The 57,671-nt window shown below is 68.6% G+C and carries 29 protein-coding genes and 1 tRNA gene (1 of these 30 running past the window's edge); 19 read left to right on the top strand and 11 right to left on the bottom strand.

What is annotated here, in order from left to right; genetic code table 11:
• The first annotated feature begins 112 nt into the window (after nt 1–112).
• Complete coding sequence (locus ACYVLQ_RS20175; RefSeq protein WP_460699062.1) at nt 113–622, top strand: SUKH-4 family immunity protein; 510 nt, start codon at nt 113–115, stop codon at nt 620–622.
• On the top strand, nt 613–3,621 hold the full coding sequence (locus ACYVLQ_RS20180; protein ID WP_460699063.1) for a hypothetical protein: 3,009 nt from the start codon (nt 613–615) through the stop codon (nt 3,619–3,621). Before ACYVLQ_RS20175 ends, ACYVLQ_RS20180 begins: the two co-directional genes overlap by 10 nt.
• A gap of 1,001 nt (nt 3,622–4,622) precedes the next feature.
• On the opposite strand, the gene ACYVLQ_RS20185 is transcribed toward ACYVLQ_RS20180, so the two are convergent.
• Nucleotides 4,623–4,704, bottom strand: a tRNA-Leu gene (locus tag ACYVLQ_RS20185).
• A gap of 397 nt (nt 4,705–5,101) precedes the next feature.
• Here ACYVLQ_RS20185 and ACYVLQ_RS20190 point away from each other — a divergent pair.
• Together ACYVLQ_RS20190 and acpS are read left to right on the top strand one after the other, a co-directional pair.
• Entirely contained in the window at nt 5,102–14,428 is a 9,327-nt protein-coding gene (locus ACYVLQ_RS20190) for a fatty acid synthase subunit beta domain-containing protein (RefSeq protein WP_460699064.1), read from the top strand.
• 131 nt (nt 14,429–14,559) lie between these two features.
• Nucleotides 14,560–14,991, top strand: a complete 432-nt coding sequence (gene acpS / locus ACYVLQ_RS20195) for a holo-ACP synthase AcpS (protein ID WP_460699065.1) — start codon at nt 14,560–14,562, stop codon at nt 14,989–14,991.
• 5 nt (nt 14,992–14,996) lie between these two features.
• Here acpS and ACYVLQ_RS20200 read toward each other — a convergent pair whose 3' ends face one another.
• A complete protein-coding gene (locus ACYVLQ_RS20200; RefSeq protein ID WP_460699131.1) occupies nt 14,997–15,626 on the bottom strand; it encodes a TetR family transcriptional regulator in 630 nt (209 codons plus the stop codon).
• A gap of 231 nt (nt 15,627–15,857) precedes the next feature.
• Between ACYVLQ_RS20200 and ACYVLQ_RS20205 the strand changes: the two genes are divergently transcribed.
• Nucleotides 15,858–17,135, top strand: a complete 1,278-nt coding sequence (locus ACYVLQ_RS20205; RefSeq protein ID WP_460699066.1) for a hypothetical protein — start codon at nt 15,858–15,860, stop codon at nt 17,133–17,135.
• Nucleotides 17,136–17,220: 85 nt separating this feature from the next.
• Here ACYVLQ_RS20205 and bcp read toward each other — a convergent pair whose 3' ends face one another.
• On the bottom strand, nt 17,221–17,691 hold the full coding sequence (gene bcp / locus ACYVLQ_RS20210) for a thioredoxin-dependent thiol peroxidase (RefSeq protein WP_460699067.1): 471 nt from the start codon (nt 17,689–17,691) through the stop codon (nt 17,221–17,223).
• Nucleotides 17,692–17,801: 110 nt separating this feature from the next.
• On the opposite strand from bcp, the gene ACYVLQ_RS20215 reads away from it, so the two are divergent.
• Nucleotides 17,802–18,026 (top strand): DUF3618 domain-containing protein, encoded by a 225-nt coding sequence (locus ACYVLQ_RS20215; RefSeq protein ID WP_460699068.1) that lies wholly within the window; start codon nt 17,802–17,804, stop codon nt 18,024–18,026.
• A gap of 64 nt (nt 18,027–18,090) precedes the next feature.
• Here ACYVLQ_RS20215 and ACYVLQ_RS20220 read toward each other — a convergent pair whose 3' ends face one another.
• Together ACYVLQ_RS20220 and ACYVLQ_RS20225 are read right to left on the bottom strand one after the other, a co-directional pair.
• Nucleotides 18,091–18,402, bottom strand: coding sequence for an excalibur calcium-binding domain-containing protein (locus ACYVLQ_RS20220; protein ID WP_280263303.1), 312 nt, complete (start codon nt 18,400–18,402; stop codon nt 18,091–18,093).
• A gap of 138 nt (nt 18,403–18,540) precedes the next feature.
• Entirely contained in the window at nt 18,541–19,518 is a 978-nt protein-coding gene (locus ACYVLQ_RS20225; protein ID WP_460699069.1) for a pirin family protein, read from the bottom strand.
• A 59-nt stretch (nt 19,519–19,577) separates the two neighbouring features.
• Between ACYVLQ_RS20225 and ACYVLQ_RS20230 the strand changes: the two genes are divergently transcribed.
• Complete coding sequence (locus ACYVLQ_RS20230; RefSeq protein WP_460699070.1) at nt 19,578–20,045, top strand: MarR family winged helix-turn-helix transcriptional regulator; 468 nt, start codon at nt 19,578–19,580, stop codon at nt 20,043–20,045.
• Between the two features lie 97 nt (nt 20,046–20,142).
• Here ACYVLQ_RS20230 and ACYVLQ_RS20235 read toward each other — a convergent pair whose 3' ends face one another.
• The 3 genes from ACYVLQ_RS20235 to ACYVLQ_RS20245 all read right to left on the bottom strand — a co-directional run bounded on the left by ACYVLQ_RS20235 (nt 20,143) and on the right by ACYVLQ_RS20245 (nt 22,312).
• Complete coding sequence (locus ACYVLQ_RS20235) at nt 20,143–21,183, bottom strand: crotonase/enoyl-CoA hydratase family protein (RefSeq protein WP_460699071.1); 1,041 nt, start codon at nt 21,181–21,183, stop codon at nt 20,143–20,145.
• A gap of 33 nt (nt 21,184–21,216) precedes the next feature.
• Complete coding sequence (locus ACYVLQ_RS20240) at nt 21,217–21,540, bottom strand: hypothetical protein (protein ID WP_460699072.1); 324 nt, start codon at nt 21,538–21,540, stop codon at nt 21,217–21,219.
• Nucleotides 21,541–21,664: 124 nt separating this feature from the next.
• Nucleotides 21,665–22,312 carry a TetR/AcrR family transcriptional regulator gene (locus tag ACYVLQ_RS20245; RefSeq protein WP_460699073.1) on the bottom strand — a complete coding sequence of 216 codons (648 nt, stop codon included), beginning with the start codon at nt 22,310–22,312 and terminating at the stop codon, nt 21,665–21,667.
• Between the two features lie 272 nt (nt 22,313–22,584).
• Between ACYVLQ_RS20245 and ACYVLQ_RS20250 the strand changes: the two genes are divergently transcribed.
• The 4 genes from ACYVLQ_RS20250 (at nt 22,585) to ACYVLQ_RS20265 (ending at nt 29,479) form a co-directional block, all read left to right on the top strand.
• On the top strand, nt 22,585–24,126 hold the full coding sequence (locus ACYVLQ_RS20250) for a DEAD/DEAH box helicase (RefSeq protein WP_460699074.1): 1,542 nt from the start codon (nt 22,585–22,587) through the stop codon (nt 24,124–24,126).
• Between the two features lie 234 nt (nt 24,127–24,360).
• The gene (locus ACYVLQ_RS20255; protein WP_460699075.1) at nt 24,361–25,785 is read left to right on the top strand and encodes an alpha/beta hydrolase family protein; all 1,425 of its coding nucleotides are present in this window, start codon (nt 24,361–24,363) and stop codon (nt 25,783–25,785) included.
• 47 nt (nt 25,786–25,832) lie between these two features.
• Complete coding sequence (locus tag ACYVLQ_RS20260; protein WP_460699076.1) at nt 25,833–27,350, top strand: cytochrome P450 family protein; 1,518 nt, start codon at nt 25,833–25,835, stop codon at nt 27,348–27,350.
• A 47-nt stretch (nt 27,351–27,397) separates the two neighbouring features.
• Nucleotides 27,398–29,479 (top strand): 1-acyl-sn-glycerol-3-phosphate acyltransferase, encoded by a 2,082-nt coding sequence (locus tag ACYVLQ_RS20265; RefSeq protein ID WP_460699077.1) that lies wholly within the window; start codon nt 27,398–27,400, stop codon nt 29,477–29,479.
• 17 nt (nt 29,480–29,496) lie between these two features.
• On the opposite strand, the gene ACYVLQ_RS20270 is transcribed toward ACYVLQ_RS20265, so the two are convergent.
• A complete protein-coding gene (locus ACYVLQ_RS20270) occupies nt 29,497–29,850 on the bottom strand; it encodes a DoxX family protein (RefSeq protein ID WP_460699078.1) in 354 nt (117 codons plus the stop codon).
• A 124-nt stretch (nt 29,851–29,974) separates the two neighbouring features.
• On the opposite strand from ACYVLQ_RS20270, the gene ACYVLQ_RS20275 reads away from it, so the two are divergent.
• Complete coding sequence (locus ACYVLQ_RS20275; protein ID WP_460699079.1) at nt 29,975–30,859, top strand: sigma-70 family RNA polymerase sigma factor; 885 nt, start codon at nt 29,975–29,977, stop codon at nt 30,857–30,859.
• Between the two features lie 13 nt (nt 30,860–30,872).
• On the opposite strand, the gene ACYVLQ_RS20280 is transcribed toward ACYVLQ_RS20275, so the two are convergent.
• Entirely contained in the window at nt 30,873–32,234 is a 1,362-nt protein-coding gene (locus ACYVLQ_RS20280; RefSeq protein ID WP_460699080.1) for an NAD(P)/FAD-dependent oxidoreductase, read from the bottom strand.
• A gap of 152 nt (nt 32,235–32,386) precedes the next feature.
• On the opposite strand from ACYVLQ_RS20280, the gene ACYVLQ_RS20285 reads away from it, so the two are divergent.
• The 6 genes from ACYVLQ_RS20285 (at nt 32,387) to ACYVLQ_RS20310 (ending at nt 55,409) form a co-directional block, all read left to right on the top strand.
• Nucleotides 32,387–33,325 (top strand): hypothetical protein, encoded by a 939-nt coding sequence (locus ACYVLQ_RS20285; RefSeq protein ID WP_460699081.1) that lies wholly within the window; start codon nt 32,387–32,389, stop codon nt 33,323–33,325.
• 396 nt (nt 33,326–33,721) lie between these two features.
• On the top strand, nt 33,722–35,134 hold the full coding sequence (locus tag ACYVLQ_RS20290) for a hypothetical protein (RefSeq protein ID WP_460699082.1): 1,413 nt from the start codon (nt 33,722–33,724) through the stop codon (nt 35,132–35,134).
• A complete protein-coding gene (locus ACYVLQ_RS20295; RefSeq protein ID WP_460699083.1) occupies nt 35,131–36,744 on the top strand; it encodes a WXG100 family type VII secretion target in 1,614 nt (537 codons plus the stop codon). Before ACYVLQ_RS20290 ends, ACYVLQ_RS20295 begins: the two co-directional genes overlap by 4 nt.
• Before the next feature lie 156 nt (nt 36,745–36,900).
• Nucleotides 36,901–53,445: a 2OG-Fe dioxygenase family protein gene (locus tag ACYVLQ_RS20300; protein WP_460699084.1), complete on the top strand. Its 16,545-nt coding sequence runs from the start codon at nt 36,901–36,903 to the stop codon at nt 53,443–53,445.
• A 184-nt stretch (nt 53,446–53,629) separates the two neighbouring features.
• Nucleotides 53,630–54,175 (top strand): hypothetical protein, encoded by a 546-nt coding sequence (locus tag ACYVLQ_RS20305; protein ID WP_460699085.1) that lies wholly within the window; start codon nt 53,630–53,632, stop codon nt 54,173–54,175.
• A gap of 37 nt (nt 54,176–54,212) precedes the next feature.
• The gene (locus tag ACYVLQ_RS20310; RefSeq protein ID WP_460699086.1) at nt 54,213–55,409 is read left to right on the top strand and encodes a serine hydrolase domain-containing protein; all 1,197 of its coding nucleotides are present in this window, start codon (nt 54,213–54,215) and stop codon (nt 55,407–55,409) included.
• 24 nt (nt 55,410–55,433) lie between these two features.
• Here ACYVLQ_RS20310 and ACYVLQ_RS20315 read toward each other — a convergent pair whose 3' ends face one another.
• Entirely contained in the window at nt 55,434–56,561 is a 1,128-nt protein-coding gene (locus ACYVLQ_RS20315; protein ID WP_460699087.1) for a hypothetical protein, read from the bottom strand.
• Nucleotides 56,562–56,927: 366 nt separating this feature from the next.
• On the opposite strand from ACYVLQ_RS20315, the gene ACYVLQ_RS20320 reads away from it, so the two are divergent.
• A protein-coding gene (locus ACYVLQ_RS20320) for a tryptophanase (RefSeq protein ID WP_460699088.1) crosses the window boundary here: on the top strand, nt 56,928–57,671 show its 5' portion. Its footprint extends 639 nt past the window's final position; 744 of the gene's 1,383 nt are visible here — the first part of the coding sequence; it begins with the start codon at nt 56,928–56,930; its stop codon lies beyond the right edge, outside the window.

Here is a 57,671-nt window from a genome sequence, read left to right on the forward strand (position 1 = left end):
GGCCGAGGCCGCTGCCCTGGCTGAAGCGCAAGCGCGACGGGTTATGGCAAAGCTGAAAGCGTGAGACAGCGGGTGCTCCCCCTACTGCGTAGCGACCGAAGGAGGGTCAGCGATGCCGGAGTTGTCGGCCGAAGAGATCCGGGACGTGTGGGGCGGAAACGTGCAGCCTGTTTCCGGTGAGCTGATTCCGGCGGGCGTGCCGTCGACGACCACGCAACTGCTGACCACGGTCGGGTTGCCGACGGTTCCGTTGCTCGGATTCACCTTCTTCCGGGACCACCGGATGGCAGTGACCCAGCACGACGGGCGTGCGTATCTGGTGTTCGGTATCGACAGCGCTGGCAGTGCGCTCGCGGTCGATCTGGAATCCGAGCATGTGTGCCGGGTCGACCCGGAGCCGGGTGGCGAGGTGGCGTTCTACAACTCGACGCTCGCGCTGTTCGTGTACTTCCATGGCCTGCTGCAGCGAAACGTGCTGAGCCTGACCGAGGTTGATGAGCAACTGCTCGCCGACGCGGTCGACAGCGTGTGGCGCCCGCTCGAGGAGCAGGATCCACCGGCCGTGGCCGACCGGGCACCGTGGCATTGGGTCCTGGCGGACCTGGAAACGCAATGGCAATGACCCTCTCCGCGATACCGGCGAACAAGCGCTCCTGGCAGCGCCTGTTCAGCGTTGTATTGGCGGTTGTGCTCGTCGTGCTGGTCAGTGGCGCCGAGATCCCGACGGTCCATGCGGGCCCGACCCCCACCCCCGTTCCGGCGGTCAAGGAGGACTACGAACTTCGGCAAGTGTTCCCCGGCGACCCGATGCACATCCCGGCCCTGATCTACCGGTACCGGCACACCGAGGACCTCGTGTCGAAGGCCCCCGCGTCCGATCCGGCCATCCTGGAATACGTGACCTGGGCGCGCAATATCGCGGCATTCCAGTTCACGGTGAATGGGCAGATCTACGCCCTCGTCGCTCCGAGCCTGAATCAATTCCCCTACAACACCACCACCGCGCTCATCGACATCTATCGTCTCGATGACCCGGGCACCGGGCGGTGGTCGGTCGTCGATAAACACCTGCAGCCCTTGGTCGACCCGCAGGGAAATCCGGCCGACAACTGGCGGACCACCCGTCATCCCAGTCACCGATGGACCGTGACACAACACCTAGCCATCGACGTCGAACGCAAGAGAACCGGCCTGCACTCCGAACGCGTGGCCGACCACTACTGGACCCAAGTGATCAAACAGCAGAACCCGGCCGCCACCACCCCCAACATCGGATTCTCCGAACGGATTCCCTGCCAATCGAAACCCCAGTGCAGGAGAAACCTCGCGACCGGTGCCTGGTTCCCAGAACTGCGGGACATGCGCTATCTCACCGAGGAAACCGACAAGAGACCGGCATCGGCGGCGCAGAAGTCCATGATGGAGGTTTACGACCGATGGACGCGATGGGATTCGCCTACCGGCCCAGGCGCCTCGGCCCAGATGGGATACCGCAGTTTCACCACCCCCGGTGACGCCCCCGGCCACGGCCCGGCCACGCAGGCGCTGGAACCCGGCGCTGACCCGGGCGGCATCGATTTCTCCACCCTGCAATTGCGCTATTTGACCGAAAACGACAGCGGCGCACTGGAATACGCGTTCGATGCAGCTTCCGCCGCGACCGGCCCGAAAGTCGCTGAGGGACGCACCGCGCTGGCCCACGCCTCGGACGCGTTCTTCGTGTGGCTGAGTTTGCCGCCCTCGGCATTCTGGGTCAATCTTGGCCCCGGCGAACCCGACAGGATCATCGACGACCGGCTGGGAACCACCGACGTCGGCCGCATCCTGCTGCAGGCCGACTTCCGGATGAAACAACTCGTCGGGTCGCTGATCCATCCCGACTCCCCACTCGGACAGCAGTTCTGGGGAACCACGAACCCACTCGACAATGCCTGCCTGTCCATGCGCCAATGGATCGTCCCGCTACCGGCGCAGGTGTACGAGGAGCAAGGCGGCCTCTACATCGTCAACGCACCGCTGGACGTCAAGTCCGAAAGCGACTATCTCAGTGCACCAGGACAAGGCGACAACTCCTGCCCTGTGACCGACCCTCGCCTGGAAGCAGCATTCCGGAGCCTCGTACTGCCCAAGGTCAAAGACGCGATCAATCAGGCACCCGAATTCACCGAACTGCGGCAGGTATACCTGAGCCGAGTAGCCGCCGAATGGTACCGCCAACGTCACAGCACGGACGGAACACTGTCATCGCTGATCGATAGCGGGGACGTCACCGATTGGCCAGCGCTGCACCTCTGGTCACCGCGGGAAATATACGACCAGTACGTCGACTCGTACCGCAACAACAAAGACTTCGCTGTCACCAAACAGATCCAGCAGGGCGATGACATCTACGAGGTGACCTACACCCACGGTGGTGTCGACTTCAGCCAGCTGCAGCTGAACCAGCTCACGCAGTCGGCCTTCGAACACGAACACCGCGGCCTCGCTGACGCGGTGGGCCAATCCTTCGACCGGTCCACCCCCGGCGAGCAGGGCAAAACGGTACTCGGCGCCAGCAGCGAACCACTGGCGTGGCAGAACACCACCGACCGCTCCTCCTACGGGCTGGCAGGCATCCTGGCCATCGCCGCGATGGCCATCGTCGCGTGCACGACCGGCTTCTACATCTCCCTACGCTGGCGACGCCCACCACGTCCACAGAGCGATGTCTTCACTACTGCCGCAGTCGTGCACCGCCCGCCGCCCGGCAACGACACCCAATCACCAAGCCACCCGACACAATTCACACCACCGAGGATTTGGCGAAACAATGCGGCCACGCCGGCGGCGGACCAGCCCGCGCCACTGCCTGCCCCCGACCAGCGCGAGCAGACCCAGCCACCGAACCCGGCGCACGGCATCGCCCAGACGCAGTCCTACCTTGGCCCGAACCGTCCTCACCCAGGGCAATCGTCGCTACGGAGCACCCCGCTCTGGATTCTCGCCGCTGTCAGCGTGCTGGTCCTGATCGCGGCTACGGCGATCATCGCTGTCACGATGACCGGCAGCGGCTTCGACCATGCAGAGAAGACCAAGAGCGATGTCACACCGATGTACACCGCCGACAAGGCAACCAACGCGTGTGGCCTCGTCGATGTGTCGATACTGGAGCAGTGGGCGAAGAACCCCGCCAGAGAGCCCCAGCACAATGAACGTAAAAGCACGGCCCAAGGGGGCGGCGGCGTCAGCTGCTCAGCCCTCAACGAAGGCACCGGATACCCGCCGGAATTCGCCACCCTCCGCATGGAAGGCCAGCTCCAATACATCGACCCCGATACCGGTAGCCGCCTAGGAGAGCCCATCTACAACGCCTGGGAAAACAGCGCGGGAACCGCAACCGGAACCAATCGCATCACCGGCGCTCTCCCAGGCATCGGCGAGAGAGCCTACTTCGAACTCGAAGATGACCAGTCCTCCGCGCGACCCATGGTCAACTACACAGCAGCCGCATTCGACAACAACTTGTCCATCAAGGTCAGCATCGGCGTCGGCGTCGGCGAGGGACACACGATCGATACCGCCGAGGTCAAGGCAGCGGTCCTGGCGCAACTCCGCACAGCAATGGACAGAATGAAAGCGTAAGACAACCTACGATCCGCGCGCCCGGCCACGGGCGCGGGTCCTCCACCGGAATGCCCGTCGCCGACCTCCTCTCGTCGGTCCGCACGACGCCGTCCGGGCCGCCGTAGCGATCAGCGCCACCTGCACCCAGGCTGCCGCGAACCGCACGCACGAAACCCCACTGTGTTGCGGCCGACACGGTCGAGACACCCAGGCGGCGCAGTCGTTTTCCCAGCGCTGCTGGCTGTATCGGCTGCCCGGGGACACCACCTGGGAACAACCAGCAGCCTTTGTCGGTCTCGCCGACACGCCGAGCGACGCCTTGCCGTGGCGCGTGGAAACCAGTTCGAGCATCAGGCGGTTGAGCGGGTTCGGCAGCATCAGGGGCTGACGACCGAGAGGATGTTGTTCACCAGTCAGGGCGGCCAGTGCTGCTGCAACTTCGCGAATATCGGCTTTCACATGCGTGGTAGTCGTACCGCCGGTCTTGCCCGAGTGGCCAGCGTATTCGCAAGCAACGGCGTAGCTGAAGGTGCGTTCGACCCAGGTCAAGGTGGTATGACGGAGCCAATGGGTTGTGATGCCCTGGGAGGCGACCCAGGGGAGTTCTTGGCCGACGCGGTGCCAGAGGTGGTCGTAGCGCTCCGCTTCGGCGGCAGGCTGTTTCGAGGTGCAGGCGTAGCAGCAGTGAATCGAGGTCCGGATCGTTGCCGGTAGTCGCGGTGACCTGGCAGATCTCGGCGAGTTGGTCGGAGGGGATGGCGTAGCGGTGCGACTTGCGGCGTGCGGGAAAGGTGAGTTTGCGGGCGGGGTTGTCGCTGGGGCGAATCCAGCCTCTGTCTTCGGCGTGCCGGTAGACGCAGCGGACGGCGGAAATGAAGTGTTCGACGGCGCTCGTGCCACCACGAGAAGCGCGGTTGGTGCGAGCGTTCGAACGGGTGCGCATTCCCCAGGTCACCTCCGTGTGTTCGAGTGCGCTCGAACACACGGCACGCAAACCCGGCAGATCTGCCGGGAATCTGTGCGCGAGGGGGGACTTGAACCCCCACGTCCGAGGACACTGGAACCTAAATCCAGCGCGTCTGCCAATTCCGCCACTCGCGCGTGATGGTACGACCGTCCAAACTCTACCGGGCTTGACCGGCATCGCGAAGTTCCGTATGGGCGTTTCGTACCCACGAGTAACCCCACCTGCGATTATAACGATTGGATCACGGTCAATATGAGGGACCCTCAACTTTCCTTCGGGGGTGTAACCGGCCGGACCAGCGGCTTCAAACATGAGGGAGGGTCATGTTTCGGATTATTCTGGTACGGAAGTACCGAAATACTGGAGGGTAGTCGTAGGGGGTGACGAGAAACGTGAGGATTCCCTCATGATTTTGTGCGATCCTCGGATTTCATCAGGTCCTCAGGGGCGAGGGACGCCTGCGCACGGAGGAGCGGCCCCCACGAGGGACCACCCGAGGGACGAGCTGCCACGAGAAGGAAGTCGAACGTCTTGACGATCAACGAGAGCACCGAGACCGGATCGAGCGCCAAGATGGTTGGGGCAACTTCGGATACGGCGAGGAAAGCCTCGCTGCTGGACCGGTTGCGCGCGGGAGAGGCCTATGCGCTGGCCTTCGGCGGTCAGGGCGCGCGCTGGCTGCGCGAGCTGGAGGAGATCGGGCGCGACAGCGCGCTGGAGCCGGAGCTGACGGCGCTGGTGAACGAGGCCGCGGCGACGCTGGAGCCGGTGGCCGAGCAGCTGCTGGTGGTGCGGCCCGTCGGCTTCGACCCGGTCGCGTGGATGCTCGAGGACGATCTCGCCGACCTGGAGGACGGGGAGGTGTCGGCCGCGCCGCCGGAGCCGGTGCTGCGGTCGGCGGCGATCTCCATGCCGGGCGTATTTCTGGCGCAGGTGGCGGCGCTGCGGGCGCTGCGGCTGCAGGGCCTGGACGCGGCCGAGCACGCGCCGGTCGCGATCGTCGGGCATTCGCAGGGCCTGCTGGCCGCGGAGTCGGCCGAGGCCCGCGGCGCGCGCGATGCGGAGCTGCTGGCGCTGGCCCAGCTGATCGGTGCCGCGGCGACCCTGGTGGCGCGCCGGCGCGGGCTGATCCCGGTGGGCGAGAAGTCGCCGATGGTCGCGGTGTCCAACGTGGATCCGGAGCAGCTGCGCGATGTGGTCGCCGCGGCCGCACAGGACGTGGATCCGGCCACCGCCGCGGTGATGTCGATTCGCAACGGCCGTCGCCGAGTGGTGCTGTCGGGCACCGCGACCCAGCTGGATCGGGTGCGGCGGCGCTGCGCGGAGATCCACGACGAGCAGACCCGCGACCGGGAGGCGAAGAAGCGCGGCGGCGCGGTGTTCGCGCCCGTCTTCGAGGATGTCGACGTCGAGGTCGCCTTCCACCACCCGGCCCTCGCCGACACCGTGGATCTGGTGACGGCCTGGGCCAACCAGTGCGGGATCGACGCCGAACTCGCCACCCGGCTCACCCGCGCTATCCTGGTCGACCCCGTCGACTGGGTGGAGACCGTCGACGACGTGGTTTCCGCGGGCGCACAGTGGATCCTGGACCTGGGCCCCGGCGACCTGCTGACCCGCCTCACCCAGGGCTCGCTGAAAGGCACCGGCGTCGGCGCGGTCCCGGCCGCTACCCGTTCGGGCCAGCGCAGCCTGTTTACGCCGGGCGCGGCGCCCGAGGTGGCCCCCGCCTGGTCGACATTCGCGCCGAAGCCGGTGCGCCTGCCCAACGGCCGCGTCGTGGTCGAGACCTCCTTCACCCGCCTCACCGGCCGTTCGCCCGTCCTGCTGGCGGGCATGACCCCGACCACGGTCGACGCCAAAATCGTTGCGGCAGCGGCGAATGCGGGCCACTGGGCGGAGCTGGCGGGCGGCGGACAGGTGACCGAGCAGATCTTCGCCGACCGCGTCGCCGAGCTGAAGACGCTGCTGCACCCGGGCCGCGCGGTGCAGTTCAACTCGCTGTTCCTCGACCCGTACCTCTGGAAGCTGCAGCTGGGCGGCAAGCGACTGGTGCAGCGGGCCCGCGCCGCCGGTGCGCCGTTCGACGGCGTGATCGTCACCGCCGGCATTCCGGAGCTCGAGGAGGCCGTGGCGCTGATCGAGGAGCTGAGCGAGGTCGGCATCACCCACGTGGCGTTCAAACCCGGCACCGTCGCGCAGATCCGCGCGGTGCTGCGCATCGCCGACGCCGTTCCCGACTATCCGGTGATCATGCACGTCGAGGGCGGCCGGGCCGGTGGCCACCATTCCTGGGAGGACCTCGACGACCTGCTGCTCGAGACCTACGCCGAGCTGCGCAATCGGTCCAATGTGGTGGTCTGCGTCGGCGGTGGGATCGGCACACCCGAGCGCTCCACCGAGTATCTGACCGGCGAATGGGCGGTGGCACACGGATATCCGGCGATGCCGCTGGACGGTGTGCTCGTCGGCACGGCCGCCATGGCCACCCTGGAGGCCACCACGGCGCCCGAGGTGAAGCAGTTGCTGGTGGACACCCCCGGCACCCCGAACTGGGTCGGCGCGGGCACGGCCGCGGCCGGAATGGCTTCCGGGCGTAGTCAATTGGGCGCCGACATCCACGAGATCGACAACTCGGCCTCGCGCACGGGACGTCTGCTCGACGAGGTGGCGGGCGATGCGGAAGCAGTGGCCGAGCGGCGCGCGGAGATCATCGAGGCGCTGGACCGCACGGCCAAGCCGTATTTCGGCGATGTCGCCACGATGACCTACCTGGAGTGGCTGGAGCGCTACGTCGAACTCGCGGTCGGGCTGGACCGTCGCAAGGACTTCGACTGCGGCACCGACCTCGGCGACGCCATCGCCGACGCCACTCGCTCGGTGTGGCTGGACATCACCTGGCGCGACCGGTTCGCGGAGATGATGCGCCGCACCGAATCCCGGCTGCATCCGGCCGACCGCGGCGAGATCCCGACGCTGTTCGCCGACGACACCGCGTTCGAGCAGCCGGTGCGGGCGATCTGCGCGCTGAAGGAGCGGTACCCGGCCGCCGCGGGCACCGCGCTGCACCCGGCCGACGTCCCGTTCTTCGTCGCGCTGTGCAAGACGCCGGGCAAGCCGGTGAACTTCGTGCCGGTCGTAGACGCCGACGTGCGCCGCTGGTGGCGCTCGGATTCGCTGTGGCAGGCCCATGATCCGCGCTACTCCGCCGATCAGGTGTGCGTCATTCCGGGCACCGTGTCGGTCGCGGGCATCACCCGCGTGGACGAGCCCGTCGGCGAGCTGCTGGACCGGTTCGAGCAGGACACCGCCTACTCGCTGATGCGCGGTGGGGTCACCCCGCAGGCGGTCGACGGCCGCCGCCGCGTCGAGGTGGCCGCGGGCGCGCTCGACATCGTGCTCGCCGCAACGGATGTGCAGTGGTCCGGCCGCACCACCGTGAACCCGATCCACCGGCTGGGCGACCTGCACGAGTGGACCATGAACGGCAAGGGCGCCGTGCACCCGCCGACCGGCGCCACCCTGCGCGCCGCCGAGGGGCCCGAAACCGACCACGCCTACGTGGAACTCGCGGTGCCGCTGCTGGGCGAGGACGCGGTGCGGATTCGCATCACCGTACCCGCCTCCGTGTACAACGGCGGGGCGCCGGTGATCACGGAGGACGACGCCGAGGCCGCGATGTCGGCGCTGCTGGCCGTCGCGGCCGGGCAGTCGCTCCCGGAGGTGAAGTCCGCCAACGGAACTCACGTCGCGCACGTGAATCTCGCCTGGACTCCGGACCTGATCGCCGATCACGCCGGTGTCACCGGCTCCGGACTCCCGCCGACCCTGAGCACCATCGGCCGCACCGTGCCCGACGTGCTGGTGGGCGCCTGCTGGCCCGCCGTCTTCGCCGTCCTGGGCGCGACCCGCACCGACGACGCCCGCAGCGTCATCGAGGGCATGTTGGACCTGGTCCACCTGGACCACCGGATCGAGCTGGTCGGTGAGCTGCCGTCCAATGCCGCGGTGCTCACCGTCCGGGCGGAATCGGCGTCGGTGCTCGACACCGATATGGGCCGCGTCGTCGAGGTGCGGGTCGAGGTCGGCGTCATGCGCGACCACGGCCTGGAGACCCCGATCGTGGCAAAGCTGGTGGAGCGCTTCGCCATTCGCGGCCGCAACGGCGACGGCGAACTGTCCGATCCGCCGCGCGCCGCGGGCACCGTCTCGGCCGAGGCCTCCGACACCCCGCGCCGTCGCCGTCGCGACGTGCGCATGGTCGCCCCGCGCGCGATGGGCGCCTTCGCCGCGGTGTCGGGTGACCACAACCCGATTCACACCAGCGCCAACGCCGCTCGCCTGGCCGGTCTGGGCAGCCCGATCGTGCACGGTATGTGGCTGTCGGCGGCCGCGCAGCACGCGGTCTCGGCGGTCGATCCCGAATCCCCGGTGCCCGCGCGGACGGTGACCGCGTGGACCACCCGGTTCCTCGGTATGGTGCGCCCGGGCGCGGAGATCGACGTGCGCGTCGAGCGGATCGCCGTCGACCGGGGCGACGAGCTGGTCGAGGTGTCCTGCCGGACCGGCGGGGACCTGGTGATGACCGCGACCGCCCGGCTCGCCGCGCCGAAGACCGTGTACGCCTTCCCCGGCCAGGGCATCCAGAGCAAGGGGATGGGCCTGGACGCGCGTTCGCGGTCCAAGGCCGCCAAGGACGTGTGGGATCGCGCCGACAAGCACACCCGCGAGGCGCTGGGCTTCTCCATCCTCGCCGTGGTCCGCGACAACCCGACCTACCTCAAGGCCCGCGGCGTGGAGTACCGCCACCCGCAGGGCGTGCTGCACCTGACCCAGTTCACGCAGGTCGCGATGGCTACCCTCGGCGTCGCCCAGGTGGCCGAGCTGCGTGAGGCCGGTGCGTTCGTCGAGGGCGCGATGCTGGCCGGGCATTCGGTCGGCGAGTACAACGCGCTCGCCGCCGTGGCCGGGGTGCTGCCGCTGGAGGCGGTGCTGGAGGTGGTGTTCCAGCGCGGCTCGGCGATGCACGAGCTGGTGCCGCGAGATGCCCAGGGCCGCAGCGACTACCGGATGGCCGCCATCCGCCCGTCGCAGATCGGGTTGCCGGACGCCGACGTCATCGACTTCGTTGCCGAGGTGGGCGCCCGTGCGGACGAGTTCCTGGAGGTCGTCAACCTGAACCTGCGCGGCTCGCAGTACGCCATCGCCGGCACGGTCAAGGGCCTCGAGGAGCTGGAGGCCGAAATCGAGCGCCGCCGTGTGGAATTCGGCGGCAGGCGCGCCTTCGTCCTGGTGCCTGGCATCGACGTGCCGTTCCACTCGACCGTGCTGCGCAAGGGCGTGCCCGAGTTCCGGCACAAGCTCGAGGATCTGCTGCCCGACGACCTGCATCCGGAAATCCTTGCCGGGCGCTACATTCCGAATCTGGTGCCGCGGCCGTTCTCGCTGGAGCGCGAGTTCGTCGCCGAGATCGCCGACCTGGTGCCGTCGGAGCCGCTGACACAGGTGCTGGCGAACTGGGACAACTGGTCGGCCCGCCCGAGCGAGCTGTGCCGAGTAGTCCTGATCGAGCTGCTGGCCTGGCAGTTCGCCAGCCCGGTGCGCTGGATCGAGACCCAGGACCTGCTGTTCACCGATCCCGCGCACGGCGGGCTGGCGGTGGAGCGGTTCGTCGAGATCGGCCTGGCCGCCACGCCGACCGTGGCCAACCTGGCCACCAATACGCTGAAGCTGCCGCAGTTCGCCACCGCCAAGGTGGAGGTGCTCAATATCGAGCGCGAGGCCGGTGTCGTGTACTCCACCGACACCGATCCGGCGCCGGTGGAGGAGCCGGAAGAGTCTGCGGCCGAACAGGTTCCGGCCGCCGCCGCGGCGCTCGCGGCGGCTCCCGCCCCCGCGGCGGCCCCGGCCGGTGGCCCGCGGCCCGACGACATCCCGTTCACCGCCGCCGACGCGACCCGCGTGTTGATCGCCCTGTGGACCAAGCTGCGCCTGGACCAGATCGGCCCGGTGGACACCATCGAGGGGCTCTGCGACGGCGTCTCCTCGCGGCGTAACCAGCTGCTGGTCGACCTCGGTTCGGAGCTGTCGCTGGGCGCCATCGACGGCGCCGCCGATGCGGACATGGGCGCGCTGTCGGCGACCGTGGAGCGGCTCGCCCGCACCTACAAGCCGTTCGGCTCGGTGCTGTCCGACGCCGTCGGCGACCATCTGCGCAAGGTGTTCGGCCCCTCCGGCAAGCGGCCCGCCGCGATCGCCGACCGGGTGAAGAAGGTGTGGGAACTCGGCGACGGGTGGGCCCACCACGTCACCGCCGAGGTCTCCCTGGGCACCCGCGAGGGCGCCAGCGTGCGCGGCGGCGACCTGGGCGGCCTGGTGTCGGGCGCGCTCGGCGACGGCGCCGCGGTGGACGCCGCGATCGACGCCGCCGTGCAGTCGGTCGCCGCGCGGCGCGGGGTCAGCGTCGCGCTGCCCGCGGCCGGGGGCGGCGGCGGAGCGACCGTCGACGCGGCCGCGCTCGGCGAGTTCACCGAGCAGATCACCGGCCGCGACGGCGTGCTCGCCACCGCCGCCCGGGTCGTGCTGGAGCAGCTCGGCCTCGACGAGCAGGTGTCCGCGCCCGAGGCCACCGACGACTCGCTGGTGGACCTGGTCTCGGCCGAACTCGGTTCGGACTGGCCGCGTCTGGTCGCGCCTGCGTTCGACGGCCGCAAGGCGGTGCTGATCGACGACCGCTGGGCCACCGCCCGCGAGGATCTGGCGCGGCTGTGGCTCGGCGACGACGCCGAGATGGTCGACCTGCCCGTGGACGGCTACCTCGGTGCCGGTGCGGCCGTTGCGGCACAGTCGAACTGGTGGCGGCAGCGCGCGATGGCCGAGGCCCGTTCGGTGCTCGCCGGTGTCTACGGGCGGATCGCCGAGGCGGCCCTCGACACCGCCGAGCCCGGCTCCTGGTCCTCCGATATCGCCGTGATCACCGGTGCGAGCAAGGGTTCCATCGCGGCCGCGGCCGCCGGGCGCCTGCTGGGCGGCGGCGCGACCGTCATCGTCACCACCTCCCGGCTCGACGACGACCGGCTCGGCTTCTACAAGCGGCTGTACCGCGAGAACGCCCGCCACGGCGCCGCGCTGTGGGTCGTCCCGGCCAATATGGCCTCCTACTCCGACGTCGACGCGCTGATCGAGTGGGTCGGCAACGAGCAGAGCGACAATGCCGGTGGCGCAAAGGTTCTCGTCAAACCGGCGATGACGCCGACGCTGCTGCTGCCGTTCGCGGCGCCGCGCGTCGCGGGCGATCTGACCGATGCCGGTGCCCGCGCCGAGATGGAGATGCGGGTGCTGCTGTGGTCGGTGGAGCGCCTCATCGGCGGGCTGTCGAAGCTCGGCGCCGATCACGACGTGGACGCGAAACTGCATGTGGTGCTGCCGGGTTCGCCCAACCGCGGCATCTTCGGCGGGGACGGCGCCTACGGCGAATCCAAGGCCGCACTCGATGCGGTGATCGCCAAATGGCGCGTGGAGAAGTCGTGGTCGCAGCGGGTCACGCTGGTGCACGCGCTCATCGGCTGGGTGCGCGGCACCGGGCTGATGGGACACAACGATCCGCTCGTCGCGGCCGTCGAGAAGGCCGGTGTGCACACCTGGTCCACGGTGGAGATCGCCGACGAACTGCTCAAGTGGTGCACCAGCCGGGCCCGGGTCGTCACCGCGACCGGACCGCAGCAGATCGACCTGACCGGCGGCCTGGCCCGCGCCAAGCTGGACCTGCCCGCGCTCGCCAAGGAGGCGGAGGAGGCGGCGGCTCGTCATTCCGACGAAAGCCGGAACGACGAGAACGACGGGGAAGCTGTGATCGCGGCGCTCCCGGCGCCGCCGACGCTGACCTCGGCGCTGCCGGTGCCCGAATGGGGCCCCGTGACAACCGATCTCGCCGATATGGTGGTGATCGTCGGCGCCGGGGAACTCGGCCCCTACGGCTCGGCGCGCACCCGCTTCGAGATGGAGGTCGCGGACGAGCTGTCGGCGGCGGGCGTGCTCGAGCTGGCGTGGACGACCGGCCTGGTCACCTGGGAGAACGATCCCAAGCCGGGCTGGTACGACACCGAATCCGGTGACTACGTCGAGGAATCCGAGCTGGCCGAGCGCTACCACGACGCGGTCGTGGAACGCTGCGGCGTGCGCCGCTACGGCGACGACGGCGCCATGGTCGACAACGCCGCGCCGCTGCTGACGTCGGTGTTCCTGGACAAGGACCTGTCGTTCGCGGTCACCAGCGAGACCGAGGCCCGCGCCTTCCACGCCGCCGATCCGGAGCACACGGTGATCGCGCCGGTGGCCGATTCGGGCGACTGGCAGGTGACGCGCAAGGCGGGCACCGAGATTCGGGTGCCGCGCAAGGCGAAGCTGTCGCGCACCGTGGGCGGCCAGATCCCCGAGGGCTGGGATCCCACCAAGTGGGGCATCTCGCCGGACATGGCGAGCTCGGTGGACCGGGTCGCGCTGTGGAACATCGTGTGCACCGTCGACGCGTTCCTGTCCTCGGGCTTCAGCCCGGCCGAGCTGATGAGCTGGGTGCACCCCTCGCTGGTCACCAACACCCAGGGCACCGGCATGGGCGGCATGTCCTCGATGCGGTCGCTGTACATCGACAACCTGCTCGGCGAGCCGCGCGCCAACGACATCCTGCAGGAGGCACTGCCGAATGTCGCTCTGGCGCATGTGGTTCAGTCCTACGTCGGCAGCTACGGCGGGATGATCCACCCGGTCGCGGCGTGCGCGACCGCGGCGGTGTCGGTCGAGGAGGGCGTCGACAAGATCCGGCTCGGCAAGGCCGACGTCGTGGTCGCGGGCGGCTACGACGACCTCGGCATCGAGGGCATCGTCGGCTTCGGTGACATGTCGGCCACCGCGGACTCGGCGGCGATGAGCGCCAAGGGCATCAGCGACCGGTACTTCTCCCGCGCCAACGACCGCCGCCGCGGCGGATTCGTCGAATCGCAGGGCGGCGGAACGGTATTGCTGGCCCGCGGCGACGTCGCGGTGGAGATGGGGCTGCCGGTGCTCGGCGTCCTCGCCTACGCGCAGTCGTTCGCCGACGGCGTGCACACCTCGATTCCCGCGCCGGGGCTGGGCGCGCTGGGCGCCGGTCGCGGCGGCCAGGAGTCCCGCCTGGCGGCCGCGCTGCGGAAGCTCGGTGTCTCGGCGGACGAGGTCAGCGTGGTGTCCAAACACGACACCTCCACGGCCGCAAACGATCCCAACGAGTCCGAGCTGCACGAGCGGCTGGCAGGTGCGCTGGGCCGCACGGACGGCGCCCCGCTGTTCGTGATCTCGCAGAAGTCGCTCACCGGGCACGCGAAGGGCGGTGCGGCGGCGTTCCAGCTGATCGGCCTGTGCCAGGTGCTCGAGCAGGGCGTGATCCCGCCGAACCGCAGCCTCGACTGCGTCGACGACAAGATGCGGGAGTACCCGCACCTGGTGTGGGCGCGCGAGCCGCTGCGGTTCGGAGATCGGTTCGCGCTCAAGGCCGGTCTGGTCACCTCGCTCGGATTCGGGCACGTGTCAGGGCTTTTGGCGGTCGTGCATCCGCAGGCGTTCATCCAGGCCATCGACCCGCAGCGGCGCGAGGAGTATCAGCGCCGCGCCGAGCAGCGGCAGCTCGCCGGACGGCAGCGGTTCGCGGAGGCCATGTGCGGCGGCGCCCCGCTGTACGAGCGGCCCGCCGACCGTCGCCTGGGCGCGGACGGCACCCCCGCCAAGCAGATTCGGCAACTGGAGGCCGACGTGCTGCTGTCGCCGAACGCCCGCCTGGCGGCCAACGGCACCTACATCGCCGACGCCGGGCCCGCCTGCCGGTAACCGCCTCGGAACCATGCTTCCCGGGGGAACAGACTCTGTTCCCCCGGGAAGTCTGTGTCCCGCTGGTATGTTGCAGACCGCGGCGGCTTTCGCCGCCGTGGCCCACTGACGGTTGAGGAGCGGCAAACACAGTGACCATCCTGGGGATCGGCCTGGACCTGGTGACCATTTCCGACTTCGCGGAGCAGTTGAAGCGCGCCGGAACCACCATGCTCCGGGAGAGTTTCACCGCGGGGGAGCGGCGCTACTGCGAGAGCAAGGGCACCGATCCGGCGCGCAGCTACGCGGCGCGCTGGGCGGCCAAGGAGGCGGTGATCAAGGCCTGGGCCTCCTCCCGGTTCGCGCGCAGCCCCCAGGTCGGTGACAACCCGTACCCGCTGATCGAGGTGGCCAACGACGCCTGGGGCCGCCCGAGCATCAAGCTGCACGGCCTGGCCGCCGAATTCCTCCCCCGCGTCCGCGTGCACCTGTCGCTCACCCACGACGGGGATACGGCCGCCGCCATGGTGGTCCTGGAGGATCCGGGTGAGCTAGCCGACCTGATCGAGTCCCGCGAACGTTAGTGCGCTCAGCCGAGGTCCCGCTGCCCGCCGGTCCGCGATTCCTTCTCCGCGACAAGTAGATACGCGACCATGAGTCGCTTGAGTTCGGTGACGGCGGCGTCGTGGCTGAGGCCGTCCTGCACGGAGAAGTTCATCATCGAATACACCATGTGCACCAGCACCTGCGCCATCATCGAGCGGCGTGCGCGCGGCGTGCGGGGCATCAGCGGCCGCAGCATCTGCTGGACGACCTCGGCGAACTCTTTCTCGTGGATGACGCCGGTGGCCCGGGTGGAGGGCGTGGACTGCATGGCCAGCCAGACCTCGCGCCGCGACGGGTCGGTCATCCACAGGTCGGCCAGATGGTCGACGAACTTGTTCATGTGCCGCAGCCAGTCCATCGACGGGATCTCGCCGTGGAAATCGGCCAGCTCCCGCGACACCGCCACCAGATCCTGGCGATTGAGTTCGCACACGATGACGTACTTGTTGGCGAAGAACTGATACAGCGTGCCGATCGGCACCTCCGCGCGACCCGCGACCTCCTCGCAGGTGAACGATTCGAAACCGACCTCGACCAGCAGCTCCCGGGATGCCTGCAACAGGGCGTCGAACTTGCGTTTGCTGCGCTCCTGGGTCGGGCGCCGTCGCGGCATCAGCTCCTGCGGGTCGTCCTGCAACTCCAGTGCGGGGTCGGGACGACGGTTCGACCTCGATGCCGCACGCGCTTCCACCACCTCCCCAGGCTAGCGGTAGCGACACGCGGATGACACGCGGCGGCACCGTTCATACCCGGTTTGGTCGTCACTCATAACCCATCCGCGCCCCATGTGGTGACGAACACATAACCAAGTATGGCGTACCTCGACATGTCGGAAGGCTGATCAGTGGCTCGATCTGTGGTGACATTCGGCGTTTCCACCGAGCGCGGCGCCGTCCAGGCGGTGGCGCTCCTCGCCGGTGCGGGCAACCTGCCCGAGCGGATACTGCATCATCGGACGCAGCAGATTCGCGGCGACGGCAAACACGACCTGGCCCGCGCGGTGGAGACCGCGCTGGACGATCTCGCGGCCGAGATCGGCGCGGATTACGAGGACGCCGGTGCGGCGGTGACCTACCGCGACGCCGCCGAGCGCCGCGCGATCGTCACGGGGCTGGCCGCCGGTTTGTGGCGCACGGCGTCGCTGGTCTCCGCGAAGTCCGCGCACTTGGCCCTGGCCCGGGCGATGACCTGGGTGGCCGAGTTCGACAATCTGGTGATCTGCGACGTGGTGCCCGGTTACCAGGGCTTCTCGCTGATCTCCCCGGGCCGCGATCGGGTGGTCGCGGGCTTCACCACGGCGGGCGGCACGATCACGAAGGAGACGATGCGCCCGGCCGTCACGGCCGCGTGGGACCAGTTCGACGCCGCGGGGGTCCGCCCGGACGCGGTGGTGCTGATCGGTTCCGCGGCGGGCGACACCGCGGTCTCGTCGGCGCTGGGGACCGGATTCGGCGCCTCCATCGTCCCGTGCAAGGTGGCGGCGGCGGGTTCGGCGATCGGCGCCGCCCTGGTGGTGCAGCCGGAGTCGGCGGAGGGTGCCGAGCCGGGCGAGCGTGCGCGTCGGACCCGCGGCACGACGGCGGTGTTCGCCGCGGCGAGCGTGCTGGCCGGTGGGCTGGTCGTCGGCGGCGTCTACCAGGTGGCGGGCAAGTCGCGCACGGAGCCCGCACCGACGTTGGCCGATGCCCGCGTCGCGGCCGAGACGCACCGGACGTATCCGATCGGGGGTACCGGGGTGCAGCGAGTTCCGGCGGCCGAGGAGCCGTCGGGCGAGGCTGCCACCGATATGGTCACCGTCGATCCCGCGACGGTCGGGTGGCGGCCCTCGAATTCCGAGCGGCTCGGGGTGGGCGACTTCGATTCCGCCCTCGCCGATTCCGATAGCGCCGATTCCGCGGCCGCGCAGCCGCTGGTGCGGCATTCCGATCAGGAGTCGGGGCCCGCCGCGCAGTCGTCGGTGATCCCGGCCCCCACCGTGCCCGTGGGGGCGCCGAACGGGTCGCTGCTGTTCCCGGGCGAGGCGGCGCCGCCGGCGGTCGGCACGGCCGAGTTCGGCCAGTGGTGGGAGAACCACTGGCGGATGATGGTGCAGTGGGCGGCGCAGCTGGTGCCGCGCGCCTGATCAAAGTTTCGTCATTCCGGCGAGCGTCGGAACCCGGGGCCCGGCAGCGGTTTTCGCGGCCGGGCCCCGGCGTTCGCCGGACTTCCTAGACCGACAGGTCGCGGCGTAGCTTGGCGACGTGGCCGGTCGCGCGGACGTTGTACTGGGCCGTCTCGATCCTGCCCTGCTCGTCGACCAGGAAGGTGGAGCGGATCACGCCGGTGATCTTCTTGCCGTACATCGTCTTCTCGCCGTAGGCGCCCCACGCGGTGAGGACCTCGCGGTCGGGATCCGACAGCAGGGGGAAGGTGAGCTTCTCGTTGTCGCGGAACTTGGCCAGCTTCGCGGGCTTGTCGGGGGAGATGCCCACGACCTCGAGCCCGGCGCCGTTGAGTTCGGCGAGATTGTCGCGGAAGTCGCAGGCCTGCTTGGTGCACCCCGGCGTGCTGGCGGCCGGGTAGAAGTACACGATCACCTTCCGGCCGCGGTAGTCGGCGAGGGACACCTCCTTGCCGTCGGCATCGGGAAGTGTGAACTCCGGCGCGGTATCGCCGGGACTGAGTCGGTTCTCGGTCATTCCAAGCACGGTAATCGACGGCGGTGACATCGGCGATCACCACCGGGCGGCGGATAGACTCGACCACTAGCGACGCACGCCGACCGACGACAGAACTTCAGGAGATGAACGTGGCGAAGGATACCGAGAGCATCGAGCGGGAGATCGAAGCCGCGCGCAATCGGCTCGCGAACACACTCGACGAACTCGCGGTGCGGGCCGATCCGCAGCGGATCGCCGACAACACCAAGCATGCCGTGGTCGCGAAGATCAACGAGCCGAAGGTGAAGTACAGCCTGATCGGCGGCGGCGTGCTGATCCTGCTGCTGGTGCTGCTGCGGATCTTCCGCCGCTGAGCGCGCAGACGAGAACACCCGGTGTGGCGTTGTGCCGCACCGGGTGTCGCTGTTTCTGGGCCGATCAGACGGTCGGGCAGGCCATTCCGGTGCCGTCGGGGTCCAGGTGGGGGGAGTAGCCCGGCTCGCCGCGGAACAGCGGCGCGCGGCCGGCGGCGCGGGCCTCGTCGCAGTTCTTGAAGGTGCCGCCCGCCGAACCGGTCTGAGCGAGACCGGCCGAGCCGGTGGCTCCGATGGCGTCATCGATGCCCGAGGAGCCGGTTCCGGCCGAGCCGGAGGGGACGTAATCCGCGTGAGCAGGTGCGGAGAGGGTGATCGGGGCTGCGAGGGTGATCAGTCCCGCGCCGGCGGTCACGATTAGCCTGCGAACGTTCATGTATTCCTCGATGTCTACTGGGTTGACTACGGAGGTCCGGGCCGCACTCCCCGCGGTGGCAGGGCCGGGACACGCGGAGTCTACTGTTCTGTTGCCCGGCCCCGTTGTCAACTGGGCGGCCGAGAGCCGCGCACGGCCCTACTCGCCCAGGCGCTTTCCGGACAGGTGTTCGGCGGGGACGCGACCCATCCGACCGGCGTTGAAATCCTCGATGGCCTCGATGATTTCGTGCCGGGAGTTCATCACGAACGGGCCGTACTGCACGACGGGCTCGCGGATCGGCTCGCCGCCGAGCAGCAGCACCTCCATGTCACCGGAGGGTGTGTGCTGACGGTCGTCGGCGGTCACGGTGATCGCGTCGCCCGGACCGAACACCGCGAGTTGCCCCTCGCCCAGCGGGCGGCCCTCCGCACCGGCGCTGCCGCTGCCCGAGAGTACGTAGGCCATCGCCGAGAACCGTTGCCGCCACGGGATTTCCAGCCGTCCGCCGGGGCTGACGGAGGCGTGCGCGTAGGCGATCGGCGTGTAGGTCGACCCCGGACCGGCGAACCCGCCGATCTCCCCGGCGATGATGCGCAGCAGCGCACCGCCGTCGTGCGAACTCACCAGCGTCAGCTCGCTCGCCCGCAGGTCCTGATAGCGCGGCGGCGCCATCTTCCGCGCCCGCGGCAGGTTCACCCACAGCTGGATGCCGTGGAACAGCCCGCCGGAGATCACCAGGTCCTCGGCCGGGAGTTCGTCGTGCAGGATGCCGGACCCGGCCGTCATCCACTGCGTGTCGCCCTCGCTGATGACCCCGCCGCCGTCGTTGGAGTCGTGGTGCACCATGGTGCCGTCGAGCATGTAGGTGACGGTCTCGAAGCCGCGGTGCGGATGCCACGGCGCGCCCTTGGCCTCGTACGGCTCGTAGGCCACCGGGCCCATCTGATCGAGCAGGATGAACGGGTCGGCGGAGCGCAGGTCGACGCTCGGGAACGGGCGGCGCACCTCGAACCCCGCGCCTTCGCGCTGGGAGTGGGCGGTGCTGACGGAGCGGACCGGCCGCTGCCGCGCGGTGTCGTCGGGGCGGGACAGTCGGGGCAGAACCAGGATGTTGTCGACGGTGACGGCGGGCATCGGAGCCTCCTCGGATGGTTGGTGTCCATGTCAACCAAATCCCGGCTAGGATCATTCCCATGGTGCGATGGCTCGACGAACAGGAGCAGGCGACCTGGTCGGCCTTCATTCGGATGCGGCAGCGGCTGGACGCGGCGATGGCCGCCGGGCTGGCCCGCGACGGGTTGTCGATGTCCGACTACGAGATCCTGGTAGCGCTGTCGGCGGCGCCGGGCGGCTGCCTGCGGGCCAAGGAACTGGCCGCGGAGATCTGCTGGGATAAGAGCAGGCTCTCGAAGCACCTGGCGCGCATGGACAAGCGGGGCCTGGTCGCGCGCACCCCGGCGGCCGACGATGCGCGCGGAATTCTGGTGCGGCTCACGGGTACGGGCCGCCGGGCGCTGGAACAGGCCGCCCCCCACCACGTGGAGCTGGTGCGGCGCTTGTTCATCGATGACATGACCGAGGACGAGGCCAAGGCCGTGCGGTCCCTGGCGGCCAGGGTGGTCGTGGCGGCTGAACGAAGCACGGATATCGATCCCGGCTGACCCTCCGAATTTCCGACATGCTCTTGGGCGGAATCCACCCCGCCATCATGGATCCCGGCCAAGAACGCGCCGGGAAAGCGGAGTGTGCGGGCCTATCCTATTCCGTTGTCTCCGAACCTTTCTCGAAGCGGGCTCGCTTCCAATCCCCGAACGGCTCGTCTCGTTCGCGGACGGCCTCGCGGAAACCGGCGGTGGCGGAGCGCAATTGGAACGCGTAGCCCTCGCGGGTGTGTCGGGAGACACCGTCGAACACGGTGCTGACCATGCCCGAATTCGCCACACCCTGCGCCAGCAGCGAGCTGTTGAGCGCGAGCTTGGCCATGATCAGCTGGTTGATCGGAACCTGCGAAATGCGGTGCAGCAGTTCCTCGGTGCGGTCGTCGAGCTCGGCCGCGGCACAGGATTCGACGGCGAGCCCCCACTCCACCGCCTGCTTGCCGGTGAGGCAGTCGCCGGTGAACAGCAAGCGCTTGGCGCGCTGGTCGCCGAGCCGGTGCGCCCACATGCCCGCGGCGGGGATGCCCCACACCCGCGTCGGCGGATAGCCGATCTTGGTGTCGTCGGCGCAGATGATCTGGTCGGCGAACAGCGCGATATCGGTGCCACCGGCGATCGCGAAGCCGTGCAGCTTCGCCACCGTCGGCTTGTTCGCGTGCAGCAGACTGGAGAAGCCGCGGTTGAACCGGCTCATCATCTGGTAGTCGACCATGGGATCCCAAGTGCCCCAGGGATTGTGATTGGCGGCCTGGACCGCCGGGTCGAGTACGGTGCCCGCGGTGGGCTGCGCCGACGCCGTGGGACTGAAACCGCCCTCAGCGAAGATCGACAGGTCGTAGCCGCCGCAGAAGCCCTTGCCGCGCCCGGCTACCACCATGACGTGCACCCGCGGGTCCAGGTCCGCGCGCTCGACGGCGTGCGCCAGCTCGATCGGAGTGTCCGCGGTGATCGCGTTGCCGCGCTCGGGCCGGTCGAAGGTGATTCGCGCGATGCGCCCGGTCACCTCGTAAGTCAGTGTGCGATAGGCGATATCGGCGTCCGGGGCGGGGCGCCCGGCGAACGGCGAATCGCCGCCGGCGGTCGCGTCCTCGCGCCACGCCGCCGGGCGGGTGCCGGAATGGTGCTCGTAGTCGGGGGCCACAGCAAGAAGTGAACCCCTATTCATTTCTTGCTGTCAAGAGTCCCGGGTCCACGGCCGGACCGGAGGCTTCACCCAGAGGATCTTCTCGTCGAGGTGCTCGCGGCGGGCCGCCGGATGATCCGGGTTGCGGGCGGCCCAGCCGTCCTTCTCATCCAGCAGCCGCCCGACCAGTGCCCAGGTCTCGTCGGTGCTCGGCGGGTTGGTGTCCGCGGCGCGGGCGAGCTTGCGCCTGGTGGGGGCGGCCAGGGCCAGCAGTTCGGAACCGGTGATGCCGCGCTGCCAGGCGTAGGCGGCCAGCCGTCGAGCCTTCTCGGCGCGGCCCTTCGAGGCGTGGTCGGTATGTGCGTAATCGGGCATGGGAGGACTCGTGTATCGCGCGGGGGTGGCGTCGAGCCTAACGGTTCACCATGCCTCGGGCCGCACCCTGCCGGGGTCACCATCTTGGCATCCGGCGGTCGCCGAGGGTCGATAGCCAGGCGGCTCAGGCGATTCCGCCGCGGACGAACGCCGTGAGCTCCGCGCAGATGTCGTCGATGGTGAGGGCATGCTCCGCGTCCCGGTCGGCGCGGGCGAGCTCCTGCGCCAGCGAGTTCACCGCCCCGATGACCGCGATGGCGAACAGGCTGTAGTCGCGCGGCCGGGCGGCCCCGCGCAGCACCGCTCGCTCGGCCTCGCTCCGCAGCAGGGCGCCCATCCGCATGCGCCATCCCTCGCGCCAGCGCTCGACGGCGTCGCTGACCCCGACCACCTCGATGTAGCAGACCCGCGCGGACTGTGGCGTCCGGCAGGTCACGGCGAGGTAGGCCCGGAAGCCGCGGGCGATCCGCTCGGCGATGGGAAGTTCCGCGGTCTCGGCGAGGCTGGCCAGCGCGGCCGCGGCGGCCTGTTCGGTGATGTGATCGGCGAGGGCGACGAGCAGAGCCTCCTGACTGCCCATCTCCTCGTAGAAGCTGCGTGTGGAAATGCTTGCCGCAGAACATAATTGCTCGATACTCGTGGCTGCGAATCCCTGGTTTCCGTACAGGTCGAGCGCTGCCTGCAGCAATCGCGCCCGTCGTTGTCCGGCTCGCTCCTCGGCGGTGCGACCGCCGTAGTGGCGCCTGGCCTTGGCGCTGTCCTTCGTAGCCACTGGCGCGAGATTAATCGAGCGCCGAAGACCGGGTCAAACTGTGATGCGCACCACGTATGGCGCCAGGTTGTCCGACATCACGTACGGCCGACGACGGACGCTCGCCAACTCTGGGCTATGGTGGTGCATGGTGAGTAGCGATCTTGCTTACTCTGCTCCGTCGTGGATGTCTTCGTCTCGCGTCGGCCACCCAGCGGGCAACACCTTGCGGGCGAGAGCCCCGCACGCCGCTGCGGTTCAACCCTGATGCTCGAAAGGCACTCTGACCTCTCATGACGACTCGTTCACCGAGCCCTGCCACGACCTTCGCCGCCCTCGGCGTGCGCAAGCGGCTGGCCGACACCCTGACGGCGAACGGCATCACCGCGCCGTTCCCGATCCAGGCCGCCACCCTGCCCGACACCCTCGCGGGCCGCGATGTGCTGGCCCGGGGCAAGACCGGCAGCGGCAAGACGCTGGCCTTCTCCATCCCCATGGTCGACCGGCTGGCCGATGGCGGCCGCAGCCGACCGGGCCGTCCGGTCGGCCTGATCCTCGCCCCCACGCGCGAACTGGCGACGCAGATCGCCGCCACCCTCGAACCGCTGGCCGCCGCCGCGTCGCTGCAGGTCACGACGATCTTCGGCGGCGTGCCGCAGAACCGCCAGGCGCGGGCGCTGAAGGCGGGCGCCGATATCGTGGTCGCGTGCCCCGGACGCCTGGAAGACCTGATGAAGCAGGGGCTCGTCACGCTGGACGCGGTGCGGATCACCGTGCTCGACGAGGCGGACCACATGGCCGACCTCGGCTTCCTCCCCGGTGTGACCAGGATCCTCGCCGCGACTCCCGCGAACGGGCAGCGGCTGCTGTTCTCCGCCACCCTGGACAACGGCGTGAACAAGCTGGTCCAGCGATTCCTGCGGAATCCGTTGTCGCACAGCGTCGATGAGGCCACTTCTCCGGTTCCGGCCATGACCCACCACGTGTTCGAGATCGGGCAGGCCGACGCCAAACGCGATCTCGTGCACACCCTGGCGTCCGGCACCGGCCGCCGAATCCTGTTCATGCGCACCAAACATCACGCGCGCCGGCTCGCCAAGCAGTTGACCACGGCGGGGATTCCGGCGATCGATCTGCACGGCAACCTGTCGCAGGCGGCCCGCGACCGCAACCTGGCGGCCTTCACCGACGGCACCGCCCGGGTCCTCGTCGCCACCGACATCGCCGCCCGGGGCGTCCACGTCGACGACGTGGAACTGGTGGTTCATGTCGACCCGCCCGCCGAGCACAAGGCCTATCTGCACCGCTCGGGACGTACCGCCCGCGCTGGCAGTGCGGGGGACGTGGTCACCGTGGTGCTGCCCGATCAGCGCAAGGATGTGGCCGCGCTGCTGCGCAAGGCCGGTCTCGCCGTCACCCCGCAGCGGGTGACGGCGCAGTCGGCCGCGGTGACGGCGCTGGTCGGCGCCACCGCGCCGCTCGTCGCGCCCAGAACCCCTGCCGCCGCACCGACGTCCGAGCCGAAGAAGCAGGGTGCGCCAGGTCGCAGGGCGCGCGGCGCCGGTCGGACTCAGAACGCGTCGAGCACGCGGGTGCGGCAGGCGGGCGGCGACCGGCAGGGCGCCGAGCGCGGGTCGCGCGAGGGCGCATCGCAGCCGCGCGGGGGCCGCCGACAGCAGGCGGCGGGCGCCTCGAACGGTCGCACCGCGAACCGCGGCGACCAGCGCGCGCACGCCGCCGGTTCCGGCGGCAACCGCTCCCATGCCGGATCGGGTCGCGGCCGGGCCGTGCGTTCGCGGACGGCCGAGGCCTCCTCGCGGTCCGGCCGACGCTGATTCGTAGCAACAGCGGATAGGAATTGTGCCCGGCTTCGCCGGGCCTTTTCTTTGCGCCCGTTTCAGGTCTATCGACCGACTTATTCCAGGTTTCGTGAATATCCCTCGGATTAAATCGAATTGCGCCCTCATATCACTTCTGTCCGAACATTCTCACGTAGGGTAGCCGTCGAATAGCTAGCCCGATTCGCATCCATTCCGCTGGCACCACTCGTACCACCGAGAGGAGCAGCAATGACGACAGTTTCGACGCAGCGCGACATCGCGCGGGCCACCGCGGGCCCGGTGCCCGACGTCGTCGCCGAGCAGTGCGCCGCTCGGGCCGAACCCGATCCGCTCATGGCGGCGTCCGTGGCCCTCGCCGAGGCGGCGGTCGAGGCGCGGCGCGCGTCGGCGACGATCACCGCCGGGCTGGCGAGTCTGTGGTCGCCCGCATCCCTCGCCGATCCGGTCGCGGCGGGTCACGCCGCATTCGGTACGCTGCGCGCCCTGACCGTCGGTAACCTGGGCTATTCGCCGTGCGGCGGCGTGGTCGGCGGGGCGCTGCGGACGGCGGGGGTGCTGGCCCGGCGGCGGCCGCTCAGCGTGAGCCTGGCCGTCGATTCGTTCCGGGTCCGGCTGCAGGCCGCCACCGCGCAGAATCCCGATCTGGGCGCGCCGGACGTACAGAACCTGATCACGTCGATCACCGCCGCCAATCCGGTGGGCATGGTGCTCGCGCTGCGTTCCATGATCGGCCGCCTCGGCATCACCCGGGCGTTGACGGTGCTGGCGCCGGTGTCGATCGAACTGTTCGCCCTCGGCGGTTTGCTGGACGCCAACCCCTGGAACGACGACGTGGCGTGGGTGGTCCTGATGGGCGGCACGCCGCGCGCGGATCCCGTGGTCGGATTGCCGGTGAAGGTGCTGGCCATGGTGAATCGTGGCGAGGGCCGGGCGTATCGGGTAGAGCCCGACCGCATCCTGCGCGTGGCGATGCAGCGCAATCAGGCAAACGACATCGTCGACTACGTCAGCAACATCGCCGCCATGGGAAATCACGGACTGGTGCAGTTGCGGCGAATTCGGTGCCACGACAACGTCGTCCGCCATGTCGTGCTGCTGCCGGGCACCTCGTTCGCGCGATTGTCCAACGCGACGCCGCAGGATGTCGTCGGCTGTTTCGACAATCTGGTGCACACCGACACCACCTACACCCGCTCCGTGCGCAAGCTGCTGGCCGACGCCACCGTCCCGGAGGGCTCGGAGGTCATGCTCATCGGGCACAGCCTCGGGGGGATCACCGCGGTCAACCTCGCCTGCGATCCGGAGTTGGCCTCGACGTACCGGCTGACCCACGTGGTGACGGTCGGTTCGCCGATCGATAACAAGCGCACCGCCGACCCGGCGACGAAGGTGATCAGCCTGGTCAACGAGTACGACGTGATCCCCTGCCTGGACGGCCGCGGCCCGGCGTGCCCGGTGGAGGTCCCCACCACCTGGTCCGAATTCACCTGGCGCGACGAGACGTACGACTTCCCGCTCAGCCACGCGCCGCAGACCTACTCGGCGACCCTGCGCAGCATCGTTCCCGAGATCCGCGAGCAGACCAACGCCCTGATCGCGCCCTACGACGGCGACGTCGTGTCGGACTGGATATACGCCGTGCGCGACAAGTAGACCCCGTCGGTAGATCCCCGTCCACCCGCTCCGCGAAGGAGGCCGCGATGCCGAATCCACTGGGGGACTCCAGCTCCCGACGATTGCACGTTGTCGACCCGGACCCGGCCGAAGGGCTCGGGTCGCGCACGCCGCCGCCCGCGTCACCGCGGGAGACGGCGGCGTTCCTCGCCCTGACCACGGGACCGCGCCTGCCGCTGGGACCGCTGGCCTCGATGGCGCCGAGCACGCCGCGGCTCGCCCGCGCCTTTCTGAAACGTGTCGCCGCCGCCCACGACGGGGCGCCGGTCCGGATCCCCACTCCCGCGGGGCCGGTCGTGATGCCGTGCACGATGGATTCCGCCGCCGAGTTGGCCCGCGCGGTGCTGGACGGCGAGCCCGGCTCGCTGAAGGTGGCCGTATCCGCCGACGGTCGCCGCCAGATCCGGCATGCCTGCCCGCCGCACGCCTGGGACTGGACGCCCGCGCGCGACCACGTCCGGGCGCTGGCCGCGGCCGAGGCCGAACGACTGCTGCGGCAGCGTCGGTTCGACGACAGACTGCCCTGGCCGACCGTGATCGCCGGATGGGATCGGTTGTGCCGCCGCATCGTGCTCGGTGATCGGGCGGCTGGAGACGCACTGCTGCACAGGGATATTCGAGCCCGCTACCAGGCGCCGCTCACCGCGTTGGGGCAGGCCGAGCAGACGCTGAACCAGCGGATCGAACCGTATCTGCGGGCACCCGAGGCCGGGACACCGGCGGCCGTGGCCGACGCCGCCGCGACGGCCCAGGTGTCGGCGCACATGCTGTTGACGCTGACCAGGTCGCTGGACCGGGGCGCCCGGGCGCTGGCGCTGCGGGCCGCCGCCGGCGGTTCCGCCGCCGCGGCCGTGGCCGAATCGGGGCGGCTGTGGCCCGAGTGGTCGCACATGGTCTATGTCGTAGCCGCACCTTTCCGGTGGCGCGGGTTCGAATTCTCCTGCGGCGATTCGATTCTCGTTCCGGCCGCGTGGCTGCTGCGCGACGGCCGGGTATTCGGTGATCCGGACGGATATGTCCCGGACGGAGAGGACCGGCGCCGCGTGACCACCTTCCCGGCGGCGCGGGTGTGCGGCGGAACACCGAATTGTCCTGTCGAAGAGTTGGTCTCGGAAACTCTGACCGCGTTTCTCGAGGCGATCACCACGGCGACCGATCCTACCCTGGTCGTGCCCCGGGCACTGGCCGCGAATTGCCTTCCGGCCCAACTGGATACCGGCCGGATCCGCATCGAGTTCATCGCCCGCGACTCGCTTCCGCGCGACAGCGGCGTGCTGATGTTCGACACCGGGTCGGTCGAGGATCTGGTGATGCGCGGGAACCGCCCCGGTCGCTACGGCGAACTCGCCGCGGCGTCCGCGGCCCGGTTGCGCGACCACGCGCAGCGCCTGCGGGACTGCGCGGACGGGGTGGATCTCGCCGACGATCGCTTCCACGATGTCAGGTCGGCGTTGTTCGTCCAAGCCGAGCGCTGTGCGTGTGCGGCCGCGGATGTCGAGGCGGCGGCCCGGGGATTCGGCGCGACCTCGCGGGGCGGGCTATGACGGATCGCTCGGATTCCGCCATTATCCTTGGAGCACAACCTGATTCTGTGAACACGCCGTCGCGCGCGGCGCCGGTCGACCGTGCGGCGGGCGGTCTGTCGCTCCTGCTCGTCGGCGGCGGTCCCGTGGCCGAGGCCGTGGCCGAGCGCATGGCGCTGTCGTCCGAACTGCGGCGGCTGCTCCGCGTCCGGCACACCGACGACGGCGCACTGGGCCCGGCCACACGGCGGGAACGGCGGCGGGAGGCCGCGCACGAGCGGCTCGAGGTCGTCGGCGCAGACATCTCGTACCCGGCGTGGTCGGACCTGCTCGCCGAGGAGGACATCGGCGCGGTCGTCATGGTGCCGCCGACGGTGGGCTCCGAAAGGCGCAGTGTCGGTTCGGTGCTGGCCGCGATGCGATTGATGTCCGCGTGCCGCGGTGCCGCCGCGGTGCGCAAGATCGTCGTGGTCTCCGACGCCGCGGTGTACCCCTGCGGGCCGCTGTCACCGTCGTTCCTCGACGAAAAGCACCCGACGGCAACAGGTTCCACGAACGGCGGGGACGTGGCCGAGATAGAGCGGCTGGCCCAGCGAGCCGGGCGTTCGCGGCCCGATATCGAGGTCGCGGTCCTCCGGCTGGCGCCCGTGATCGGCCCGGGAACCGAGACCGTGCTGGCCCGCCTCCTTGCGGCCGCCGTTCCCCTGAAACCGGCCGGATACGACGCGCGCCTGCAATTGCTGCACATCGACGATGCGGCTGCCGCCGTCGCCCGGGCGTCGACCGGGGCCGCGGACGGTGTCTTCAATATCGCCGGCCCGGGCGTGGTGACGCTGAAACAGGTTGCGCTGCGCCAAGGTCGGCTGCCGGTCGCCGTCCCGCACGGCCTGCTGCCGCGGATCGCCGATCTGGCCGGTGTGGGCGCGGTGACGGCCGAGGATGTCGCGCTGCTGCGCTTCGGGCGCTGTCTCGATACCGCGCGGGCGCGCCGGGTGCTGGGTTTCACCCCGGTCTACGGGACACCGGCGGCGGTGGACGACCACATCCGCTCGAATCCGCCCGCCTGCGATCCCGCCGCGGCGGTGCTGCTGGACCTGCTCGGCGGCGGCGTCGCCCCCCGCCGTGCCGTCGATACGGTGGCGGTGCGGATGGGTCTGCCGAGCGCGACCGAGGCCCTGGAGCAGGCGGGCCGGATGGCGGATACCGCGGCGAGATTCGCCGGGCTGCCGGGCGTGCGCGCGGTGCTGCCGACGGCCGGCCGAATGGCGACCGCGGGCCGGGTGGCGGATACCGCCACGAAACGGGCCGGACTGCCGGGTGCGGCCGAAGTGGTGCGGCGGGTCGGCCGGTATTCCGGCACGCTCGCCGGACAACTCCGCAGGGAATACGACATCGACGAGTACGGATTCGATCGCGAGTTCCGGGATTCGTGCGAGAAGTGGTTCCTGAAACCGTTGTTCAAGGACTACCTCGGTCTGGAGACGGTCGGCATGGTCCATATTCCGGACGCGGGCCGCGCCATGATCGTGGCGAACCACTCCGGCACGTTCCCCCTCGACATGGTCGGCCTCGGCTATGCCGTCGGGCTGCTGCACCCGGCCCGCAGGACGGCGCGGGTGCTGGGCGGTGACCTGGTCGCCGCCGTGCCCTACATCGGCGACCTGCTGCACCGGATGGGTTGCGTACCGGCCTGTCACGACGACGCGTCGCGCCTGCTGGAGGCCGACGAGGTCGTGGTGGTGTGCCCGGAGGGCTACAAGGGCCTGGGCAAGCCGTATTCGCAGCGCTACCGGCTGCAGCGATTCGGGCGCGGCGGCTTCGTGAAGGCGGCGCTGCGCTCCGGCGCCCCGCTGATCCCGGCCGCGGTCTTCGGCGCCGAGGAGCTCTACCCGATGCTGTCGCAGGCCCGCCCGCTGGCGAAATTCCTCGGCCTGCCCTACTTTCCGATCACGCCGACCCTGCCCTGGCTCGGCCCGCTCGGCCTGATCCCGAGACGCTCCCGCCTCACCATCGAATTCGGCGAACCCATCCCCACCGCCCATCTCGGCCCCGACGCCGCCGACGACGCGGAAACCGTCCTGGAGATGTCGGACCGAATCCGCGACTGGATCCAGACCAGGTTGAACGAACGCCTGGCCGAGCGCGGGTGATTCGCCCGGCCGCACTTTCAGCCGAGCCGATAGGCGAGCGTGACGGCCAGGGTGATCACCGTCAATGCCAGGAATACCGAGACACGGCCCAGGGCGAAGTCGCCGACGCGCAGGTGCGCGATGACGGCCCCGATGAAGTACAGCACCAGCCCGGTCGCCGCCGCGATACCGAGCCCCGGGACGGCGAACCCGGCGACCAGTCCGAGCGCCCCGGCGCCCATCAGGGTGCCCAGCGCGAGCATCCAGGACTGTGGCACCCGGACCACCTCGGCCGCCGCGACCGGGATCGGGTGACGGACATAGTTCATCCAGCAGCCGACTCCGGCGGCCGTGGCGGTCACCAGCGTGCAGGTGGCGTACAGCGCGAACATGACACTCCTCGATTCCTCCCGAGTCGTCCGCCGCCGCGCCGCCTACGATGGGCGGCGCGCCGTCGGTACCCGGGTGATTGCTTCCGTCACCACTTCGACGGACCCAGGCGGAGAAAGGTGACGCGTGCACCAGCAGGAAATCTTGGCGCGGGACTTCGAGGCGCATCGCGACCATCTCCGGGCGGTCGCCCACCGGCTCCTGGGCGACGTCGACGACGCCGAGGACGCGGTGCAGGAGACCTGGATTCGCCTGGCCCGCAATGGTTCCCGAGATATCGACAACCTCGCCGCCTGGCTCACCACGGTGGTGTCCCGGATCTGCCTCGACATGCTGCGGACCCGGACCGCGCGCCGCGAGGACCCGACCGACCGGGTCGGTGAGATCGGTGACGCCGCCTACGACAGCGACCCCGAACACGAGGCGGTCCTGATCGACTCGGTCGGTCGGGCGTTGCTGGTGGTCCTGGACACGCTGAACCCGGACGAGCGCGTCGCCTTCGTCCTGCACGACCTGTTCGGAATCGCGTTCGTCGACATCGCCTCGGTCCTCGGTCGCGGCGCCGCCGCCACCAAGAAGCTCGCCAGTCGCGCGCGCCTGCGGGTCCGCGCTGCCGACGCCCTCCCGGCCGCGGAACTCGCCGTCCAGCGGGCCGTCGTCGACGCCTTCCTCGGCGCCGCCCGCGACGGCGACCTGCACGGACTGCTGAAGATTCTGGCGCCCGACGTGGTGCGCACCGCCGACCCCGCCGCGCTGCCCGCGGGTATGGCCACCGTCGTGCGCGGCGCCGCGGCCGTGGCCGAGGAAACCGTCCTCCTGCGCCGCCGCTCCGGTGTGGCCGCCCTCGCCCTCGTCGACGGTGCCGTCGGCATCGTCGTCGCCCCGCGCGGGCGCCTCCTGCTGGCCCTGCGCGTCACCGTCGCCGACGGCCGCATCACCGCCTACGAGGTCGTCGCCGACCCCATCCGGCTACGCGGGCTCGACCTCGCGGTACTCCCCGACACGGATTGACCCGCCCGCACCGTCAGTCCGTGTGGCAGAGTGCCTTCAGGGCCAGCGGGACATCCTCGGCGGGCAGGTAGCAGTCGGTCTGCTCGAAGCCGCCGATGGTGTGGGTGTCGTGGTCGCCGTAGCCGATGCGCAGGAAGTCGTCGCCGGTCACGCCGTGGACGGCCCAGTCGAAGGCCACGCGGGCGCGCGCGACCAGGGTCCGCAGTGCCATCAGGTGGTAGCCGCGGGTCACGAATTGCGCCGGGATGCCGCGCAACGGGATCTTCAACGGGCGCGCCACGGCATCCATGCCGCCAAGGTCCACGACCATGCCCAGATCGGTGTGCCGGTACGGCGTCCGCCGCCCGCCGCGCAGCTCCGTCACCAGGTTCTTGCCGAGATGGCGGCCCTGCCGCATGGCGTGCTGGGCGGTGGGCGCGCACACGGCGCCGTCGGCGGCGGTCAGGTCGGGCACCGCGGTCGCGTCGCCGCAGGCCCACACGCCGGAGAGGCCGGGCACGGTGAGGTCGGCGGCGGCGACGATGCGGCCCTTCGCGGTGGCGGCGCCCAGATGTCCCGCCAGCGGGCTGGGCGCGACGCCGGCGGTCCACACCACCGTGCGGGACGGGATGAACCGGCCGTCGGTGAGCGTGACACCGTGCGCGGTGACCTCCTTCGCCGAAGCGCCGCATACCAATTCGATGCCGCGGTCGGCGAGATTCTGTTTGGCCCGCTCGCCCAGTCGTTCCCCGAGTTCGGGCATGATCCGGTCGCCCCGGGTCACGAGATGCCAACGCACCATGCGGGATTCGGCCTCCGGGAAGAAGCGGCGCGCGGCCGCCCGGGTGACCTTGTTGAGCACCGCGGTGGTCTCGGTGCCCGCGTATCCGGCGCCGATGGTGACGAAATTGAGCCGCTCGCGGTCCAGGTCCTCCTCGCCGCGCATGGCCGCCACATCCAGCTGCTGCAGCACGTGGTCGCGCAGGTACATGGCCTCGGCGAGGGTCTTCATGCCGAATCCGTGGTCGTGCAGGCCCGGCACGTCGAGCACGCGGGTGATGCTGCCGGGGACCAGCACGAGATGGTCGTAGTCCAGGGCGCATTCCGTGCCCGCCGACCGGCGCACCACGACCTGTCGGGTCTTCGGATCCACCCCCACCGCCATCCCGGGCACCACCTCGGTGCGCCGCAGCACCCGCCGCAGCGACACCGAGATCGACCGCGGATTGAGCACACCCGAGGCGACCTGCGGCAGCAGCGGCAGGTAGAGCAGCCCGGCGTCCGGCGTGACGAGCTGGACGAACGCCTCCTCCGGCCGCAGGTGCCGCTCGAGGTAGCGAGCGCACTCGACACCGGCGAAACCACCGCCGATGACCACGATCTTCGCGGGATCCATGGCCTTCACCTTAGCCAGCGATGCCCGATTCGGTTGCGTTGAATACAACCGGAGTGGCCGCTACTTCGACATCGGCGTCCTCGCGGCCGCCGCGTACGGCGATACCGGCGTCGAACACCTGCGACTCCCGCGCGCACGCTCGCGACGCAACAGTGCGCAACAAGTTCCGGCGCGGTCGTGTAGTCGCAATGCCTGCCGAAGTTGTTGTCGTACGCTATGTTTCACGGGTGGGGGTTGGTTCGCTGTCGCAGGTCATACAGGCATTGCTCGACCGGATGCCGCCGGGTGCGTTGGTGGCACTGCGGATTCTCATCGGCGCGACACTGGCCGTGTTCACGGCGGTGTCGTTGCGGTTCGCCCCGAACTTCGGGCTGGTGCTCGTGGGTGGCTTGATTCTCGTGTGGGTGCTCACCGCGTCGGATGGCTTGGCGCTCGTGCCGATTCCACTGTTCGCGCTCTCGTTCGTGGCCCTGTTGGCGATCGGTTTTCCCCTGGGTGTCTGGGAGGGCGTCGATGACCCGCTCGACGGGGCTTATGTCATCTGGATCGTCTTGTTCGCGCTGTGTAGCACGGGGTTCTGCTGGATGCTCAAACAAGAGGATGGCCGCGCTCGGCGGCGCAGGTGGTACCAGGAGACCTATGTGCCCGCGGCCGCCGGGCGACCGCTCCCGGAGTCGGCATTCCGGCCGCTGCCCCCGCATCCCATCGGTGCGGTGCGGCAGGTGATGCTCAAACAGTGGACCTGGGCGGTCGTCCTCGCCTTTGTGGGCCTGGCGCCGTGGCTGCTGTTCATTTTCGGTATCGCGTTGTGGATGCGACAACGGTGGACCGCTCTCGCCGCAGCCGTCCTCGGGGGCTATATCGAGATCTCTCGCCTTGTCGAGAACGTGGAGGAAGACGGGTTCCTCACCCCGAACACGGCGATTGCCGTCATGGCGATGCTCTTGTCCGCGACCGCGTGGATCGAAGCCATGCGGCTGCCGCTATGGCCACGCCGCGCCTACCGGCGGGCCCGGGAAATCGGCGTGGCCGCCGAACCGGCAATCGCATGCAAGGACGGGATATTCGTGTACGCGCCGCCGACACCTTGACGCGCGGCCGCGCCCGCTGTAGACGATTGCCGCGCTGCCGGTCACCGCGCCGCCGGTCACCGCGCTGCGGCGGGATCGGTTGTCGGTGGGGTCGGCCTCCGCATGGTAGGAGACGTTCGGTGAAGTCGGTCATTGTGCTGGTCCGGCCGGTAACGAAGGGGCCGCGATCCGACAAAGAGGTCCGTATCGGTCGTATTGCCGGTCTTGTTGTTCCTGGCAAAGACTAGCTATTCACGCGTTACACGCAGCCCCGCCGAGCCCCGATAATCGGACGGCATTGGCGCAGCGCCCTCCACCGAACGGATCCAATCGTTGTCAATACCTCTTTGCATCGCATCGGGAACGGCGCAAACGTCATGTTGAGGGCCAACGACCGCGCTTATCCCGGAGGGTGGAGTGTCCGGAGGCAGTGACGCCGATTCCGCCGAACTGGTCACGCAGATCGTGGACGGGCTGGCCGAACTCGCGCCGGAGGGGTGGCAGCGACTCGAGGCGTCGTTCGCGATGACGGTCGTCTGTGAGTCGGCGTCGGTGCTGGCCGACGACGGCACGCGGTCGGTCCGGTGCAGGGTGTCCGACGGGGTGTGGGATGCGGTGCGCAGGCATCGTGTGCTGTCGGCCCGGTCCGGCGACGGCCCGTGGTGGCGACTGCTGGTGCGGGTGGCGGCCGACGGTGTGGAGGCTGTCCGGGACGACGGGATGGCTCCCTTCCCCGGCGAGCAGCTGTTCGATCCCGAGGCCTACCGCGCCGATCTCGAAAGCCATCCCCGCGAACGGCTCCCGGTGTGGCTGGCCGCGTACATCGGGCGCGCCGCTGTGCCGTCGAGACCGCCGCGGCAGGCCGCCGCGGAGTGCCGCGCGGACCGGAGCGCCGACGTGCGGGCGACGCCGGTCGACGACGAGTTGCCAGTTCTCTCGGCGCTGTGGGCTCGATGGGCGGTACTGGCGGCGGCTTTCGTGGCGGTCGGGTCGCGGCGAGGTCCGCGGGTGGGGGCGTCGACGGGGGTGTTCGAGAGTGCGGGCCACAGCGGTTCGACGCTGACCCAGCTGCCCGGCGACCGTGCGGTGTTGTCGGGCGGGGTCTGGAACGCATCGGTTCTGGATGCCGTCTACAACGCCGGCGCGGCGGCCCCGAAGTTCTATGCGGGCGCTCCGGAATGGGTGACGGACCCGGTGCTCAACCCCCGCGCGCTCACCGGTTTACTGTCGTTCTGCTACTGGTGGGAGGCGGGGCGGTGGTATCAGGGCGAGGGCGGCCCCATATCGGAAAACGCGACGGCCATACCGGCCGTGTGGACGGTCGGCACCGTGGTCGGCGTTGTCGGCAAGCTGGTGGCCGAGCGCGAGGGCGCGGTCGCGCGGGCCGCGAAGGAGCTGGTGCTCGCCGCACAGGCCGCCGCGGTGACCCGGACGGCCCTCACGCGCGTCTTCGGCCACGACGACCGAATGGATATCGACGGCGCCCTGTTCCAGTTTTCCGTCGCGGGGTTGGTCGCGAGCGAGCCGGACGGCATCACCGAGACCGATGCGGTCACGCGCGTCCGGCAGCACATTATCCGGCAGGGGTACGACACCACGGGGTACTCGCTGTCGAGCCTGCGCGCCGAACGGCTCGCCGTGGGCTGGGTGGTGCGCTCACCGGCGGCCGCCGGAGAGATAGCGCTGGATCGTGCGGTTTTCTACGTCGCCGATGACGGTGTGGTGGAACGGTCTACGTCGTCGGTGCCGTGGGCGGAGTTCGCGGTCGAGTTCGAGCGACGGTTCCGGCTCCGCCGGGGCGGCCTCGTCGCGCCGGAGGAGCCGGCGTGAGCGACGAGATTCGGGTGGATCCCGACACTCTGCGACACGACAGCGCGCGGATGGCCGAACTGGGCGACCGGGTCGGCCGGACCCATGCCGGGCTGCGGGACTGCCTGGCCGCTGCCGAGGGTTGTTGGGGCGATGACGATTTGGGCACGGCGTTCGCCGCGAATTTCGAGCCGCACGCCCATCAGTTGCTGGCCAATCTGCGGGCTATGGAGGAAAGCCTGCGAGACACGGCGCGGCAGGTCGCGAACGCCGCAGGCGACTTCGAGGCGCAGGATATCGGCGGCGCGAGCCACATCGGCCGGGCGGCCGACGAGCCGTCGGCCCCGCAGAACAGCGGGACGGGGACGCAGCCGACCTCGCCGTTCTCGCCCGCTTCGGCGCCGGCGCAGGAGAACGCTTCTGCCCCAATGGGTTCCGCACCAGCAGCCGATACATCTGCCGCGCAGTCGCCCCCGGCCGCCCCGGCTGTCCCGGGCGGCGCGACCACCCCACAGTCGATGTCGGGCGCGCAACCGGGTGCGCCCGGCCGATCGTCTTCGCAGACCGGTCCACCGGCGCCGAATGGTCCACAGTCACAGGAGCCTTCGAGGCAACCACCCGATCGGCAGGGCGGCGCGAACTCTACCGGGGATCCGAGCCGTCGGCCTCCTTCCACGGGTGCCTCGCCGCCCGTGGGTGTGTCGCCGCCCGCCACCGGGCGGGCCACATCTTCCGGCGCCGCCGCACCGAGCAAGGCGGGCGCGGCCGGGCGTGCGGCGACACCCGCACGCGGTGCCGGCGTCGATGTGAAACGGGAAACCCCTTGGACCGGGCCACCACCGAAAACGCCCCGCGGGCCCGCGTCCGCCGACCAGAATCCGTCGAGTCCGCAATCCGGGGCCCCGCCACGTTCCCCGAAAGAGGGCGAGGGCAAACGGGATCGACCTGCCGATGCCGAACGATCGGCCAGCAGATCCGGCGTCTCGCCGCTGTTTGTCTGGCTGGCACGATCGCTGTCCGACCGGCACGGCGTCACGGTCGTCGGGTTCGACCTGCCGGGGCTGCAGGAGTCCCCGGTGCGGCAGTTCGCGGCGGCCATCGATCGAGTGCTCACCGACTATCCGGCGATCGAACTCGATATCGTCGCGGTGGCGGAACTGGACGACGTCGCCGAGGGTGTGCGCTGGCGTAGCGAACCGGGCGACTTCGCCACGGTACGGTCGATCACCCTCGACCAGCGGGTCGCCCGCGAATCGAGCGACAGCGCCGGAACACCGGAGACCGGCGCCGATGCCGACGAGCCGGCCGTCTACGCGGCAACGGTAGGCGAACTCGGCCTGGCGCTGAACGGCGTCGGGGGTGACGTCGCCCGCCGGACGGCCCAACACACCCTGATCACCCAGTACATGCGGATGGCGGCGGGGCGATATACGACGCTGGCCGAACTGCTGCGTGGGTACCGGCGTTGGCGGGCGGAGTGGTCCGGCGCCGACACTGGTGGGACCGGGTTCGACCCGTGCCGAGCGCTGAGTGCTGCGTTCGCTGAGGTGGTGTTGCGTGGTGGCGGGGCGAGTCCGCAGGCGAGAGTGTTGTATACCGCGTTGGTCGACGCGGCTGTGTTGGCGAGGTAGGCGGCGGCTGTGGAGGAGTCGTTGTTGAATCCGGTGGTGTGGTTGCGGGAGGCTTTCGAGTCTCTGGGGGATGTGTTGCCGGGTGTGCGGGATGTGGTCGAGTTGGTGGTGTTCGGTGGGGATTTGCCGCGGGCGGATTTTTCCAGGATGCGGTGGATGGCTGCGCAGTTGCGGGAGTGGGCGGCGGCGACGGATGGTCATGCGGAGGATGCGGGAAGGCTGCTGGCGCAGCAGGATTCGGTGGGTGTGCTCGGTGATCGGGTGCGGGAGATGTTGGGTTCGCATCGTGGTGGGGCGGTGCGGTTGCGTGATGAGGCGTTGGTGTTGGCCGATCAGGCGGATGGGGCGGCCAATGAGGCGGAGAAGACGCTGTGTGTGATGTTCGCGTTCGGTATTCAGTTGGTGGGGCAGATCGCGAAGGCGTTGGTGGTTGCGTCGGCTGCTGGTCCGGCGGGGCAGGTGGCGGCGGCTCCGGTGGTCGAGTCGATGTTGGTGAAGGGTCGTGTGGAGGTGGAGGTGATGCGGGCGGGTTTGAAGCAGGCTTTTGCGCGGGGTGCGGCGGATACGGTGGTGAAGCTGACGGGGATGGGGCCGTTGCGGTTGGTTGGGGTGGTGGGGAGGTCGGCGGTGGTGCCGGTGGTGGTCGATGGTGGTGTGCAGGGTTTGCAGGTGGTGGAGGGTAATCGTGAGTTGAGTGTGGTTGGGGTTGGTGGTGAGAATCCGCGGGGTATTGATGTGAGGTCTGTGGTGGCGGGGGGTGTGGCGGGTGCGGGGGGTGCGGTGGGTGGTGTGGTGGCGGGGCGGTTGGTGCCGAGGTTTTTGCCGCGGGTGCAGACCAGTCGGGTGTTGATGGGGTTGGTGCAGGGGACCGCGGGTGCGGTGTCGGGTCTGGGTGCGGCGGCGATGATCACGGGGTGGCCCGAACACTTCGATCAGGTACTGGCGTCGATGCTCAACGGTGGATTCGCCGGGACCGTGCAAGCGCAGCCCGGTATCCATGCCAAGTCCGGTTTCGGAACGCGGCCCGTGGTCGACGGGAGCGAGATGTTCACCCGGCCCGACCTTCCCCCCGCCAGGCCGCCGGTAAAGATCTCCGCGGAGTCCGAACAGGCCTGGGAGACCGCCCGAAAAGCCTGGAACACCGCCCCGGACAAGAAGTTTGCCGACGGCTCGACGGCCGGGGCGGGGCGGCCCGCTCCGACGCCGTCGGAGCCGACTCCCGCGGGCCATGCCATGACGCCGCGGCACGCCACCGCGACCGCCGTCGCCCCGCGCGAGGTATCTTCGCCCGCCTCGGCCGGGGGCGAGAGCGCGCAGCCGAAGGCAGGCGTGACCGCTGCGGCCCCCGCCACCGGGCAACGTACGCCGGGCAACGATCCCGCCTCCGGCCCGCCGCGAGTGACGGCCAGTCCGGAAAGCGCCGCGCCCCCGAAGATTCCGGACACTTCCGAAAAACCCTCGCCCGATCACACCGCCGACACCGCCGGGCGTAGCCCGGTCCATGGGGAAGGCTCTGCGGCTGGGCGCGCCAGCGACGAGCACGCTCCCACGACAGAGCCCCATCCGGCCGCCGACGCCGCCGCGGGACGAGGGACGAGGGACGCGAATCATCCGGGCGGCGAAAACCAGGTCGCCGCAACAGAAGCCGGTACATCCACCACCGACCGGTCGGGCAACGGGAGGCCGGGCGCCACCGCGGAAGACGGCACGCTCTCCGCGCACGGGCCGGAAGGTGAGAACCCAAGCGCCGCGGCGGAGAACGGCACATCCGCCAATCGAGCGGTTGACGAATATCCCGGTGCCACAGCGGAAGACGGTGCGGAGACCGGGCCGCGGGCGGAGGGTGAAGCGCACGACTCGACGGCGGAGAGCGGCGCGTCCGGAGCCGAGGCGGTGCGGGCCGCGGGGGAATCAGAGTCGGAGGGCGCGGGGCTGGGGTCTCGTGGTCGGGCGGAGGAGGTGCTGGCGGATTTCCATGCGCGGTCCGCGGATTCGGTTCCCGACGGCCTGAAGCTGTCGAATCTTTCGGATGAGGCGTTGCAGGCCGGGCTATTTCATCCCGACGAGCGGGAATCGTTGATCGCGGGGATGGAGATCATTCGGCGGGGGACGATGGACGGGGCGCCTGGGGGGATGGTGCTGCGGGGGCCGCAGTTGGAGGGTGGTTTCGAGATGGCCCGGCGGCCGGTGCAGATGCTGCCGAGCCAGGGCAAGACCTTGATGTTCATGTCGTATTCGCTGCATCAGGCGGTCCGTTCGCTCCGCGAGCCGGGCGGGGGTTCGGTGCTGCTGGTGACGACGGCGGACGGGTTGGCGCACCGGGAGTTCGTCGAGTACAAGCGGGTGCTCAGCCGCTACGGCGTCGATGTGTTGCGCGCCGACCAGAACGCCGGATTCGGTGCGGTGACACCGGGTCGTCCGGCGATCGTTTTGGCGACCGGCGAGACGGTTGGGCATCTGTGTAACGCCGGGCATTCGCCGCCGCGCCGGGCGGTGATCGATGAGATGGACGCGATCGTCGACCGCGGGGAGAAAAGGTTCATCCGTTCCGGGTTGTCGGCTGCCGAGGCGCCGGAGGCAACCGCGCGGGAGGTGTTCGCCGCCCATGATTTCCTCGCCGACGCGCTCGCGAAAGGTCAACTGTCACATGAGGATTTCGGCCTGAAGCAGCTCTCCGAAGAAGTCGATGTACAGTTGCCCGACGGCTCGTTCGAGGTGGGGACGGAGTTCTGGTACGACGGTCAGGCGGCACTGACACCGGCTGGACGCGCCAAGGTCGAGGCGCTACCGGGTGGCGAGCAGTGGCTCACGTGGATGGGGTCGTCGCGGCTCGACATGGCCGCCGCCGCGGAGTTCACCACGCGCAACAAGACCCATTATGTGATGGACCAGGGCAAGATCGTCATTATCGACCAGAACGAGCATGGTCTGCAACGTAATCTGAAGACCCGTTTCGGTGGCGACGATGGCAAATCGGACCGGGAGTCGCAACACGCCTGGAACTCGAGCGAGTCACGGTGGAGCGCCGAGCCGGGGAAGGCGAGTCTGGCGCAGGCGGTGGAGGCCAAGGAGATCCGCGCCGCCGAGGCGAAGGGGGTGAGCGCCGAGCAGCACGGGATCGTGGTGCGAGCCGATGCCGACTCGGTCGAGTCGATCACGGCGGCCGAGATCTACGGTACCGACCGGTTTTTCGATCACATTACCGGCGCCTCGGGCACGCTGACCGATCTCGGCGACGTGTTGAAGATCGTGTACGGGATGGAGGCGCCGCACGCGGTCGATCCGTTCAATCCGTCGCGTCTGGTGGAGGGCCAGGCCGATGTGCACGAGAACACTCGGGCGAAGTTGACCGCGCTGGCCGGGTACGCGCACGAGATGTGGGACGGCGGGCAGGGCCGGTTTCAGGAAATCCTGTGTCACCGTAACGATCTGGTCGACAAGCAAGTGCAGGCGCTGTTGCGGGCGGGGATACCGCGCGACGCGATCGAGCCGGTCGACGCCGACCGGATCGCGAAGTGGGGTGCGGACTGGGAAACCAAGCTGCAGCAGGTATTCGACGCCGCAGGTGAACAGGGCAAGATCCTGGTAATCAACCGCCAGGGGCAGCGCGGTGTGGACATCTCGGTGTCGGATGCGGTGCTGGCCAAGGGCGGCATGCATGTGTGGATGACCGAGGTACCCGAACAGTCCTACATCTACGACCAGGCCAAGAACCGCACCGCCCGCAACGGCAAACCCGGTACCGCACAAGCGTTGATGTCGCCGCAGGACGAACTGATCCGCAAGGCCATGCACCTGCGTGGGGTCCGCGAGGCCGTGGTCCGGTACCAGGATGCCGTCGCAGCTCACCGAGACGACCCCACCTCCGCCACGCACGACAAGGTAGTCGATACCAGTCGTAAGCTCGTCTCGCTCGTAAGGGGGGAGGACGGGGTGTCGGGGCTGCAGGCGCGCGCGCATTACCACGCCACCGCCGACTTCATCCGCACGTATGCACCGATCATCGGCCCCGAGGCGCCCCCGGGAAGCACGCAACTGTGGTATCCGGAGCAGAGTGAAGACGGTCAGTCGGATCGACCGGTGGACCGGTCGAGGCGGCTCGCCGCCCTGCTCGGAGTTCCCGCACCGGCCCTAGCCGCCGCGGTCGCAGGGGTGCACGATCTCGGTAGCAGCGCAGACCCGGGCACGACCGACGACCGGACCGTGGCTGTAACCGGCACCGATGATGCGCTGCGCGATGTGTTGCATCGAGCGCGGCTCTCGCCCGCCGCGGTGGAGGCGCTGTGGCAGCAGGTCGAGGCGTCGTCGCCCGCGGCCGCCGTCCAGTACGCGCTGTTCACCGACGAGCAGGCGATCGACCAGCTCGTCACGCGCCGCAAAGTGCTCGCGGAGCTGCTGGACTGGGATCCAGCCCGGATCGAGGGCGCGGAGGGGATGCGCGACGTCGGCGCCGCGCTGGCCGACGCGCAGCATGAACTCGCTGCCGCGATCGGCAAGGCACCCTCGGATATCACTCCCGCCACGGTCCGCGACATTGTCGGCGAGTCGGTCGCCCTGCACCTGTCCGGCATCGATTCCCGCGACTCCACCGCGATCGACGCGACCGGCCATTCCGCCACGCATGATCCGCGCGATTCCACTGTGGATATCGATGCTATGGCCTCGTATTATCTGGCCACCGCGGCCCTGCTCGAGCTGGTCACCGAGATTCATCGGCGCAGTCCCAACAACTGTGTCAACAACGCCGTCACCGCCATGCGGATGCTGTGCCCGAAGAAGAAGGACCGCTTCCGATTCGCGACCAACAACCTGCTGGCGGGCCAAGACGGGGACCAGCTCGAAGACTCGTTCGGCCGCAGGACAGGCGACAAATTCGGCTCCTTGGACAAGGCCGTCGAATCGTTGAAGCAACGTCCGGGTGGCATCCAAGTACTGGTCTACAAGTGGAAGCAGACAGAGCAGCACGGCAGCAGCGACGCCGACAACCACCTCGTGGTCCTGGTCAACGACAGCGACCGCGTTGACGATCCGAAACTTGTCGTGGTGGACCTCGCCGCTTCCCGCGACGGCCGGTCCGACGACGACTTCGGTCCGGCAGACCTGGCCGACTCCCGCACGCTGCTGAACAAGGCCGTCGAATTCGACAAGTGGCAGCGCGAACAGCAGAAATACCTCGGCAGACTGAAATCCCAACAGGCCTTCTGGACAATCGATTTCGACGCGGCGGGCGATCTCGTCCCGGAGCGATCCGTCCGAGACATGCCTCCTGCCGAGACCCTGGACGAGCCGGTACCTGTGGACGCGGCACTGGAAAACAGCGTCAACGAAGCGATCCCGGACGGGTTGGCCGACTACTTCCGAATCCCCGAGTGGTCCCCCGCAACCGATACCGGCCCGCCCGGTGGGTCGAACACCTCCCGGCCACTCGAACCCGTCCGTACCGGCAGCCGCCCGTCGGAGTTCGCCTCCGACCCCGCAGGCGGACAACGTGCGACCGAAGACGCGTCGACGCGGTCCGAGGCCACCCGGCCGGATCCCTTCCGCGCCTCGCGAGAAGAGTTGGCGCACTGGGCGACTCGCCTGACGGCGCACGACTTGCACACATATCTCACCGAAACGCACGCTGATACGACGGGCCATATCGCCGCTGTGCGGCAAGGGCGACCACCGGCGGTCGAGACGGTTGTCGGTGCGGCTCGGACACAGACCGCACTGGTCGCCGAGCAGTGGCGCCGGATCGCCGACGGCGGGCCGGGGTCGGCGATCGCCGTGGCGGATGCCGCCGACCGTGTGTTCGAGATCATCGGAGCGCTCTGCGGCGCCGGGACGCGAACGGTGCCGGAGGACGATCTCGAGATACTGAACCGATTCCCGGAGCGCGCAGTCGCGGCTGCCGAACTCGGCGCCGCACGGATCGTGGACGGTGCGAACTGGGCGAGACTCGCCGACGACCACTTGGTCCGGGGTCGGGACGGCGACTGGGATCCCGAACTGATGCGAGCGCTGCGCGAGCTACCGTCGCGGTCGGCCGAGTTCGCCGCGGCCCGCACCGCCTCGGACCGCGCGTTCGGCGAGGTGGCGGGGCGATATATACCCGATGCCTACCGGGCGGCGCTGTATTTCCTCACCTGCACCCGTGATACCGAACAGGCGACCGCACGGCTCCGCGATCTGGACCACGCGATGGCGGCGGCGGTCGACCGCCTCGGGTCCGCAACTCCCGCCGTGACCGCGGGCCTGTCACTGCTCCAGCTGCGCATGGACATCCATCAGGCGATGGCGGGCGCCGGCGGCGCGGCCGCCTCCGCGATGCGCTCCGCTGTCCGGCACGGCCTGGTGGAGAACCCCTCGCTGCCGCAGATGATGCAGCGGATGTCGGATGACCTCGGGAGCCTCGCCCGGTACGGCGACGACACACAGCGGCAACTCCGACCGTCCTACTCGACGCGCCGCATCACGTCCGAAGACCTACGCGACGACGACGAGGAACGATCCTCCACCGTCCGAGCTCGAGCCATCGGTGTACACGGCGGAAGCCTCGTAGAGTCGAGCGGCCCGGCGCTGGAACCGCTACGCACCGAACAGGGCGGCGTTTCCTTCTTGATGGATCCGTGGGGCCGAATGATAGCCGGGAACGACCACGAATCGCTCCTCCGGCTGATGGCGGCCATGGGTGACGAACTGTCGGGCTGGGGAACACTGGCCACCGACGACAACGGGCGCCCGGACGGGCAAGTACGTCCTTATCGGCACAAAGAGATTTTCGATCCCATGGGTACCGCGCAATTGCGCGACGCCCTGTCTCGCGGCGGACTTCACCTCGACGACACCGAGTTCGACAGCGAAAGCCAAGGCAGTTTGTGGCGCGGCGACCCGGCGCCGCTGTCGAGTTTGTTCGGAGCGAACGCGGATGGCTTCCACCGCAGCGTCGACGCGGTATTCTCCGGTTATTCCGGGCATTTCTGGGTGAAACCCGTTCGCGACGGCATAAGGCTGCGCCCCGACGAGATACGAGTGCCGCTGACTCTCGCCCCCCTTCGCCGCGAACCCGGACATATCGAGGTCGTCGCCAATCGAGAGGGCGACCGCACCATCGTCGGCTATCGCGATCCCGCCCCGGGCGCCGAACCCGCTCAGGTTGCCCGCGTATTCGCCGAACTGCACCAGCGAATGGTCCGATGGGTAGCCGAATCCGACACTGTCGAATGGCACCCGGACACCGCCGAGACGGTCGACGCATTCGCCCGACACGTATCAGGGGAAGACCTCGCCGTGGTCTCCGATCTGCGCCCTGCGACCGAACTCGAAGGACACATCGGCAGCAGGCCGTCGGATACTCCGTGCGACGACGCCCCTACCGACGGCCTGTCGCTCTCATTCACCGAAACCGCGATATTGGCTCAGGCGCGAAATGGCGCGACGCACAACGATATCGCGACGGCTCTCGGTATCTCCGAGCATGATGTGCGGGCGAGCCTGGCCGGTATCCGCCGGAAGATCCGGAACAAGCGAGCACAGCTGGTGACGGCGGACCCGCTCGTCGATCCGTCCACGGCATCGGAGCTCGACCGTTTCCGGGCCGCCATGTATGCCGCCCTGGTCGGCGCCGATCAGCCCGACCCACGGCAACTGATCGAGGAGGCGAGCGCAGAGCAGCTGGAACGCGTTGTGCGGGGACCGGTTTCGGATGCACGGCGAGCGCTTCGATTCGTGAGCGGCGGGGTGGACGGGTCGGTGTTTCGCAACTTGACGTTGCTCGCCGCTCGCCGAGCGGTGCATGCCCTGGCGGCCGAATACAACCGATCGCAGGCCGTGCTGGCCACCGCACTGGCCGAGGCGGGTCCGGCCGACCTGCGGGACGCCCTGGACGAACTCGGCCCCGCCGAACGCCGGATTCTGATCAACCGGTTCGGATCGGCGGCGTCACCGGCCACAGTGGAACCCGAGGACTCAGTGCGCGGCTTGCGCGCGGTCGAAATCGTGCGGCTGCTCGCCACGTCGATCGCGACCCGCGCGGAAACGCCTACAGTCGAGGAGAACAACGAACTCCTCACCGCCGTGCGGCACACGAATTATGCGGCTGCCCAGACATATACGGTGAACGAATGCCTGGATGCGGTCGTGGAATGGATGGACCGGCAGGTTCGGTCGGAAGCCGATGTCGACCCGGCACGCCACCGGCAGTCGCTGCCTGTGGACCATGGTTTCGACGATGAACAGCGGCGGACGGCCGATACGGCACTGCGCGCGGGCGGCTTCCGCAACGCGGACGAGTTGCGGCGCTGGGGGAATCGCCTGCGAGCTGAATTCGCGCAACGCCGTGCGACCGAGAACGGCGACTGGTGGGACTCGCTGCGCGATCCTGATCAACCCGGCGGGCTGAGCAGCGCGCAACGGGCGCTCATCCAGGTCTATCCGCACCAGATCGGTAATGCCGACGGCTTGCCCGCCGTGCTCCGCGACCATGCCAACCGCCTGTCGATCCAGCGTGACCTGGACGATTTCCTCGCCCGGAAGCCGTCCGGCACCGAAATACTCGAGTGGGCCCGGACCGGGCTCACCGCCGCCGACAGACGCCGGCTCGGCAACCTGGTTCATACTCGAAACCATCTGCGAGAGATGGACCGGCAGGCTGCCGAGATGCCGGGCAGCCCGCCGGTGCACCTGCTGTCCTATGACTCGACGGCGTTTCGCGGCAAGGGCAAGGCCGTCGCCGCGCTCGGCAACGTCGACACCGCGCACACGGTGAACTGGCATGTGCCCGGGACGGGTACGACCTCCTCCTCGCTCGCCTACCAATTCAAGCCGCTGCGCAACCTGTACTCGGAGACACGGAAGGTCGATCCGTCGCTCGAGCTCGCCTCGATCGTCTGGATCGGATACGACGCGCCTGCCGGATCCCTGTACACCGGCTATGTGAAGGCCGCCTTCCGGCGCCGCGCCCAGATCGGCGGGGACCGGTTGCTGTGTGACATCGCCGCCTTCCACGCCTCCCGGAGCCGCGCCGGAACCGCCACGTCCGACCGGCTTGTCAACCGGCTCTACGGATACAGCTACGGTTCGGTCGCCACGTCCTACGCGGGCCGCGCGGGCAGGCTCGCCGGTCTGATCGGCTCGGTCATCCTCTCGGGGTCGCCGGGGGCGGGCCCGCTCGTCCACGCCGCGGACTTCGGCATCGGCGCACACAACGTCTTCGTCCTCGCGTCGTGGCGCGACGTGGTCACCACGTTCGGCGCGGACGAGCCTGGCGTCGGAAGCCGTTACCATCGCGGCCTCGGCCTCGGCCTCGACCCTGCCTCCGAGGTATTCGGCGGCGAACGGCTCGGCGCCGAGTTCCCGGACTCGGCGGAGTTCACCGGCGTCCTGGCAGTGCATGTGGGCTATCTGCGCTACGACCCGGCGACCGGACAGCCCACCGAAGCGCTGCGCCACTCCGCGCACATCACCGCAGGACGCGGCGACACCCTTGCCCGGGTACCCCGCCGCCGTCCCGGTAACGGCAGGCTCGCACACCCCACCGATGCCGAACGGGGCCGCTACGCCGACCTCCTGGATCGGCAACAAGGCGAGATCGGTGAACTGGCCGGCAAATTCGAACGAGTATCGGATGAGGTCGCCTCGGCCCTCACGATCGAAGCGGCGACGGCCGCGGATATCGGGCCCCTGGCCGAGCAATTCGGACACTCTTGGATTCTCGAGGACCGCCTGCAACGCCAGGCCCGGGGGGATGGTGTCCTGTTCGTGGCGCGCCGTGACGGCAGACCGGTAGCGCACGGGTATCTCTGGCTCGAGGATGCCGAAGAACCGGAGATTCGGTCCGGTCTTCCCGGCGTCGCGCTGATCAACCACATGAGAGTGGCCGAAGGTTTCCGGGGCCGCCATATCGACGGCGAGTTGATCGCGCACATGGAACGGTATGCCCGCGTGGAAGCGGGTCGTGACCGGGTCGCCCTGGCCGTCCTTCTCAGCAACACCGCCGCGGCGCGCTTGTACGAGCGATTGGGGTATGTCGATTGGGGCCAGGGATCCGTGCAGTGCTACGACGTCGTGGAAAGGGCGGACGGGAGCCGGGTTCGAGTGCCTGATCCCGAGAAGGCCCGCGTGCTCGTGAAGGATCTGACAGGCACCCCCGGCGACTCGGTGCGCCCGGCGGATACCGCATCCCACTCCGACCCCACTGCCGAGCCGGACGGCTTGATCGGCAGCAGGCCGCACGATGATCGGGAGCCATCGTCGCCGTCGAGCCAGCGTCGCACGGCAGCCGATCCGGACGCACGGCTGGCGGTCGCCTACCACCTCGCCGAGCGCCGCGGGGAACTGCTGCGGGCACTGTCGGCGCTGCTCGCGCCGCACGGTGTCGATCCCGTGAAACTGCTGCGGACCGCCTCGCCCACCTGGGAGACGTGGTTCGCCAGGTATCAGGAGTTGCGCGGCGACCTGGTCGTCATGCTCGAGATCGAGCGCGGCACGGTGGTGGACGACGAATGGATCCGGCACGTACTGACCGAGTGGCGCGCGCACGGGGTGGCGACACCGGAAATCATCTCCGCCGGGCTGGAATTCGAGCGATACATGCCTGTCGCGAGACTGGTGGACGACATCCAGCGTCTGGACACTTGGGCCAGCACCATCGAGGAGGTGGAAGCGGATCTGATACGCCGCACGGCGGAACTGTCCGCGCTGCTGGGCCAGGTACAGGGCCTGATGCGAGCGGCCGCCGAGTTCCGGCCCCTCGGCGAACTCGCCAGGCTGCTCGACTCGGCGCTCGTGAGGACGGATCGGCTGGCCGTGGCCCGGCAACATCTGGAGGAGTATGCGCGCGATCTCTTCTCGCTGGGAACGGCCGTAGCGGAGAGTGAGTCGGCACCGTCCACACCGTCGGACAGCGAACTCCTCGCGGCGGCTCGGCCTTACCGCCTGTCGTCGCTGGATTCCTGGCACGGAATGGCGTTGCTGCATGCTCGGCTGCGCTACCTCGTCACGGCCCACCAGGACCCCGACAACGAGATGTCCGTACCGGCCGATATCGAGGAACTGCGCCGGTCGGCCGCGCGAGCGAACGCGGCGGTCGAGCGCGACAGCACGAGCCTTCTGCTGAACACCTACCTCGACGCGACGCTCGACCTGGTGAGTCGGGTGCTGGCCGGTGTGCCCGCCGCGCAAAGCGAGCCCGCGTGGCGGCTGTCCGAATCGACCCCCGAATCTGCGCGGATCGGCGAGTGCCTGTCCGTCATGCGTGCGGAGTTCACGAAGCGGCCCGAGCCGTCGGCGCAACCTGACGACATCGAGTCCGGCGAATACTCCGAACGGCTCGACGCCACTGTCCGGCCCATCGGCGAAATCTCCCGTGCGCGTTGGCGACTCGGTCGGATCGACACGGTGATCGCGGCGCTCGACGAGGCGGGGCTCCGGACGACCCTGGGCCAGCAGATGATCCTCCGCCGGATAGGGGAACACCTGCGGGAATATCCGCTGGACCGCAGAATAGTACGCGACAAACTCTCTTCTGACGTGGCGACGATCCGCGCGGCGGCCGACGTCTGCGAAGCCGCTCTGCCCGGCGACGATTGGACGGAGAACGAGTCGGCGCAGGGATCGAACCAAACCGGACGCTACCTCAGCCTGCGGCACCTGGTGGAGGCGTTCGACGACGTAGCCTCCTGGCGACGTGCGCACGACGCGCTGCGCGCGCACGTACGCGACGTCAGGGCGTCGATAGACAGTCGGCGCACGGCCGAAGTGAAGCGTGCGTCGAGCTATTCCAAACTGCGAGACCTCGCCGCGTCCATCGAGATGGACCTGAGCCGGTGGCGCAGTATTCCGGAGTTGCGAGAAGAATTGCAGCGCAGGCTGAATCGGGATTGGCGTCAGCTCGGAGCGATGCTGGACGCGGATACCCCGGAATCGGAGCGTCAGTCGCTCGAAGCTCCCGCGGACGCGTTGCCGACAGATTCGGCGCGGACTGTCGTCGTCAAGTTAATTTCACATCTGGACGCGTCGCGGCCCGAGGACCTCGCGGCGCGTGAGCATGCCGAGCAGTGTCACCACCTCTTCCTCATGGTCGGTGCCGTCGAGGCGATCATCGACCGGACCGCCGAGATCGACTCATTCGAGGCAGATCTGGACGAGTGGCTCGATTCGGTGCTGGACACCGTGGGTCGAGCGGTTCGCCCACGGGCCGCACCAGACACCTCGGGCCCGGACGGTCTCATCGGCAGCAGGCCCTCGGACGGCCCCGACGATGCTCGCGACGCTCCCCGCTCGATCGTCATGCCCGAGGACCCGCCGTCCACGGAAATCCCGCACCGGTCCGATGCGCCCGCCGCCTCGGACGAACGGACGACGCCGTGGACCAGGCAGCGGACGGAGCCGGGTTCGGGGACGAAGGCCACGCCGTGGCCATCCGCCGTGTCCTCCGAGGCCGTCGGTCACCAGCCCGACGACGCCCCGGATACCTCCGGGTGGCGGCGAATTCCGCATCCCCACGCCTACGACCACGCCCGGGACTGGTTGCGCGCCGTTCGCGAAGGTCTCTCACTCTTGCCCGAGCAGATGGATACGATCATCGGGGCGCCCCCGGGGACCTGGAGCGATATCGAAAGCGGGGCGCGGCAACTCACCACCGACGAATTGCGTGCCCTGATGCGGCACGTGCCGGCGGTTCAACGGCTGTACGCGCCGCTGGCACAACACTTCTTCCCCGCACTCGTGAGTGTGCCGCCGGGAGTCGGTGCGAGCCTGCGCTTCTTCCGAGAGGCAGCCGGTCTCACCCCGACCAGGTTCGCTCAGCGCCTCGGCGTGCTGGAGGTGACTGTCACCAACCGGGAATCGGTGAGTCGGCTGCCGCCCGTCACGGCGGGGTGGACTGCCCATGTGCGAGCGCTGGCCGCCGGGACCGGCCCCATCGATGACACCGCGGACATCGGCGCCTGCCTCGAGACACTTCGGAAGCGGGTGGGGCTGCCGTTGCGGCATATGGCCGCCCGGCTGGGACTCGCGCCGGACATCGTCGGCGATATCGAAGCGGGTCGTCGGCAGCCCGATCGGACCGAGGTGGAGGCGTACCTGTGTGCCCTGACACCCGGCAGGCCCCGATATCCCGAAGGGTATCGGCGCACCCGCGAATACCTCCGATTCCTGCGCGAGGACGCGGGGGTGCAGGTCCGGGAAGCCGCCCGCCGCGCGGGCATGTCGCCGAACATGATCAACCACCGCGAGTCGGGACGAACGAAGCTGTCACCGGAGTTCGTCGAGCTGTGGCTGCGGGAGTACGGACAGGGTGAGGTGAGCTTCGACCAGATCGTGGACGTGTCGGAGTGTCCCGAAGATCTCGGGCGCCGTACGGAAGCCCACGAACTCGAAGCGGAATCCGATGCGTCGGCCAATATGTTGTCGCTTGTCCCGGGCTTACTCGAATTGCTGTCGAGCACCGAAGCCGACTCGCTGATTCGACTGCTGTCGGGATTGGAGCGAGTGCGATTCGCCGGATATCGGCTCGAACTCGAGAACGCGGTGCTCCTGGAGCCCGCTCATCCGCGTGTCGACCCGCGGACCGGGGCGGTCTGGCACGTCGATGGCCTGCGCTATGAGGCTTCTGTCGTCGACCACCGCGGCAGGCGGATGGGGAAGGTCGGATGCACGATCGGTCTCGACAACCACTTTCGACTGGCCATGGACCTGAGCACGTCGGGCTTGGAACGAACACCGCGTACAAAGATATTCGTAGACGCCTTCATTGACGCACACGAAGAGTACGCCGCCGCCCATGGAATTCACCGGATACGGGTGCGTCCCCGGGGTGAGATTGCTGTTCTGCTCGCGCGTCGCGGGTACGAATGGTCCGCCGAACGCAGGCATCCCCTCTGGTCGATGGAGGAGTTGGGCGAGGCCGCCTCGAGTTTGGCCTCGGCGGCGACGGATGCGGACCGGGCGATGGTGGAATCCTTCATGAACCGGTTCGAGCCGGCCTCCTACAATCAGCCGGTAATCGGGCCCACGCCCGCCGAAGTCGCCGACCTGCAGGGCCGTAGTGACCGCCGCATCGGGGAGCGTCTCCTCGGTGCATCCAGCCCGCACCTGGTCAAGAAGATGCTCGGCACTGGCGAAGATCCTGTGGCCTGGACCGTAGCGAGGGCCGAGACCGCACCTCGGATATCCCCGGAGGTGGAAGCCGCTGCCCGGCCCGACCAGCCCGTCGCCGCTCCGGAATCCGCGGTGTCGACATCGGCGGTGGATTCCGCGCCGGCGGACTTGTCGCGCCTGCCTGCCCTGCCAGATTTGCTCTTTGCGGAAGTGCGCGATGACGAGCGTCTGCTCGAGCAACTCGCGCCGATGAACGGGCGATACGGCCGGTTTCAGCTCCTGGTGACCAGGGCCCGTTACCTCACGCCTGAACGTCCGGCCTTCGATCCTCGGACCGCGGAACGGCGCGTAGCCGACGGCATCGAAATACACTGCAGATTCAGCGTGAATGACAGCATGTTCGTCGACGACTTCCTGACAATAGAACTCGACCCCGACGGCCGGACCGTGGTACGTCCTCAGTATCACCATGACGATCTGTACGCCATGTTCTGGGTAAGGTTCGAGAACGACTACTACGCCCGCTGGGCGTACCGAACCGAATTCCAGGTCAACCCCCCAGCCGGCGCACTGATTGCTGCGAGGCTGGGCGTCCAGTGGCAGACCGAACGACCCGGTAGTCTCGAGAGAACAATCGACAGTCTCTATGAGGGAGCGGCCCGGGTTTTCCGCAGTGTCCCCTCGGTCAGCCCCGCCGATCGTCGATTGGTCTCCGAGATTTTGAGCCGGTTCGACGATCCCGCGCGCGACAACCCCACACCCCGGGAACTTCTCGAGCTGACGGGAGATTGTCCGAGACTCGGAAAAAACCTGATGTTCGCGGCCCCATGGGACGGAGTGCTCCACCACCGCGGGCTCGCTGATCGGGCGAGCGGCCCGACAGACCTCGCCCCGCCTAGCGATTCGTTGCGCACCGGAGTCTCCGCCGCGTCGACAGCGACACCGCCCCCACGGCCGATCGGTCCGGCAGATCTCGAGTCCGCGCCGCCGCCACGTGCCCTCCTCGACGTCCGCGAGCCCGACAATGCCCTGCTGAGCAAAGCATTCGGAGGGCCACGGCAATACGGACGATTCCGTGTCGAGGTCACCGCCGAATACGGGACGACGTGGAACGTCGTGCGGGACGCGAGTACCCGTGTCCGCCGCTTCGAAGGAGTTGTTCACAACATCCAACTGCACGGAGACGTGTTCGACCAGGACGGCCGAAATGGCGGGAACTTCTCCCATGTAATAGAACGAGACCAGCAGGGGCGCATCATTGTTCAGGACTGCAGCTTCTTGCTGCCGGAGGCGGGTCGGATCGAGCCTGACGCACGGCTCGGCGCCGATTTCGAGCGCTACTACCGGCATAGTCGCGACGTAGCCTTGGTCTATCTCGACACCACCGGTTCCCACGCACACGCAGCCGCGGTGGCGGGTTACCAATGGAACTTCGACGCCGAGGACGACTTGGACATCACCCTAGGAGCTCTGCGTAACCGGGCCCAAGGACTGTATGCGGACATCAGCCCGGCGGATCGGGAGCGTGTCGCGGATCTGCTGGAGCAGTTCGACGGACCGCTGGCCGAGTATCCCTCGCCCGCCACGGTCGCAGAAGTCACCGGTGATGCAGACGATCTGGGCCTCTCTCTGCTCGATGGCCCGTTCTTCGCTGTCAAGATTCTGGTCTCCGACGCGCCCTTGTCACAAGGTGACGACCGCGGCGGCCGTTCCGACGAGGGTGCTCGTCCCGAACTCCCCGGCAACCGACCCGATCCGGATAGTCACACGGACCCGGCCATACCTCCGACTCCGTGGTCTCGTCCAGGTGCCGAACGGCCGCGGGCCGACTGCGCCGAACCTGATGGCGGGCTGGTATCCACCACGGACGATCCCCTCGGATCAACTCCATGGACGCGGGACGACCCGGCTCAGATACTCCGGGGTTTGGAGGGCGTACACAACGACCTCCACCGAGATGGATATTCGATTGTGGACGAGGCCCTGCTCGGCATTGATTCCGCCGTTCGTCGCCGCATCGCCCATCGGTACTTTCACGAGGGTGTTCTGAAGCCGGAAAGCCACGACGCCTACCCGCCGGACCGGCTGCGCGCCAGAGATGTTGTCCGCTATGAGTGGACCCACGACGAATCCGCACTGAAGTTGGCGGAGCACGACGATATCTCGATTGTTACGCCGGCTGACCTGATCGGCGTGCATCCCCACCTACAGCGACGAGTATACGAGCGAGTTCGTGTACTGGACGACTCGAATTTCGGTGCGGTTGTTCGGGGCATGCTCGAACTCGTCCCACCCGACCGGCGGTACAGGCGCGGCACTTTCTCGGTAAATCTGTTTCGCACCAGCACCAATGTGGTATCCGGCCCCCATCAAGATGGTGATCAATACGTCTTCGTCTATGTGATAGACAAAAACGCGCTCGGCGGCGAGACGGTCCTGTACACCACCGAGCGCCGCCGCGTCGTCAGCGTCAACCTGCAGCCGGGGCAATTGCTGGTTTTCGAGGACGCACGATTTCTGCACTCCGCGACTCCGCTTCGCCCGGAGTCCGGTACCACTGCCGCGCGTCGCGACACTCTGGTCTGCACTGTGAACAAGCCGGAGACCTACCCGTGGTAGCGCGAAAGTACTCCCGGATTCGGCCGCTGTGCGCGAGCGGACGATTTACGTCCCTGCGCGCCCCGCATTTGCGGTTCCGGGCAGGGACGCCTGCGCAGCTACCGCCGTCCGAGGAGATTCGTCCCCACTTCTCGCAGCGAGAAGGCGACGGTGTGATGTTCGAGTTCGATCGCGAGGTCTGCCGATGAGGATCTTCAGTAATCACTGCCGCCGGTTCGAATACCGGGTCACCACCGCGAGCCCATGCGCCATCGCTCTCGCACCGTCCGATATCGGGGGCACCAAGGCGTTCTTCGACTGCCTGCTGCTGACGGTCGGGGTGCAGCCCGGCGATTTCGCGCTCACCGGTGACGCGGTCGGCATCGTCAAACGTCTGGCGGCGCGCACCGGTTCGGCCTCCATCGTGATCGACGGCTTCACGCAGTGGGCCGAGGCTATCGACCGCCTCGCGCCCGCCGCCGACTACGACGTGCTGACCGGGCTCGCCGATGTCCTGGACGTACTGGCCGACCTGACCGAGCGGCTGGAGGAACGCGGCGAGCGGGTTCACCTCATTCCGTTCGGCTGGAACAAGACTCAGCACGCCGATATGGCCGACGGCCGCTGGGCCCGATACTTCACCGACGTCCGCCGCGACACCCGCCGGATCCGACCCGCACAGCTCTCCCTGGCCTGGAGTCTCACCCAGCGGGTGCGGATGCCCTGCGCGCGCCCCCACCACCAACTCTAGCGGAGGACGAATGTTGGGCAGCTCTTACCGTCAGTGCATGACGTTCCACTCGATCATTTCTCGCCGTCCTAGGTCATGGAGACTGCTGGCAGTCGTGCTGGTCTCCGCACTTGCCGTCACGACGGCAGCCTGTGCGTCGCCAGACAACGAGGCAGCCCGCTCGGCACAGCCGGACTGGTTGACGCGCGACCTCGACGCGCTCGTAGCCCTCGGAATCACGGGTGCGCAGACACGCGTGATCGACCAAAATGGCGCTCAACTGACCGCAACCAGCGGCGTAGCCGATATTGATACGAAACGACCGGTCTCACCCGACGGTCACTTCCGTATGGGCAGCACCACGAAGACCTTTACGGCAACCGTCGTTTTACAGTTGGTCGGAGAGGGCCTGCTTTCGCTGGAAGACTCGGTGGAAAAATGGCTGCCCGGGGTGGTTAGGGGCAACGGCAACGACGGCGCTCAGATCACCATCCGTGAGCTGCTGCAGCACACCAGCGGGATCTCTGATGAGTCCTACCCGATGCCGAGGTCTGGTCCCGAATATCTCCAGATGCGCTTTCACCCCACCCCGAGCGAACAGATTGTGGCAGATGCCATGCGCCATCGACCGCTCTTCGAACCAGGCAACGGATGGAGCTATGCCAATACGGGATACGTCCTTCTTGGCATGGTGATCCAAAAGGTCACCGGTCGGCCGTGGCATAAGGAAGTTGCCGCCCGAATCATCGAGCCGCTCCGCCTTACCCACACCCTCTGGCCGGGCTACTCGCCTGACCTTCCCGAGCCGCATGCCCGCGCCTACTTGCGATCTGCTCCCGGTGAGCCCTTCGTCGATGTCACACAGCTCATCAACGTAGACGCCTCGGGCGGCCTGATCACGACCACCGAAGATCTCAATCGGTTCCTCCAGGCCCTGTTGGGCGGCCAACTGTTGCAGCCGACAGAACTCACCCAGATGAAGCAAACCGTTCCCACCGACGAATCGGTACAGCGCGCATTTCCTGGGGCCAGGTACGGACTCGGGATCATGAACGTCCCGCTTTCCTGCGGAGGCAGTTACTGGACGAACAGCGGCTCCGATCCCGGATGGGGTAACGACAACGGAGTCACGGCCGACGGTCGCCGCAGCGTGGTGACGTCCTGGTCTACCGAGGACATCACGGACCCGGAAAGGTCCATCAAGCAGGCCAGAACATTCGTAAAGCTGACTCAGGATGCGCTCTGCCTAAATTGAGCACCTTTCGCAGTGGGCGTATTGTCAGTTCTGGGGCGCCAGTGGTTGCTCGGTGCGCCCCTCGAGGGGTGTGTGGGCCGTCGTCACGGTGGCTTTCGCGGCTTTGGCGGCTGTTTCTGGGGTGCATCGGCCGAAACCGCACGGTGTGGCTACTCCGTGCGCGGGTCGGCCGAGCGCGTTTTCGAACAACGACAGCGCGTGGGTGCTGGCGTCGGCATCGGGGGATACCACGCCGGCGATCGGTCGCCACCGCGGATCCAGGTCGCGCAGCGGGTGGTAGAAGTGCTCGTCGAGGGGTGCGGGTTCGGCGCCGAACCCGCACGGAATATGCACTGGGGGAAGAAGTTCAGGCCGATCGGGCAGCCGCGCGGCCACGGTGTTGAGCAACCGCACGGCGGGGGAGAGCGATCTCGGCGCCAGCAGGCTCGTGTGTTGATAGTCGCCGTAGCAGAGATGCAGAACGGATTCCAGCCCGGCGTCTTCCATCCGGATGAGCAGGTTCGCGAGCTGCCGCGCGAGCAAGGGGGCGAGCAGGCGCGCGGCGTGCAGACGTTCGGCCTTCACCATGGCGAGCATCGCGATAGGAGATTCGATCTGCCACACGATATTTCGATGCCGGGCCGAGACCGTCTCCATTTCGCCGAGTACGGCGTCGACGAACACCGGCAATCTCCGCACGGCGTCGACGACTGCGGGGATTCGCCGTAGCGCACGCGCGGTAGGGAGTCCTGAGGCGACTGCTGCGGCGGCGAATATGAACATGGACATGTCCAGTGGACTGGGTTGGCTGATCTGTAGCCGCGTGGCGGCAGGGTATTGCTCGCGCAGCTCCTCGAAGACGGCGGCGATCTCGTCGATCCGATCCGCTCGGTCCATGCTCACGTGCTGTGGCCGCAGCGTCTGCCCGTGACGCACGCGGTAGGCGGGGAAGTCGCTGTAGTCGGCGAAAACACCGGGCCGTACGAGTTCGAGGGTTTCGCTGTGCTTCGCGCGGGCGCGGATGTAGTCGAGAATCCAGTTGGAGTCGAGATCGCGGGGTATCGCCGCGACCGGCGATCCCGCGCTGTAGCTGAGAAACCATCGCAGCGCGGTCCGGTCATCGGCGGCGAGCTCCGGCGGCAGACTTCCGACGAAATGGGCAATACGAGTCACGGTGATACTTCCCGCCGGGTAGGCTGCTTGCCCGGCATTCCAACTGTTCATTTCGCGCTGCAGCCTTTTCAACGGCGCCATGTTCTGGAGCATTGAACGCCCACCCCGGACCAGGGTTCGGCTCATCCCCGTGCGCCTCCTGCCCGCGGTCCGTTCTGTCAGCCATCAGTGACTACTGTGGCGACTTAGGTACTCCAGGTGTCATCGGTATGCCGTACGAACCGAGCGCGGCGTCGCCGGATGATCCGCCTTCGTCGTAGTCGTCGACCTCTCAGTGGTGGGGATAACACGGCGTTGCCTACCCGGTTGCGGGGCTAGCGTGAGCGCGCATGACAGGCGCCGTCTCTATGCCTGATGAGGAGAGTCATGTTCGAGCCGTACCGAATCAAAATGGTGGAACCGATCCCGATCACCGATCGTGAGCACCGCCGAGGGGTGTTGGAACGAGCCGGGTTCAATATGTTCAACATCGAAGCCCGCGATGTGACGATCGACTTGCTCACTGATTCGGGCACCGGAGCGATGTCGCATAACCAATGGGGCGCATTGCTGCGCGCAGACGAATCCTATGCCGGGGCCAGTTCCTGGTTTCGATTCAACGATGTCGTCCAGGAAATATTCGGATATCGGCACGTGTTACCCGCGCATCAAGGGCGTGCGGCGGAACGACTGCTCTATTCGGCGCTGTGTCCTCCGCGGTCGAGTGCGCAACGGTTGATCGTGCCCAGCAACTCGCATTTCGACACCGGCCGTGGCAATTTGGAACTGCTGGGGGTCGAGGCGGTGGACTTCCCCTGCGCAGAAAGCGCCGACCTCGGTTCTGATGCGCCGTTCAAAGGCGACGCAGATGTCGAGGCCATGGCGAAACTCGTCGCGGAGGTCGGGGCGGAGCGCGTGCCCGTGATCATCATGACTGTCACCAACAACACCGGTGGTGGTCAGCCCGTATCCATGGCCAATCTGGCGGCGGTATCGGAACTGGCACACCAGCACGCAATCCCGCTGTATCTGGATGCTTGCCGATTCGCCGAGAACGCCTATTTCATTCAGCAACGCGAGGACGGCTATGCGAACTGGCCGATTCCCGCCATCATCGCGCGCATGTGTTCC

It is taken from the genome of Nocardia thraciensis (assembly GCF_054782435.1).

Excerpts from the sequence above, each read along its gene's own strand:
- ACYVLQ_RS20305 (WP_460699085.1), top strand. The coding sequence starts at position 53,630 with ATGAGGATCTTCAGTAATCACTGCCGCCGGTTCGAATACCGGGTCACC.
- ACYVLQ_RS20310 (WP_460699086.1), top strand. The coding sequence starts at position 54,213 with ATGACGTTCCACTCGATCATTTCTCGCCGTCCTAGGTCATGGAGACTG.
- ACYVLQ_RS20225 (WP_460699069.1), bottom strand. The coding sequence starts at position 19,518 with ATGCCCGCCGTCACCGTCGACAACATCCTGGTTCTGCCCCGACTGTCC.
- ACYVLQ_RS20280 (WP_460699080.1), bottom strand. The coding sequence starts at position 32,234 with ATGGATCCCGCGAAGATCGTGGTCATCGGCGGTGGTTTCGCCGGTGTC.
- ACYVLQ_RS20175 (WP_460699062.1), top strand. The coding sequence starts at position 113 with ATGCCGGAGTTGTCGGCCGAAGAGATCCGGGACGTGTGGGGCGGAAAC.
- ACYVLQ_RS20220 (WP_280263303.1), bottom strand. The coding sequence starts at position 18,402 with ATGAACGTTCGCAGGCTAATCGTGACCGCCGGCGCGGGACTGATCACC.
- ACYVLQ_RS20180 (WP_460699063.1), top strand. The coding sequence starts at position 613 with ATGGCAATGACCCTCTCCGCGATACCGGCGAACAAGCGCTCCTGGCAG.
- ACYVLQ_RS20255 (WP_460699075.1), top strand. The coding sequence starts at position 24,361 with ATGACGACAGTTTCGACGCAGCGCGACATCGCGCGGGCCACCGCGGGC.
- ACYVLQ_RS20240 (WP_460699072.1), bottom strand. The coding sequence starts at position 21,540 with ATGCCCGATTACGCACATACCGACCACGCCTCGAAGGGCCGCGCCGAG.
- ACYVLQ_RS20200 (WP_460699131.1), bottom strand. The coding sequence starts at position 15,626 with ATGCCGCGACGGCGCCCGACCCAGGAGCGCAGCAAACGCAAGTTCGAC.
- bcp (WP_460699067.1), bottom strand. The coding sequence starts at position 17,691 with ATGACCGAGAACCGACTCAGTCCCGGCGATACCGCGCCGGAGTTCACA.
- ACYVLQ_RS20260 (WP_460699076.1), top strand. The coding sequence starts at position 25,833 with ATGCCGAATCCACTGGGGGACTCCAGCTCCCGACGATTGCACGTTGTC.
- ACYVLQ_RS20300 (WP_460699084.1), top strand. The coding sequence starts at position 36,901 with ATGGCTGCGCAGTTGCGGGAGTGGGCGGCGGCGACGGATGGTCATGCG.
- ACYVLQ_RS20250 (WP_460699074.1), top strand. The coding sequence starts at position 22,585 with ATGACGACTCGTTCACCGAGCCCTGCCACGACCTTCGCCGCCCTCGGC.
- ACYVLQ_RS20270 (WP_460699078.1), bottom strand. The coding sequence starts at position 29,850 with ATGTTCGCGCTGTACGCCACCTGCACGCTGGTGACCGCCACGGCCGCC.
- ACYVLQ_RS20230 (WP_460699070.1), top strand. The coding sequence starts at position 19,578 with ATGGTGCGATGGCTCGACGAACAGGAGCAGGCGACCTGGTCGGCCTTC.